The following is a 54,406-nucleotide window of genomic DNA, read 5'->3' as shown; positions in this document are numbered from 1 at the left end:
TACGGAAAGCACGGATCGGGTTCATGGTAGTCCTCCTGAATTGGGTACGTTTCGGTGATGCTCAAATAGTGATCATCGAGCGGGACTTGAACAGCCGATTTTGCATAGCAATGATGCAAATGCTGCATTGCACCATTAAGCTTCTGTTCATCTTGTAGGCAGGGGCCAAGGGCGCTGGCCAGACCGTGTCGAGAGCCGGTCAGGCCGAGCCGAAAATGCTGACGTCCTAGCCTACGTCAAGCACGATCTTGCCGATATGCTCGCCCTCCTCCATCCGCTCATGCGCACGCCAGGCGTCGGTGAGCGGGTAGATCATGTCCATCACCGGGGCCACCTTGCGCGTGCCCAGCAGAGGCCACACCTGTGCCTCCAGCGCCGCCGCGATCGCCGCCTTGAATTCGACGGTGCGCGGCCTGAGCGTCGAGCCCGTATGGGTCAGCCGCTTGACCATGACCTTGGAAAAATCGGCACTGGCGACAGCGCCTGCCTGAACCGCGATCTGCACGATCCGGCCCTCGACAGCGGCGGCCTCGTAGTTTCGCTGGACATAGTCGCCGCCGACCATGTCGAGGATGACGTTGGCGCCTCGGCCTTCGGTCACCTCCTTGACCGCGGTGACGAAATCCTGCTCGCGGTAATTGATCGCACGGTCGGCTCCGATCTTCAGGCAGGCGTCGCATTTCTCCTGGGATCCGGCGGTGGTGATCACATAAGCGCCGAAGGCCGAGGCGAGCTGGATCGCCGTGGTGCCGATGCCGGACGAGCCGCCATGGACGAGCAGCGTCTCACCCTTCTTCAGGCCGCCGCGTTCGAACACATTGTGCCAGACGGTGAAATAGTTTTCCGGCACCGCCGCCGCTTCCGTGTGGGTGAAGCCCGCCGGCAGTGGCAGAACGCTGCCTGCATGAACCCTGACATATTCGGCATAGCCGCCGCCGGGCGTGAGCGCGCAGACCCTGTCCCCGATGCGCCAGCGCGATATCTGGTCGCCAAGAGCGGCCACTTCTCCCGACACCTCGAGGCCCGGCAGGTCCGATGCACCGGGCGGAGGCGGGTAGGCCCCCTTGCGCTGCTGCACGTCCGGCCGGTTGACGCCGGCGGCATGCACCTTGATCAGGATTTCGCCGGGGCCGGGCTGCGGTACGTCGCGCGTTTCCGGTTTCAGCACCCTTGGGCCACCCGGCTCCGAGATAGCGATCGCCGTCATTCGTGCCGGAATTTTCTGTCCGCTCGCCATGAAGTTTTCCGTCTTTCCTCGCCGCACTCTTACCGGCTGTTTGCATCGACGCCCTTGCCCTATGTATGCTCATTGCCAAATCAGGCAAATGGCCAATCTGGTCTGGCGGAGGAGGAGCAGCCATGGCGATCTTCGACGACGAACCCAAGAAGAAGGCACGTCCGCACGAGATCGGGCAAGACCTGTCGCTGCTTTCCGTCGGTGAACTGTCAGAGCGCATCGGTATCCTGCGCGACGAGATCGCCCGGCTGGAGGCCGAACTCAAGACCAAGGACACCACCAAATCGGCTGCCGAGGCGCTGTTCCGCCGCGGATAAATCGCTGGGGCAATCGCCCGCCGCCGAAAAGCCCGAATGCGACTGTCTTCAAACCCGCGTCCCCGCCCAGTCCCCCAGTCGGATCAAAAAATGCTCGCAGCCTACAGACCGATCCTTTCCCTGCTTCGCGGCACCGCCTTTCTTCTGGCGGCATCGGGATTGCACGGGCTGCTGCTGCCCTTGCGCGGCCAGGTGGAAGGGTTCTCGACCGCTTCGCTCGGCCTGATGGGGACGGCTTGGGCCGGCGGCTTCGTCACCGGCTGTTTCTTTGCGCCGCGCATCGTGCGCCGCGCCGGACATGTGCGCGCCTTCGGCGCCTTTGCCGCGTCCGGCGCGATCGTGGCACTGCTCACCGGCCTGATCATCGACGAGTATGTCTGGATCCTGCTGCGTGCCTTTACCGGCTTCACCATGGCCGGCGCCTTCATGGTCATCGAGAGCTGGCTCAACGAAAAGGCCACCAACGAGAACCGCGGCACCGTCTTCGGCCTTTACATGATGGTCACCTATGCCTCGATCATGGGCGGCCAGATGATCGTCGCCGGCGGCGACGTGAAATCGGCGTCGTTGTTCATGATCACCGGCATCCTGTTTTGCCTGTCACTGATCCCGACCGCGGTTTCGACCGCCTCGCATCCCAAGCCGCTGCAGGACGTCAAGCTCGACGTCAACGGACTCTACGCCAACTCGCCGGTGTCGGCGATCGCTTGCCTTTTGATCGGCATCGCCAACGGCGCCTGGGGCACGCTCGGCGCCGTCTACGGCGCCCGCATCGGAATCTCCACCGCCGAGATCGCCTTGATGATGAGCCTGGTGGTCGTCGCCGGCGCCGCCATGCAACTTCCGGCCGGGCGCCTCTCCGACAAGACCGACCGGCGTTTCGTGCTGGCCGGTGCCGCCTTCGGCGCGGCGCTGTTTGCGCTGCTCATCTTCCTGTTCGAGCCGCGCTCGGCGGTCTTCGTCCTCGTCTTCACCGCCGCCTACGGCGCTTTCGCCTACACGCTCTATTCGATCGCCGTGGCGCATGCCAACGACCACGCCAGTGCCGAGGATTTCGTCAAGGTCTCGGGCGGCCTGCTGCTGCTCTATGGCTTCGGCACCATGATCGGCCCCTTGCTGGCGGCAGCGCTGATGGGCTGGATGCGCCCGGAGGGCCTGTTCCTGGCGACAGCCTTCGCGCATCTGTCGCTGGCCGGCTACACGCTGCTGCGCATCAGCCGCCGCGCGCCGGTGCCGATCGGAGATCGCGATGCCTTCAAGACGCAGCCGGCCGACCGTTCGGTGACCCCCGAAGCATTGCGGCTCGATCCGAGAAGAAAAGCAGAAGCAAACAGTTGAGATTTGAAAAACTTTGCCTCACAAATGAGGCATGATGTTTTCCGACGCCTTCATGGCGATCGCCGATCCCAATCGGCGCCATCTTCTGGAAGAACTTCGACGCGGTCCGAAGACCGTCAACGAATTGGCGGCCGGGCTGCCAGTCTCCCGCCCGGCGGTATCACAGCATCTGAAAGTGTTGCTCGACGCCGGACTGGTCAATGCCAAGGCTGAAGGGACGCGGCGTGTCTATACGGTGAGCAATGCCGGCTTCCTCAGACTCAACATCTGGCTCGATCAATTCTGGGAAGCCTGATCCTCTTCGGTCAGCAGCCACAACGATCAGGTTTCCATCCGCAAAAACTTGCCGAGAAGATCGAGCAACACCCCGGTCCCATGCTCGCGTGTGCCGGACGTGTCATGGCCATCCAGGAAAGCGCCCTGCTCGGTCAGCACCAGGCGCGTGCTCTTGTCTTCGGCAAAAAGTTCGATCGTGGCCAGCGACACCGAAATTCTGATATCGCCAAACAGCATGTCGTAGCTGTAGACGATGCGCTGGTCGGGCACGATATCCCAGTAAGTGGCGGTGTAGACGTGGATCGGCCCATCCTTCGGCCCTCCGGCATTGATCTCCTTGCCGCCGACGCGAAAGTCCAGTTCGTATCGGCTGGGCATCGGGTTGCCCGGATCGGTGAACCAGTGCCGCTTGGCGTCCGGATTGCTGAGCGCGAAAAAGACCTTCGATGGCGCCGCGGGATAGAGGCGCTCGATAACGAAGGTGGAGTGGACGACGGAACGTTCGGTCATGGCTTGGGTCCTCGCTGGTCAACTCGATTGGTTCGGCGGAATGAAGACACCGTTGCGATAGGCAGCGCCGAAATAGACCTCGACACTGCGCAGCCGGTCGCCGCGAAACACGTGTAGCTCGGTGTTGCGGAAGGATTTTCCGTCCACCGTTTCGCAGCCATACAGAACGAAGGCGGCAGCCCCGTCTTCGCAAATCCGCTCAATCGTCATCGACCGGAACAGCTTGCCATTCGGCCAGCAGCGCTCGATGGTCGTGCGATCGATGGCGTCGTCATAGGGGCTGGTGAAGGTGAAGTCGCCGGCCAGCGCTGTCTCCATCACGGCGCGGTCGCTGGCCTGAAAGGCCGCGAAATTGCCGCGGACGAGGTCGGATTTGCTCTTTGACATGGCATGCTCCTCTTCAATTCTCCGCAAGAAAATCGCCGAGCCGATCCAGCCGGCGTTCCCATGAGAGGCGCCGCTCATTGATCCAGTGTTCGGCCGCGCGCAGCGCCTTCGGCTCGATCTGGCAGGTGCGCACCCGTCCGACCTTTTGCGTGCGCACGAGGCCGCTCGCCTCCAGGAGATTGAGGTGCTGGACGACCGCCGACAGCGACATCGCCAGCGGCTCGGCCAACTGGCTCACCGACGCCGGGCCGCGTGATAGCCGGTCGACCATCTGCCGCCGCGCCGGATCGGCGAGCGCCTGGAACATCAGGTCGAGTTGGGCGGGATCGTGCAGCATCGCGATCAGCCGTTGTTGTAGGGAAAGAACTTGAAGTAAGGCTGCGCCTCCTCGATCACCCTGGTGAAGGCGGCGCGCTGCAGCAGGCGGTCGTGATAGCGCTTCACGGCGGGATAGCTGTCGCCGAACGGCTCGACCTTGTTGGCATAGAAGAGCGCCGGAGACGCCGCGCAATCGGCCATGGTGAAGATATCGCCCACAGCCCATTCCCTCGACAGCATCTCCCGTTCGATGATGGCGTAGGAATTGCGCAGCTGGCTCCGCGCCTGCTCGACACCGAATGGATCGGTCTTGTCCTGCGGCCGCAACCTGTCGCCGACGATCTTCTGCATCGGCTCCTGCACATAGAAATCATAGAAGCGGTCGGCCTGGCGGACCGCCAGCGCCAGGTCGATGCCTTCGGGAACGAGGTCAATCGGTCCCGGATAGTGCGCGGCCAGATATTCCACGACGATGGTCGATTCCAGCACCGTCCGGTCACGCGCCTCGTCGCGCAGCGCCGGCATCTTGCCGGTCGGCGAAACCTTCAGAAAGGCAGCGCGCGATTGCTCGTTGCCTAGGTCGACGATGACGGGCGCAAAAGGCGTGGCGTTCTCGTAGAGCGCGATCAGCGGCTTCCAGCAAAAGGAGGCCAGCGGATGGAAATGCAGCGTCAGGGACATTCTTGTGCTCATCTGTTCTGTGGAAACACTGAAGCATTTACTTAACTATTGCGGCAGGCCTCGCTCGTCAAGGCTCGCCCACGAAGTCTCAGCTGGATCGGACATGCTCGACAATGGCGGCTTCTATATCAGGCCAGTCATCCGGATGCAGTTCGTGACCGCCGCCTTCGACACGAAGGAGTTTCGCGCCGGCAACTGCTTGGGCCAAGGCCTCGCCATGCTCGACCGGAAAGATCGGATCCGACGTGCCGTGGATGACCAGAAGCGGCACCGCCAGTTCGTGCAGGCGACCCTTCCATTGGTCATTGCCCTTGAGCATGAAATGATTGGTGGCGCTGAGCAAGCCGCCGGACCTGGTATAATCCCGCTCGATGAACGCCCTCATCCCGGCCTCGTCGAACCGATGCGCGGTGCTGGCGATCGCGCGTGCATCGCTGACCATGAAGTCGATGACCTGGCGGCGGTCCGCCCAGTCGACCTTGGTCCCATCGGCCGAATGCTCCATATAGGCATCGGTCGTTTGCGGCAGATGCGACGTGTCGGTCCCCACGGGCGAACTGCTGATCACGGTCAGCGAAGCGACGCGCAAAGGGTGCCGGAGCGCGACGAATTGCGCGATCATGCCGCCCATCGACATGCCCGCGACATGCGCATTGCCGATGCCGTGACTGTCGAGAACGGATATCGCGTCGTCAGCCATGTCGTCGAAAGTGTAGGGCGGCTGTCCCACCAGATATTTGGTCGACCGGCCAGTGTCGCGATTGTCGTAGCGGATCACGTAAAGGCCGGCATTCGCGAGCTCCCGGCAAAACGCCTCCGGCCACCACAGCATCGAGGCCATCGCGCCCATGATCAGCAACAGCGCCGGATCCGCCGGATCGCCAAAGGCTTCCGATATGATCTCGGGACGGTCTTTGCTCGTCATTTCATGGCCTCCTCATCTGCTTGCATTTTGCAATCGGTTGCACGATAGTAAAACCGATACGATAATGCAACCGGTTTTGCGGAGAAAATGAAATGACCCTCGATCGCCGGTCCGGCTGCCCGATCAACCTTTCGCTCGAGGTGTTCGGCGATCGCTGGAGCCTGATCATCCTGCGCGACATGATTTTCGGCGGCAGGCGCCATTTTCGCGAGCTGCTCAACGGCTCGATGGAGGGTATCGCCTCCAACATCCTCGCCGACCGTTTGAAGCGGCTGATGGAGCTCGGCATGCTGACCAAGGCGGACGATCCGAGTCATAAGCAGAAGGCGATCTACAGCCTGACCGAGATGGCCATCACGCTGGTGCCCATCCTGGCCCATCTCGGCGCCTGGGGCCGCGTCTGGCTGCCGATAAGCAAGGAACTCTCGATCCGCGCCGAACTCCTGGAAAAGGGCGGACCTCCAATGTGGGAGAAATTCATGGACGAATTGCGCCATGAGCATCTCGGCACCCCCCTCGACACAGCGCCCGGCTCCTCTGTCCGCGCGACGCTGCAGGCCGCCTATGAAGCGGTGGTTGCCGAAAAGGCCCGCAACGCCTGACCAACTATTTTCCCCGTTGAAAGGCCCGTTCTGCTACAAAGGACGGAAATCACACTTCACGGGATTGGATACGCTCTTGGTTGAGAACTCTAGGGACACTGCCCGCGCGCGTGCCGATCTGCGCTTCAAGAAGCAGGAAGAGGCGGCGACGGTCCGGCAGAAAGCCATGGCCGAATACGTCGCCGAGAGCGATGCCCGCAAGGTCAAGACCGACAAGCTGCGGGCGCTGCGGCTGGCCAAGGAAGCCGAAGATCTAGCCAACGCGCCTGCCGCACCTGCCAAGAAGCCGGCCCGCGCCAAGAAAAAATAGCCCCCGTCTCTCCACCAATGCCTCGTCCTGGATCGAGCGTCCTGACGCATCCGACAGGCACGCCTTCATCCCGCTGCTTCGCGGGAAGCAATTTCAACCGAAAGCGGGATTGCCTGGTCCGGCTGGCCGGCGATGATTGGGCTGTTCAACAGGAGATTGCCATGACCGCGCTGTCGCTCGAAAAAGCCGTAGAGATCATCAATGCCGCCTTCGCCAGGGGCGCCGATCTCAAGCTCAAGCCGCTCGGCGTCTCGGTGCTCGACGCCGGCGGGCACCTGGTCGCCTTCCAGCGCCAGGACGGCGCCTCGTTCCTGCGCCCGCAAATGTCGGCCGGCAAGGCTTATGGCGCGCTGGCGATCGGCATGGGCTCGCGCAGGGTCGAGGCCTTCGCCAAGGAGCGCCCGCATCTGGTTGCCGGCATTTCCGACGTGTCGGGTGGACGCGTGCTGCCGGTCGTAGGCGGCGTGCTGATCCGCGACAAGGCAGGCAGTGTCATCGGCGCTGTCGGCATTTCCGGCGACACGTCTGACAATGACGAGGCGGCCGCGATTGCCGGCATCGAAGCCGCCGGCTTCGCCGCCGATCCGGGCTGAGGTTCCGGTCTAATTCAAATTGATGTCGCGGCTGGCCGACCGCATCGACACCGCGAACCCGGCCAGCACGTCGAACAGCGCGATGATCAGCAGCGTGAAGAAGATGGAGTGCGCGGCACCCTTCACCAGCAGAAACTCGACCAGGAAAGCAACGAAGACAAGTGTCGACAACAGATGGTCCATGATCGAGGCGGTGGTCGTGCGCGCCGACTTCACCATTTCAAGGAACAGAAAAATCAGCCCGATCAGCACGATCAGGTCGCCGAGCGTCATCGAGAACACCCCGCCCGACATCATGCGGAACGAGAACATCTCGCTCGCCCACGGATCGTCGCCGCCGCCGAATATACCGAGCAGGCCGAGATTGTAGAGCACGAAAGGCACGATCAAAAGCGGGACGGCACCGAACATCTGGCGTCTCCATATGGGGGCACCTTCTGTAGAATGCCCCACAGGCACGGCGTCAAGATTTTTCGTGCGCGGCCGCAAACACGGTCGAATACCGGATGCAACAACCATGTCAGCCGGTTGCCCGGCCGACATGAAAGACGAGACAAAAAAGCTCAGCGCTTGAAGTAGCCGGCGCGCAGGGCAAGGCCAAAACGCAAAAAGACCGGCCAGAAGCCGGTCTTTTGTAACTCGGTTGCTTGGGAAAAGCTGGTCTCAGCTTTCCTTGGGCGTCAGCACCTGGCGACCGCGATACATGCCGGTCTTCAGGTCGATGTGGTGCGGGCGGCGCATTTCGCCGGAGTTCTTGTCCTCGACATAGGTCGGGGCCTTGAGGGCGTCGGCCGAGCGGCGCATGCCGCGCTTGGACGGAGAGGTTTTGCGTTTCGGAACGGCCATGGATATGCTCCACTACATGGTCAAAAGCCCCGCCCGCCCTCGTGAAAGGGCCATGTCGGGGCCTAAATCTGAGAAAGTCGGGTGCCTATACACGCCTGACACCGTTTTGGCCAGCACTGTGGTGAATCTTTTTTATACCGGCTAGTCCAGGCAACCGACATAGGCGCCGGAGCGGCCGGCGCGCCGCTCGATCAGATTGGCGAGCCTTCTCAAGCCCGGCCCTGGTTTTGCCGGATTGCGGGCGATCGGATTGGGCAGCGTGACGGCGAGAAGGGCCGCCTGCCGTCTGGACAGCTGCTTTGCCGAAATGCCGAAATGGTGCCGCGCCGCCTCCTCGATGCCGTAGATGCCGGGCCCCCACTCGGCGATGTTGAGATAGATCTCCATAATGCGCCGCTTCGACATCACCGCGTCGAAATAGACGGCCAGCGGCAGTTCGACGACCTTGCGCACCGAGCCCAGCGGCCGCGACCACAGGAAGAGGTTCTTCACCGTCTGCATGGTGATGGTCGAGGCACCACGCGTCGCCTCGCCGGCCAGCGCATCATCGACGACCCCCCTGAGCTCGCCAAGATCGACGCCGCGATGAAAGCAGAACTGCCCGTCCTCCGACATGATGACCGAATGGGCGAGCACAGGCGCGACATCATCGATCGACACCCAGCGCCGGTCGTAGCCGGAGAATGTCGCGAGATCCTTCAGCATCAGCGTCGACACTGGATGCACGAAGGACGGCAGGTAGAGAAAGGTCAGCACCACCGGGATGAGCGCCAGCACGGCGGCCACGACGATGCCGCGCCGGACCCAGCGCTTGAGACTGCGGCGGCTCACGCCTCGCAATCTCGTCGCCATGTCCAGCTTTTCGGTCTCATGATCGACGATCGGTTCCGCCAAGCCGCCCAACCCATGCCAGAGAACTCGCTTTGAAACTCGCTCCTGGGAGTCATGTGAGGGTGTTTTCGAGAACCGGAGCGGAGCGTACATTCGAGTACGTGAACACCGGAAGCGCGGAAAACGCCTTCAGATGACCGCAGGAGATGAGTTTCCAAACGGGCTCTTACCGCCCCGGCATAATGGCGCTTGCCTTCTTGCGCAACGTCTGAGTGTCGGCTACCGGTCCCGGCCATGACGAATGACGACGAAATGGCGTTCGAAATGGCGCTCATCAGGCGCGCGGCCGCCGTCGAGGTGATGCTGCGTCGCTTGCTCGACGACCGCCCGCTTTCGGGTGAGATCGCTCGGCCCGATCGTCTGATGGCGGCGATGCGCCATGGCGTGTTGAACGGCGGCAAGCGCCTGCGCCCCTTCCTGGTCATGGAAAGTGCCGCCCTGTTTTCCGCCGATGGCGAAGCGGCGTTGCGCGTCGCGGCGGCGCTCGAATGCGTGCATTGCTATTCGCTGATCCACGATGACCTGCCGGCGATGGACGACGATGACCTGCGCCGCGGCCAGCCGACCGTGCACAAGGCCTTTGACGAAGCCACCGCCATCCTCGCGGGCGACGCCTTGCTGACGCTTGCCTTCGACATCATCGCCGGCGAAGCGACGGCGCTGCCGGCCGAACGACGCGCAGCCCTGGTGCTAGCGCTCGCCCGCGCCGCCGGGGCCGGTGGGATGGTCGGCGGCCAGAAGCTAGACCTCGAAGCCGAGCAAGTGCGACCGGACGAGGCCGGCATCATAACGCTGCAGGCGATGAAGACCGGCGCGCTGATCCGCTTCGCCTGCGAGGCGGGTGCGATCCTGGCCGGCGCACAGTCGGATGACCTGGAAAGGCTTGCCGAGTTCGGTTCGGCGATCGGCCTGGCCTTCCAGCTCGCCGACGACCTGCTGGATCTGACGGCCGACGCCGAGCAGATGGGCAAGGCGACCGGCAAGGATGCCGCCGCGGGCAAGGGTACGCTGGTGGCCCTGCACGGCGCGGATTGGGCACGCAAGCAGCTCGACGGCCTCGTCGGCCAGGCGCACGCGCTGCTCGAACCTTATGGCGAAAAGGCTGCCCTGCTGAAAGCCGCGGCGATCTTCGTCGCAACCCGTAACAGCTGACGGCAGGCTCATGTCGGTTGCGCGGCGCACCTGCGGTCCACCAACGAAATCTTAATGTAAATGAAGCGTAATCCCAATCCTTAGAATGATGCGTATGTGTTGGGGTTGCGCATGCCGGAATATTCTTCTTTTATCCGGTCCGTCCGGATACGCTATCTTTCAGGATTGTTGGTTTTCGCGCTGGCTTCAGCCGCCATCATGGTTGCGCTCAATCGCGTCAATTCCTTGCGCCATGAAATCGATGCGCTGAGCAGCAATCTCGTCATTTTCACCCGCGATCTGCGCAACGCCACCAGCTTCGCCGAGACAACCAGTTCCGCCTGGCGGATCGAGACGCGCGATGCGCTGACGGCTTCGGCGCGCGACCATTCCGAGCGGCTGACCGGCGAGATCGAGACCCTGACCGCCCAGCTCGCCGCGATCCGCCCGCGCCTGTCGGCCAAGACCGTCAGCGAGCTCGCGGCCGCTTCGGTCAATGGCGACCTGTTCTGGTCGCCGCGTGACATGGTTCGCAACTTCAACCTGATGTCGGTGGCGCAAAAGACCGATGAATGGAGCACTCGCGAGATCCGCAACCAGAACGACCTGTTCGTTCAGCCCATGCTGGTGCGTGTCCGCACCGCGATGGACGACGAACGCCATCAGGCGGATGCCTCCAGCGACCGGCTGCTTTTGTGGGCAAGCGGCCTGTTGTTTGCCGTCCTTGGCATCGTCGCTTTCTGGATCTTCCGGCCGATGGAACAGGCGATCCGTCGCGCCTTTGCCCAGTCGGCCGAATCCTTGTTCAAGGCAGAGGCCGCCGACCGCGCCAAGTCGGAATTCCTGGCCAATATGAGCCACGAGATCCGCACACCGATGAACGGCGTGCTCGGCATGGCCGAATTGCTGGCCAAGACCGAGCTCAACCCGCGCCAGAAGACGTTCACCGACGTTATCGTCAAGTCGGGCAACGCGCTGCTCACCATCATCAACGACATCCTCGACTTCTCGAAGATCAATGCCGGGCAGTTGACGCTCGATCCTGCCCCCTTCCGCCTCTCGGAAGCGGTGGAGGACGTGGCGACGCTTGTCTCGGCGCGCGTCGCCGAGAAGAACCTGGAGCTCATCGTGCGCGTCGACCCCAGGCTGCCGGCCTATGTCGTCGGCGACGCCGGCCGCTTCCGGCAGATCGTCACCAACCTGGTCGGCAATGCGGTGAAATTCACCGAGAAGGGCCATGTGCTGATCGATGTCGGCGGCGAAACCGTCAACGACGTCGTCCAGCTCAAGCTGCGCGTCGAGGACACCGGCATCGGCATTCCGGCCGAGAAATTGCAGAACGTGTTCGAGAAGTTCGCTCAGGTCGATGGCTCCTCGACCCGCCGTCACGAAGGTACCGGCCTTGGGCTCGCCATCGCCGCCCGCCTCGTCGATATGATGGCCGGCAAGATCGGCGTCGAGAGCGAGATCGGCCGTGGCTCCGTCTTCTGGTTCGCCGTGCCGCTGCCGGTCCACCGTGCCGAGGCGCGCGACGCCATCGTGCCGGTCGACGTCACCGGCGCGCGCGTGCTGGTCATCGACGACAATCCGGTCAACCGCGAGATCCTGCTCGAACAGCTCAGAAGCTGGAGCTTCGACTGCGCCGCCGCCGAAAGCGGCGCGGTTGGCCTCGCCTTCCTCGATCGCGCCTGCCAGCTCGGCGCCAGCGTCGACTGCATCATCCTCGATTATCAGATGCCCGGCATGAACGGCGCCGATGTCGCCCGCGCCATCGCCGCCGACAGCCGGCTGTCCACCATCCCAGTCGTTATCCTGACCTCGGTCGACCAGGTCGATTTCGGCAAGATGATCATCGACTTCGGCATATCGGCGCATCTGACCAAGCCAGCGCGCTCGGCGGTCCTGCTCGGCACCGTCATCTCGGTCATCCAGAAGGCGCGCTCGCAGGTCGGCAAGGCGCACTTCATTCGCGAACCGATCCAACCGATGCCTCAGCCGGCGCCGCCGGCCTTCACGGTAATCCGCGGCCCCGCCATGCCGATTGCGGCAGTGCCGGAATCGAATGCCGCGCCGAACAGCCCGATCGACATCCTCATCGCCGAGGACAATGACGTGAACCAGATGGTGTTCGGCCAGATCCTCAATGGGCTGGGCTTGAGCTACCGCATCGCAGGCAATGGCCGCACCGCGGTCGAGATGTACCGGTCGCTGCATCCGAGGCTGGTTCTGATGGACGTCTCGATGCCGGAAATGAACGGCTACGAGGCGACACGCGCCATCCGGGCCATCGAGGCGTCGTCGGGCGGCCACATTCCGATCATCGGCGTCACCGCGCATGCGCTGAAGGGCGACCGCGACAAGTGCATCGAGGCCGGCATGGACGACTATCTGCCCAAGCCCGTTTCGCCCGATCGCCTCGGCGCCAAGATCGGCACCTGGCTCAGCGAAACGGTGGTGGCCAAGACGGCCTGAACTCCGTCCGGCGTCAGACGGCTGCGTCCAGATGGTAGCGGCGCATCCAGTCGAGGCTTGTCGCGTCGGCGAGCTTCGCGACACCCGGTTTCACATCCCCGGCGTTCGGCGACTGTACACCCAAGGCCTGACAGATGGAAATCAGCGTTGCCGCCGGGCTGCTTGAAAGCCGCTCGTAGCCAGTCCGCAGTGGCGTTATGTCTTGCTCGGCGAACCATGTGTTCCACGCTGCGTCATAGGCCTCAAGCTCGGCGACTTCGTCCCTGATACGCTGGAAATCGTACCGCGGTTCTCCTGGCGATCCGACCCTTTCGATCTCCGTTCCATCGGAAGCGACGTGCCAAAGGCCGGTCTGCTCCGCCTTGACCAGGGAGACAGCCTGCGCAAGCTTGTTCTCACGCGACAGATGCACGTAGAGAACGCGACCGAAAGCCCTTTCGAAACGCGCTTTGTCCGACACAAGCCCCGGAAAAATCCGGTCGAGGATCGCTGAAAGCTCGTCCAGGTTTTCTCGCATCAGGCGAAGACCGAAGATTTCCGTACCACCCTTGCCGGCATCGATCGCCGCATTGAGATAGGCAAGCTGGAATTCAAGCTCGCCCATCGTGTCGCGAGGCGGCAGGTTCCATTCTTCGGCCCACTCCGACACATCCTGCCGCCGATAGAATGAGTGTGGATCGCCGGTCGTTCTGGTGGCCGCCAGCAGTTTGCACAGCAAGGTGCTGCCGGTTCTGGGCGTGCCGCAGATAATGTACGCGTCGAACATCGCTGTCCCTGTAGCTGCCGAAGGCGGACCAGCCCACCGGTCCGGCGCCGCTATAGCTGAAATCGTTGCTGGATACGATGGGCACATTCCAACGGCGTGTGCCCCCGTGCAGCCCAACCCTCCTCGGCTACCGGTTGCGCACCACCACGCAGGCGCCACCGATGCTTTGCAGTTTCTGGCAGATGACATTGGCGGCGGCGCGGTCGTCGACGCCGATCCGGACCGCGTAGATGCCGCGCCGGCCGATCGGCGTACGCACTCGGCTGACCACCGGATCATGCCCGGCAAGCAGGGCCGGAAAACGGCCCCGTACCCTGAGCCATTGGCTGATCGCGGCGCTGCGGCGGAAATTGCCCGCCACCTGAATGCCCCATGGCTTGATGTTGATTGAGGCCATCGCCACGGTTCTGGACATGATCACCGGCAGCTTGCGGCAGGCGACCGCGAAATCCAGCTTGGCGTCGAGTGGCTCGACTTTGCCGGCATAGGCCCGGTCGGTGAACTTGTCGACGGGCTCGCCCATCACGTCGAAGACATAGCTTTCCGTCTCCATCGGCAGGAAGCCACCGGAATTCAGCCAGCGCGACACCCGGCTCTCGCCGGCATTGTAGGCAGCGGCCGCCAAACCGAGATTGCCATAGCCGGCCTTCATTTCGGCGAGATATCTAGCCGACGCCGGAATCGCCTGGTTGATGTCGAAGGAATTTTCAAGCCCCCGCATCTTGGCGGTGCCCGGCATGAACTGGGCAATGCCTTCGGCGCCGACAGGGCTCACGGCGTTGGGATCGAACCGGCTTTCCTTCCAGATCAGGCGGGCGAAGAAATCCCGAGGCAGGCCGTTCTGATCGGCATGCGCCTGGATCAGGTTACAGACCTTGTCGATCAGCCGCTGCTTGGCCGATTGCGGTGGATCCGCCTGGGCAAGCGTCGACCAGCCCATGCCACACAGGAAAATCAGCGCCACCCACGGGAAACGCCGCATCTGGCTTACTCTGCCGCGGCCTTGCCGCCCCGACCGAAGCGCTGGTCAATATAGTCGGCGACCATTTTCTCGAAATCCGCCGCGATCGACGGCCCGCGCAGCGTCGCCGCCTTCTTGCCGTCGACGAAGACCGGCGCGGTCGGCGTTTCTCCGGTGCCGGGCAGCGAAATGCCGATATCGGCATGCTTGGATTCACCGGGACCGTTGACGATGCAGCCCATCACCGCGACCTTGAGGTTCTCGACGCCCGGGTATTTCTCCCGCCACACCGGCATGTTCTTGCGCAGGTCCGCCTGGATGTTCTGCGCCAGTTCCTGGAACACGGTGGAGGTGGTGCGGCCGCAGCCCGGGCAAGCCGCGACGATCGGCACGAACTGCCGGAAACCCATGGTCTGCAGCAGTTCCTGCGACACCTGCACCTCGCGGGTGCGATCGCCATTGGGCTCCGGCGTCAGCGAGATGCGGATGGTATCGCCAATGCCTTGCTGCAAGAGGATGCCCATGGCCGCGGAAGACGCGACGATGCCTTTGGAGCCCATGCCGGCCTCGGTGAGGCCGAGATGCAGCGCATGGTTGGAACGGGTCGCAAGCTCGGTGTAGACGGCGATCAGGTCCTGCACGCCGCTGACCTTGGCCGACAGGATGATTTTTTCGCGGCCAAGACCAATTTCCTCGGCCATCTCGGCCGACAGGATCGCCGACTGCACGATTGCCTCGCGCGTCACTTCCTGCGCCGTCAGCGGGAAACCCTTGTCCTGGTTGTCGTCCATCAGCCGCGTCAGAAGCTCCTGGTCAAGCGAGCCCCAGTTGACGCCGATGCGCACCGGTTTGTCATGTTTGATCGCCATCTCGACGATCGCCGCGAACTGCCGGTCCTTCTTATCCTTGAAGCCGACATTGCCGGGATTGATGCGGTACTTGGCCAGCGCCTCGGCGCAAGCCGGATGATCGGCCAGGAGCTTATGTCCGATATAGTGGAAATCGCCGACCAGCGGCACGTTGATGCCAAGCCGCTGCAGCCGCTCATGAATGCGCGGCACGGCGGCGGCACTTTCATCGCGGTCGACGGTGATGCGCACGATCTCGGAGCCGGCGCGGTGCAGCGCCGCGACCTGCGCGACTGTCTGGTCGATATCGGCCGTGTCGGTGTTGGTCATCGACTGAACGACCACCGGCGCGCCGCCGCCGACGACCACGCCGCCGACATCGACGCCGACCGAGGTGCGGCGGGGGAAGGGAGAAGAAAAATATCCGGTCATGCCGGCAGCCTTTTGTCTCTGGAGCGCTATGCGTCTCTCTGAAGCGCGTGCGTCCACCTGGACGCACAAGCCGGGGCCGATGCGTTGAAGTCCGGCATGAGGTGGAGGAGCAAAGATGGCTTGTCAATGGCGACAGGTCGCCACTGGCAGCAATTGGTCCCGGCCGGGACCTGAAACAGCACACGAGCTGGCAGCGGCCAAGCGGGCAAGATGGGTCCGAAGGATATTAGTTTCCGCTTATGGTGCAGCGCTGAAAATCGCAATCACTGCACCGGCGGCTGGCGCCGCCGGCAAGGCCAGTGGTGAGCGGCTATGTCAGGTGAGGATCAATGCGTGGTTGGTTGCGCCCTCAGTTTCTCAATCGCATCCTTGAGTGCCAGCTTGCGTCGCTTGAGATTCCCGATTTCGAGGTCATCAACCGACGGGTGATTCATCGCGTCATCGATTTCGCGTTCGATGTCGCCGTGTTTCCGCTGCAACTCATCAAGATGGGATGCAAGAGACATGATTGGTTCTCCCTTTCATGGTTTCCTCGATTGCAGCCGCCAAGGCACGTCCACCGCAGGTCGTATCTGTGACGGCACAATGACAGTGTGCCACCATCGAGCAGCGATGTCGAATGCTGCGTGGTAGCATTCCACGACAACGTGAAATGTGATATGGGCTGCGCGCCGGTGGCAGAAATTGCCGCCCCCGCCCAACCAGGCCCAGTTTTGGGCGCCGCAGACGTGCAGACGGTAGAGAATGTCCGATCAGGAACAGGCCGATACTCGCCTCGAATTTTCCCGGCTGAAGCAGGAACACGCCGATTTCGATGCCGCGATCAACGCGATGATCGCCATGAATTGCGACCCGCTGCAGATCCAGCGCATGAAAAAGAAGAAGCTGTTCCTCAAGGACCGGCTGATGAAGCTGGAAGACAGGATCATTCCGGACATCATCGCCTGAGACGGAATCGCGCCGCCGGCACTTTCCGCCTATGCGCCGATCGAGAGCCCGGCGGCGCGGCCGCGCAGCAGGCGGATGAGATCGGCGGTCCGCTCCTCCGACGTATCGATCGGAACCACCAGGCACATCGTCGCCTCGACCTTGCCTGGCGCTGAAAAGACCGGCACGGCAAGGCATTTCGTGTAAGCGTCGACCAGGCCCGACGTGACGCAGTAGCCGGTCACCCCTGCCTTTGCGATGTCGGCGATGAAATCGTCGAGCCGCAGCTTGCGCCCGTCAGGCAGCACGAGATCGTCATCAGACACCATGGCTTCGATCGCGGCTCTATCCAGCCCCGCAAGCAATAGCCGACCAGACGCGGTCCAGGGCAGCGGTATCTGCAGGCCGGTGGCCGAACTGATGCGGAACGGCCTGGTACCAGGGCTGGAATGGACGATCGTATAGCGGCCGCTCTGCAGCATGCACAATTCCGAGGTCTCGCCCGTCTCGCGCGACAGATGGTCGACCTCCTGGCGCCCGCGCCGCAACAGGTCGTTGCCGCGCACATAGTCCATCCCGTAGAGGTAGAGCTTCTTGCCGAAATAGACGCGATTGCCGTCGCCGGCCATTTCCAGAAGGCCGGCGTCGACCAGCGACCGCACCAGCGTGTAGGTGGTCGAACGCGGCGCATTGACGCCCTTGGCGAGATCGCCAATCCCGATCGCACGCTGCGTCGTGTGAAGGAACTCCAGGATCTCCAGGACCCGGTTGAGGCCCTTTTCACGGGAGCCCGGCGCCTTCTCGTCGGCCGAAGCAGCCAAAACACTACCATCTTGCATTGTCGATTCCCGGTGCTAGTATCTGTCTGGTACAGGATACATGCGTCTCTTGTAAGAGACAATCTTTGACAATCACTGCCGCGTGTATGGCCTGTGCATAGGGGAACACAACACGAAAGGAGGTCGCCGTGAACGACACATCCGGAAGACGTGATTTTCTGAAATTGGGAATGGCGGGACTTGCCACGGCCGGCGTGCTGGCAGCCGTCGATGCGCAGAAGGCCGCCGCACAGGCCGCATCCGACAGCCTGCTGCGCACCGTGCTCGACAGAGGCAAGCTGATTGTCGGGACCGGCAGCACCAACGCGCCCTGGCATTTCGAGAACGATGCCGGCGAACTGGTCGGCATGGATATCACCATGGGCCGCATTCTCGCCAAGGGCCTTTTCGACGACCCGACCAAGGTCGAGTTCGTCATGCAGGATCCGGCCCAGCGCATTCCCAACGTGACCACCAACAAGGTCGACATCACCATTCAGTTCATGACCATGACGGCGCAGCGCTCGCAACTGATCAATTTCTCCCGGCCCTACTATGTCGAAGGCGTTGCCTTGCTGACCCTGCCGACCGCCGAGAACAAGACCTTCGACAAGCTGCTGGCCGGTGGTTCGGCGACACGCATTTCCATCCTGCAGAATGTCGACGCCGAAAGTTCCGTCCACTACGCTCTGCCGCAGGCCCAGGTATTGCAGATCGACACCCAGGCGAACGTGCTGCAGGCGTTGGAGTCCAAGCGCGCCGACGCCGCCGCGGTCGACCTGTCCACCGTGCGCTGGCTCGCCTCGCGCAATCCCGACAAGTATTTCGATGCCGGCAAGAGCTGGTATTCGATGCTTTACGGCGCCGCACTGCGGCAAGGCGATTTGGACTGGCTGACCTTCGTCAACCAGACTTTCACCATCGCCATGTTCGGCCATGAATCGGCGCTCTACGACGCCGCCTTCAAGGACTATTTCGGCCAGGAGCCGCCGGCGCGTCACCCCGGCTTCCCGATCATCTGATCCCGGACTACGGAAGGGTGGCGTTGTCGCCCTTCCGTAATCGACTCGACGTCCTTCACACCGAGGCGGATGCATGGGCTATGCCCTTAACTTTAACCTGATCTGGCGGCATTTCGACAAGCTCTGGGGCGGCCTGCTGCTCAGCCTCGAGCTTGCCGTGATCTCGATCGCCATTGGCGTTGTCATCGGGCTGGTGCTCGCGGTCTGGTACGTCTCGGCCGGACGCGTCGTGCGGGCGGTGATCGCCGCCTATGTCGAATTCATCCGCAATGTGCCGCTGATCCTGCTGGTCTATCTCGTTTTCTATGGCCTGCCCACCGTGGTCGACCTGGCCTACAGCGCACCAACCTCGTTTGTATTGACCCTGTCGGTCTATAGCGGCGCCTATCTGGTCGAGGTGTTTCGCTCCGGGCTTGAGGCTGTCCCGCGCGGCCAACTCGACGCCGGCAAGGCGATCGGCCTGACGCCATGGCAAAGGCTGTTGCACGTGCGCCTGCCGACCATGCTGCGCATCACGCTGCCGGCGCTCTCCAACACCTTCATCTCGCTGTTCAAGGACACCTCGATCGCCTCGGTCATCTCGGTGCCCGAACTCACCTTCGGCGCCCAGTGGATCAACTTCAACACCTTCCGCATCGTCGAGGTCTACTTGGTCACGACGGCGATGTATCTGGTAACCGGCTATGCGCTGCTTTTCGGGCTGCGGCTCGTCGAGCGCCGGTTCAGGGCGGCGCGCTGACATGCTGAGCCAGATCCTCTACGCACTGCCCTTCCTGGCCCAGGGCTTCGCCGTGACCTTGTGGGTGTCGCTGCTGGTGGTGGTGCTGTCGCTCATCGCCGGCGTCCTGCTGGGCGTCGGCCTGGTCTATGGTCCCGCCCCTTTGCGCTGGGCGGTGCGCATCTTCTCGGACACCATTCGCGGCATTCCGATCCTGGTGCTGATGTTCTTCGTCTATTACGGCCTGCCTGCAATCGGGCTGCATCTGCCATCGTTCTGGGCCGCGGTGTCCGCGCTCACCCTGTTCAAGACGGCGCAGGTCATCGAGTATCTCAGGGGCGCGGTCGGCTCGATCCCGAAGGGACAGTCCGAAGCCGCGATGGCGATCGGGCTGACCTTTCGCCAGAGGCTCACCTACGTCATCTTTCCGCAGGCCTTCAGGCGCTTCCTGCCGCCCTGGATCAATGGCGTCACCGACGCGGTCAAGGGCAGCGCGCTGGTGTCGCTGCTCGGCATCACCGATTTGATGCAGGCTATCAACCAGGTCATCGGCCGCACCTATGAAGCGATGCCGCTCTATATACTGGGCGCGCTCCTCTATTTCGCGGTCAACTACGCACTCTCGCTCGCCAGCCGGCGGCTCGAGCGGCGTTTCTCCTTCATCCGGGAATAGCAACGATGTCCGAAGCCCCAAACGCCAGTCCCGCGCTGCTCGACGTGCGCGATGTCTCCAAGGCCTTCGGCGCCGTCGACGTGTTGCGCTCCGTCAGCCTTCAGGTGAAGCGCGGCGAGGTGGTGACCGTCATCGGCCCTTCCGGCAGCGGCAAGACCACGCTGCTGCGCTGCGTCAACTTCCTGGAGAGCTACGACAGCGGCTCAATCCGCATCGACGGCAAGGAGGTCGGTTTTCGCGAAGCCGGAACGCGTCAGCGCCGTAGCGAACGCGATCTTGCCGCCATGCGCGCCGAGACCGGCATGGTGTTCCAGAGCTTCAACCTCTTCCCTCACCTGACGGCGGCCGGCAACATCATGCTGGGTCTGACCAAGGTGAGGGGAAAGAACGAAGCCGAGGCGCGATCGATTGCCGAACACTGGCTCGGGCGCGTCGGCCTTGGCCACAAGGCCGACAGCCTGCCGGCCGAACTCTCCGGCGGCCAGCAGCAGCGCGTCGGCATAGCCCGCGCCGTGGCCATGGAACCGAAGATACTGCTGCTCGACGAGATCACCTCCGCGCTCGATCCCGAACTCGTCGGCGAGGTGCTGGCAGTGGTGCGCAGCCTCGCGGAGGATGGCATGACCATGCTGATGGTAACCCACGAAATGGCCTTTGCCCGCGACGCTTCTAGCCGCATCGTCTTCATGGCCGATGGCGGCGTCAGCGCCGTCGGGCCGCCGAAGGAGATCCTCGCGGCGGAGACCAGCAACGAACGCCTCCGTACTTTCCTGGCGCGCTTCCGAGCCTCGCATTTCTAAACTCAGGCGGCCAAAGCCGCCCAAGGAGCCTTCATCCATGACGCCTTATATCAGGCTCGCCGAACTCGGCCTGACGCTGCCCGAGCCGCCGACGCCGATCGCCAACTTCGTCACCCATGCCGAGAGCGGGCGGCTGATCTTCCTCTCCGGCCAAGGGCCCCTGCGCGCCGACGGCACGCTCTGCACCGGCAAGGTGGGCGAGGACGTGACGGTCGAGCAGGCCTATCAGCATGCCCGGCTGACCGGGCTCAATCTGCTTGCCGTCATGCATGCAGCCGCCGGCGATCTCGGCCGTATCGTGCGCGTCGTCAAGCTGCTCGGCTTCGTCAACGCGACGCCGACCTTCAGCGACCATCCGAAGGTGGTCAATGGCTGCTCGGACCTGTTCGCCGACGTCTTCGACAAGATCGGCGGCCATGCCCGCTCGGCGATCGGCGTCGGCTCGCTGCCTGGAAACATCACCGTCGAAATCGAAGCGGTCGTCGAGATCGCCGCCTGACCTGCCACCCACGGGATTAGCTCACATGAAAACCTCTTCCGACACCGGCTCCAACACCACCATCCGCGAACGGCTGGGATTGCGGCCGATCATCAACGTCTCGGGCACCATGACCGCGCTCGGCGCCTCGATCATCGTCCCGGAAGCGATCTCCGCCATGGCTGAAATGGCCTCGCAATGGGTGGAAATGGACGATCTGCAGCGCGCCGCGAGCACGGTCGTCGCGCGCCTCACCGGCGGCGAGGCCGGCTTCATCACCGCTTGCTGCGCCAGCGGCATCACCATGGCGATCGCCGGTGCGATGACCGGAACCAGCCTGCTCGCCATCGAGCGCCTGCCCGACGACACTGGCGACCTCAAGTCGGAGGTCGTCATCCAGCTCGGCCACATCGTCAATTACGGCGCCCCGATCGACCAGTCGGTCCGCGTCGCCGGCGCCAGGGTGGTGCCCGCCGGCACGGTCAGCGTCACCCAGGACTATCATGTGCGCGAAGCGATCAACGAGCGCACGGCGGCGGGTCTCTACGTCGTCGCCCACCACACCGTGCAATACGGCATGCTGTCGCTGGAGGAATTCTGCGAGATCTGCCACGCCAAGGGCGTGCCGGTGATCGTCGACGCCGCGTCCGAATATGATCTGCGCGGTTTTCTGGCGCGCGGCGCCGATGTCGTCATCTACAGCGGCCATAAATTCCTGAGCGGGCCGACCAGCGGCATCGTCACCGGCCGCAAGGATCTGGTGCGGGCCGCCTATCTGCAGAACCGCGGCGTTGCGCGCGCCATGAAGGTCGGCAAGGAAAGCATCGCCGGCACCATGGCGGCACTCGAAGCCTGGGAGAAGCGCGACCATGCCGGAATCCGCCGGCGCGAGGAAGCAGCGCTGAACCTGTGGAAGGACGCGCTGCAGGGACTGCCCGGCATCGTCGCCATCATCATTCCCGACCCCACCGCCAATCCACTCGACCGGCTGCAGATATTCGTCTCCCCAGAGAGCCGCTTCACCGCCGCCGGTCTTGCCTCGGCCCTTGCCGCCGGCTCGCCGCCGATCATCGTGCGCAACCACGAGGTTGAGCGCGGCCATTTTTTCCTCGACCCCTGCAACCTTCACCCCGGCGAGGCGGAGATTGTCGCCGAACGTCTGCGCGCCGTGCTGACGGCGAAGGAGCGCCCGGCCGACGCGATGAAGGTCGCCCGCAAGGATTCGTCAGGCGTCTTGCGCTGGCCGGATTGATCGCTAACCGAGCATGCCGACGGCATCGGCTGATCACGCGACTGTGAACAGCCGGATTTGCCCACGCGGGAATAAATCGTCTCTTCAACAAGTCTCCTCGACATACGCCACGGCTGGCGTTGAGGAGACTGGCATGCCCCATCATCGCGAGCACAGCGAACACGGCTGCGGCGTCAGCCGCCGTCATGCGCTGCCGAGCATGATCGTCATCAGTCCCTTCTCCATGGCGCCCCTCCTTTTCATAGCGCCCCTCCTTTCATAGCGCTTGACACTGGTGACGCAGATGAATTCACTTTCAGCAAGGCAGACGACTTTGCCCGTTTCCGGGGGCTTTGCTCCTGCAAGCCAGGCAAAATCGCTGTCGCATCTTGAGGCGGCACGGCCTGTCCGCTCCGGAGAGGATCATGGTGCTGCTTTGAGCGACAGGGCCCTGGCAGAGCGTTTCAACGACGTAGTGCTGCCGCATCTTGGCGACGCGCTGGCGCTTGCCCGCTGGCTGACCGGCAATGCCGCCGACGCCGAGGATGTCGTTCAGGACGCCTGCATCAAGGCGCATGCGGGCATATCAGGCTACGCCGGCGGCAATGCCCGTGCCTGGCTGCTGACCATCGTGCGCAACACCTCCTACACCTGGATGGCGCGCAACCGGCCGCGCGGCATGATGGCCGTCGGCGACCTCGGCGATCTCGACGACATGGCGGCGGCCCATGGCACCAGCCTGCCGGACGAGGACGGCCCGGAGGCGAGCCTGATCGCCAGGGCCGACATGGCGGCACTGGAGGCTGCGATCGCTGCCCTGCCGCAGCCGTTTCGCGAAACGCTGGTGCTGCGCGACATTAACGGCCTCAGCTATCGCGAGATAGCGGCCATGCTCGACGTGCCGATGGGTACGGTGATGTCCAGGCTGGCCCGCGCCCGCGGCCTGCTGGCGTCCGAACTGGGGAGAGCGCCATGACCGGCCATGACGATGGACTGCCCAATGATCCCGAAGGTATCAGACTGATGATCCACGCCCTTGTTGATGGCGAGCTTGATGCGGCGGCGGCCCTTGCCGTGGAGCGTCGTATCGCCGCCGACCCCCGGCTTGCCGCCGAACATGCCCGCATCCTTGCCTTGCGAGGCGCGGTCAGCCGCTTGCCGCGCCCCGACGTGAGCGACGCCTTTCGGGCCCGCATCGCGGCGATCGGCATGGCCAGCACCGAGCAGCCGGCCACAGCCGAGGCAGCAGAGCCGCAGCGCGGCACGCCGTCGGCGCTGCCGGGCTTGATCGCCGGCGCTGGCGTCGGCCAGCGGCGTGAAGCCGGGACGCGTCCTTCGCTGGCGCGGAGATCGCCGAGGGCAAGCCGCTTCGGCTCGTTCGACTGGCGCGCCATGGCGGCATCGATCATGATCAGCGCGGTGCTGGCCAGCGGCGCGACGCAATGGGTAATGTTCAACGGCGCCGAAGACGGCTTGGCCGCAGCCGTCGCCAGCGGCCATCGCCGCAGCCTGCTCGCCGCGAGCCCGATCGACATCGTCTCCTCCGACCGCCATACGGTCAAACCGTGGCTCGACGCCCGCATCGGCGTCTCGCCGCCGGCGCCGGACCTTGCCCAGGAGGGCTTCGCCCTCATCGGCGGCCGGGTCGAGGTGATATCAGGCCGGCCGGTACCGGCACTGGTCTACCGCCACCGCGAGCACCTGATCACCCTGGTCGCCGAACCGCAGCAGGGGGACAAGACCACCCAGCCGGACGATCTTTCCTCCGGTGGCTTTTCGATGGTGCACTGGAGCGACGGCGCCTTCTCCTATTGGGCGATCTCCGACATGGAGCGCCCCGAACTCGACGACTTCGTCGCTCGCTTCCGCAAGGCGGCGGTATGAGCTGGAATGTGGCCGTCGGCATCTCGCCGATGGCCTGAAATCCTTGCGGCCCCGCGCGAATTCCGCTAAGGCGCGCCTTTGTCGCCGGGGAGCAGAAGCTTGGACGATCAACGCGCCGACGTCGCCATCATCATGGGCAGCCAATCCGACTGGGCGACGATGCGCCAGGCAGCGGAGACGCTGGAGGCGCTTGGTGTGCCCCACAAACGGCTGATCATCTCGGCGCACCGCACGCCCGACCGGCTCTATGAGTTCGCCAAGGGCGCCAAGGCCGCCGGCTACAAGGTCATCATCGCCGGCGCCGGCGGTGCCGCGCATCTGCCCGGCATGACGGCGGCGATGACGCCACTGCCGGTGTTCGGCGTACCGGTGGAATCGAAGGCGCTGTCGGGCCAGGATTCGCTGCTCTCTATCGTCCAGATGCCGGCCGGCATTCCTGTGGGAACGCTGGCCATCGGCAAGGCTGGTGCGGCCAACGCGGCCCTGCTGGCCGCCGCCGTGCTGGCGCTCAACGACGACAAGCTTGCCCAGCGCCTCGATGCATGGCGCGCCTCGCAGACCGCCAAGGTCGCGGCCGAACCGACGGATACGCCGTGAGCCTGCCCGCCGGATCGACCATCGGCATCATTGGCGGCGGCCAGCTTGGCCGCATGCTGGCAATGGCCGCCGCCCGGATCGGCTACCGCACCATCGTGCTGGAGCCTCAACCGGATTGCCCGGCGGCACAGGTCGCCAACCGGCAGATTACGGCCGCCTATGACGATCCGGCAGCACTTGCCGAACTGGCGGCTGCAAGCGCCGTCGTCACCTACGAGTTCGAGAACGTGCCGGTCGCCGCCGCAACCGCGCTTGCCGCCAAAATGCCGGTCTATCCGCCGCCGCGGGCGCTTGACGTGGCGCAGGACCGGGTGAGCGAAAAGACATTCCTCAACGGCATCGGCATCGCCACCGCCGCGTTCCATCAAGTCGACACCGACGACGAGCTGGCGGCGGCGCTGAAGGCCTTCGGCGGCAGCGGCATCCTCAAGACGCGGCGAATGGGTTACGACGGCAAGGGCCAGCGCGTCTTCCGCAACATGGAAGCCGGCGGTTTCGCCGGCACCTGCGAGGCGATGGGCAATGTGCCGCTGATCCTGGAAAGCTTCGTGCAGTTCGAGCGCGAGATTTCCGTCATCGCCGCGCGAGGGCTGGACGGCACTGTCGCCGCCTACGATCCAGCCTGGAATGTGCACCGCGACGGTATTCTGCACACATCGACCTTGCCGGCCGGCGTTGCGCCGGCGACCGCGCGGGACGCGAAAGACGCGGCGACGAAAATCCTCTCGGCGCTCGACTATGTCGGCGTCATCGGTGTCGAGTTCTTCGTACTGGCCGGCGGCTCCCTGCTGGCCAACGAGATCGCGCCCCGCGTCCACAATTCCGGCCATTGGACCGAAGCCGCCTGCATCGTTTCGCAGTTCGAGCAGCATATCCGCGCCATTGCCGGCCTGCCATTGGGAAGCTCGAACCGTCATTCCGATTGCGTGATGGAGAACCTGATCGGCGACGACGTGCTGCGCGTTCCCGCCTTGCTCGCCGAGCCCGACCTGATGCTGCACCTCTACGGCAAGGCCGAGGCCCGGCCCGGTCGCAAGATGGGTCATTTCACCCGCATCAGCCGCCGCGGCTGATACCAGACACGCCTATTGCACCTCGTCGCTGTCCGCGTCGGGGCTGGCGCAACTTGCATCGCCTTCCTCGCAATTGGCGGAGGCGGCGAGCTGCTTGATGCGATCATTGGTCAGCCTGGTCAGGCATTGCGAGACCTCCATCGCATGGATGGACCCGCCTTGGCTGGCGGCGGTGTTGTGCGCGCATTCGGCATCCCGGAAGCTGATCCAGGCGCGTTGTGCCACCTGAAGCAATCTCTTGCCATCGGCATCATCGGAGCCGATCAGCGCCTGATAGGCCGCATTGAGCCTGGCGTCGGCCGCCTGATAGTCCTCGCCGGCACAGATATTCATCATCTGCTGGCTGTCGTCGGAGCGGTCGCATTCTTGCCCTCGGGCAGCCGAGCTCGCCGCCAGGATGACGAGGCAGGAGGAGAGGAATATTCGGCGCATGGTCGTCCCCAAATCGCTTGCGATGGACTACATCATCCCAGCCGGCCCATGGCCGCGCAATGCCACGGGGCCGACATGGCGGATATTTGATGATATCGGGACGCGGAGCACGCTTGCGGTTGACTTACGGTTGACATGGGCAAGTCTCCTCGTTTATGAGCCACCCACCGTTCAAAAGGCGCGTCTTCTGGCGCGCCTTAAAAATTCGACCCCGAACCGGGTCCAGACCGACAGGCAAGACCATGAAGATCAAGAATTCGCTCAAGGCGTTGAAGGCGCGTCACCGCGACAACCAGCTGGTTCGCCGCAAGGGCCGTGTTTACATCATCAACAAGACCGCCCCGCGCTACAAGGCGCGCCAGGGTTGAGTTTTCGGCCGGAGGCTTTTTCGTCTCCGCCCACTGATGCTTGTCGGCCAGCCGACCTTCCCATGCTAAAATCACTTTGATGTTCCGCCGCCCGGGATTAAACTCGGGCGATGCGGATTCTTTTTGTATTCTTGACGACTTTGCTGGTTTCCGGCGTCATCCCCCTGCCGGCCCAAGCCGGTGATCGGCCGATCGCGGTGGCGGCCGCGGATGGTCAGCCGGCGCCCGCCGATGCCCAGCCAGCGGCTCCGGACACTCCGGCCACGCCGATGACGAAACAGGCCCGGCTCGACAAGTTGTTCTCCGACCTGAAGCGCGAGCGCAACGAAAAGGCCGCCGAGCGCATCGCCGGCAGCATCTGGAACGAATGGTTCCAGTCCGGCAGCGCCTCGATCGACCTGATGATGCAGTGGTCGCAAAAAGCGATGAATGATCAGAAATTCGACGTCGCGCTCGATTTCCTGGACCAGGTGGTGACCTTGCTGCCTAGCTACGCCGAGGGCTGGAACCGTCGCGCCACCGTGCATTTCATGATGAAGAACTACGGCAAGTCGATGGCCGACATCGACCGCACGCTGCAGCTCGAGCCACGCCATTTTGGCGCGCTGTCGGGCCTGGCCCAGATCATGGCCGAGACCGGCCACAAGCAATCGGCGCTCGAGGCCTGGCAGAAGGTGCTGGCCATCTACCCGATGATGCGCAGCGCCCAGAACCAGGTCGCGACCCTGTCGGAAGAGCTTGCCGGCGAAGGCATTTGATAGATCAGGAAATAGCCATTAGGCGCTGGCGCTGGAGCCAGCCCTACTGCCCTACCCCACAACTTATCCCCCTCCATCCCCGTATATCCCAGCATGAACCTGATCTATGCCGCGCTCGCCTTCCTGATGGCGCTTGTCCTTGCCCTGGTCGGCGTCACCCGCGCCGGCTCGTGGCTGATCGAGCGCCGCGGTCCTTCGGTCGGGGCGTTCGCCGACATCGACGGTGCCCGCATCCACTACGTCCACCTCCCCGCCCCAGCCAGTGCGGATCTGCCGCCGATCGTCTTCATCCATGGCGCCAGCGCCAATTTGAAAGACCAGATGCTGCCACTCAGGCCGCTGCTTGAAGGCCGCGCCGAAATGCTGTTCTTCGACCGGCCTGGTTTTGGCTGGTCCGGCCGCGGTCCAGGCAACAATGAGGACCCATCGGCGCAAGCCGCAACCATCGCCGCCCTGATGGACCGTCTCGGCATCAAGAAGGCAATCATCGTCGGCCATTCCTTCGGCGGCGTGGTGACGGCGGCTTTCGGCCGCGAGCATGCGGACAAGACGCTCGGGCTGGTCTTCCTGGCGCCGGCGACCCATCCCTGGCCGGGCGGCGCGACGTCCTGGTACTACGACCTGACCACCATTCCGGTGATCGGCCGGCTGTTTTCCGAGACGCTGACCTATCCTGTCGGGACGCTGTGGATGGCGGACGCCACGACCTGCGTCTTCTCACCCAACAAGGTGCCCGACAATTATCTCGCCGCAACCTCGATCCCGCTGGTGCTGAGGCCGTCGGCCTTTCGCGCCAACGCCACCGACGTTGCCGGCCTCTATCGCTATGCGCTCGCCGCCGCACCGCACTACAAAGAGATCACGGCCCCGACCGTGGTCATCTCCGGCGACCGCGACAAGGTCGTCTATGCCCGGATCCACTCCGTCGGCCTGGTGCGCGACATCCCGGGTGCCGAGCTCGTCTGGGTGCATAATCTCGGTCATAAGCCGGACTGGATCGCTTCCGACCTCGTCGTCGGCGCCATCGAGAAAGTCGGCGGCAAGGATATCGATCTGGAAGCAATCGCCAGGACGGTGGAGGCACGGATTGCCGGCGACACGTATGGCACGGGCAAATGCGCCGACATCAAAGAACCTGAAGCGGAGCTCGCGCCGACCTGATGCGTGCCATCCGAAAACGGCCACCGCAGCCCGCCATTGGGATCAGAGCGGCATGTACGTCCTGAAACACGGCATAAAGAGAAATCCGGAAAAGCGATGGGCGCTGCCGGATCGCATCTTCTTCGGTCACGGCGCATGCGCCATTCTCGCCGGCACCTTCCTCAAGCATCCGCCTTTGGAGGGATTTTACGGCGAACGGATCATTCCTGACGAAGGCTTTTCAGGAAACCATATCTATGTGACGAACGGCCTGATCGCTTTCGACTATCATGGCTATTGCGCCCGAGAGCGGTTGCTCGAACACCATGAAAGAAGCTGGGCTTCGCGCAACGCCGGATGGCGTTGCACGATTGCGAAAGTGGATTTCGATCTGCTCGATAAGACCGAACTCAACCGGCGAAAGATGCTCGGCCCGGATCAGTATCTGCATGACCCCATTCCTCGCGCGCGACGGTTCCTCCAGCGAAAAAACCACGCGGAAGCCGCGGCAAGAGCGCTCAGGACTGCAACGACGCTGGGGGCCGACTACCGGCCGGCTGTTTCCGATCCGACATAGGCGATGCGCAGCATGTTGGTCGATCCCGGAGTCCGCAGCGGCACGCCTGCGGTGATGATGACCCGGTCGCCCGGCTTGCCGAAGTCTTCTTCCAGCGCGATGCGGCAGGCGCGGTTGACCATGTCGTCGAGATCGGTGGCATCGGGCGAGACGACGCAATGCGTGCCCCACAAAAGCGACAGCCGTCGCGCCGTGTTGAGGATCGGCGACAGCGCGATGATCGGCACCTGCGGACGCTCGCGCGCGGCGCGCAGGCCGGTGGTGCCCGATGCCGTGTAGGTGATGATCGCCGACAGTTTCAGCGTCTCGGCGATCTCGCGGGCGGCCAGCGAAATGGCATCGGCGCCGGTCGCTTCCGGCTCCGAACGCTGTGCGTTGATGATGCCGGCATAGGTCGGATCGGTTTCGACCTTGGCGGCGATGCGGTTCATCATCGCCACCGCCTCGACCGGATAGGCGCCCGCTGCCGATTCCGCCGACAGCATGATCGCGTCGGCGCCTTCGAAGACGGCAATCGAAACGTCGGACACTTCGGCGCGGGTCGGCACAGGGGCGGTGATCATCGATTCCAGCATCTGCGTGGCGACCACCACCGGCTTGCCGGCACGGCGCGCGGCGCGCGTGATCTGCTTCTGGATGCCGGGCACCGCCTCCAACGGCATTTCGACGCCGAGATCGCCGCGGGCGACCATCAGCGCGTCGGACAGTTCGATGATCTCGGCCAGCCGGGCCACGGCCTGCGGTTTTTCGATCTTGGCCATGATCAGCGCGCGGCCACGGGCGATCTTGCGCGCCTCGGCCAGATCTTCCGGCCGCTGCACGAAGGACAGCGCGACCCAGTCGACGCCCGTGGCGAGCACCGCGTCGAGATCCTTGCGGTCCTTCTCGGTCAGCGCGCCGACCGGCAGGTCGGTATCGGGCAGGCTGACGCCCTTCTTGTCGGAAATGGTAGTGCCGGCAATGACGGTGCAGACGATCGACTTGCCGTCGCTCTTCACCGCCTTCAGCTCAAGCTTGCCGTCGTCGATCAGCAGCCGATGGCCAGCCTCGACCGAGCTCAGGATTTCGGGATGCGGCAGGTAGACCCTTGTCGAGGTGCCGGGCTCGGGATTGTCGTCGAGCGTGAATGTCTGGCCCAGCGTCAGGACTTCCTTGCCATTGGCGAACTTGCCGACGCGCAGCTTCGGGCCTTGCAGGTCGGCGAGGATGCCGATCGGCCTGCCAACTTTTTCCTCGACGGCGCGGATGCGGGCGACCAGCGTGCGCATCAGCTCATGATCGGTATGGCTCATATTGATGCGGAACACATCGGCGCCGGCTTCGAACAGCTTCTTCAGCATCTCCTCGGAGGAAGATGCCGGACCGATTGTGGCTAGGATCTTGACCTTGCGGCTACGTCTCATTGACTATTCGTTCCCGGGGCGGCTGGAGCGCCTCCCGTTGCGGGCTCGTCGGTGAGCTGGACCATCCAGCTTGCCTGCTCGCCCGTGTCATATTCCTGGAATCCGGCGCGCTGGAAGCCCCTGGCGACGCAGTCGCTTACGCCGGCAATCTTGAACTCTTTTTCAGCCACGCACATGTTGATCGGGCCGTCCCAGCGTCCACCGCGCTCGGCGTCTTCTGCATAAAGATAGTAAAACCTTGATGACAGCGGTCCTTCGATCAACGTCTTGCAACTCGATCCCTCGATGTGCCACCAGCCCTCGGTGATCCAGCCGGCCTTGGCCCGATAGCCGATTCCGACGCCGACCAGGTTCTGCGTGGCGTTGCAGACGCGGAAGTCGGCGCGCGCCGGTGAAGCTGTGACCATCGCTGACAGTCCCACGGCGAGCGTCAGGAGCGGCATGGCTAAGGCAACGCGCGCGCGCTGCCCGCCGTCGGAACCCATCCTAAAACCCCTCAAGAACCACATCAGCATCTCTCTGCGCCCCTTTTCGGAAAAGTCCGGGCGCATGTCAACGCGCCGTTTTGACCAATTCCAATCGATTTAGGAAGGCTCCCAGCGCACGACCGTCGCCCCGTGCCAGATTTCCCGGGAAACCTTGGCTAAACAACGGCATTGCGCACACGTCGTCTTCGTGGAATGACGATAGCATCCTCCCCGAAGGCCAGCGAACGACCATTTTCCGCCAATGACCCGATCCACAGTTTTCGCGCCCTTCGACATTGTCGAGGGCGACCGCAAGCGAGGCATTGTGCTGCTGGCCGATCATGCCCGCCGCGACCTGCCGGAAGAATATGGCAGCCTGGGGCTGCCGGCGGCCGAATTCGACCGCCATATCGCCTATGACATTGGCGTCGAAGCGGTGACGCGTGAACTGGCGGCCTTGCTCGAGGCGCCGGCGGTGCTCGCCAATTTCTCGCGGCTGCTGATCGATCCCAACCGAGGCGAAGACGATCCAACACTCATTCGCCAGCTTTACGACGGCACCATCATTCCGGGAAATTATCCCCTGGCGCAGGAGGAACGCGAAAGGCGGCTCGATCGCTTCTACCGCCCTTATCACGACGCGGTCGGCGCCATGATTGCGTCGGTCGCTCAGGCTTCCAGGCAAGCGCCTTTCATCTTCTCGGTGCATTCCTTCACCCCCGCCATGCAGGGCAAGCAACGTCCGTGGCATGTCGGTATTCTGTGGGACGAGGACGACCGGGTGGCGCGACCGCTGATCGATATGCTGGCTGAGGACAAACAACTCGTCGTTGGCGACAACGAACCGTATGATGGCGCGTTGCGCGGCGACACCATGTTCAGGCACGCCATCGTCAATGGCTATGCCCACGCGCTGATCGAAATCCGCCAGGATCTGATAGCGGACCAGAAGGGCATTCTCGCCTGGGCCGGGCGGCTCGCACCGATCGTTGACGCGATCGACCGCCGTCCCGATATACATGCGGTAAAGATGTTCGGCTCGCGCACCGGGCCGCTATGACGGAGGTTTCGATGACCGAACTCAGCAACGAACAGAAGCGCGACTTCGAGGCCGCCGCCTTTCGGCGACTGGTCGAGCATTTGCGTGAACGGGGCGACGTGCAGAACATCGATCTGATGAACCTCGCCGGCTTCTGCCGCAACTGCCTGTCGAACTGGTACCGCGAAGCAGCCAATGCCGAAGGCGTCGAGCTCGGCAAAGAGCAATCGCGCGAGATCGTCTACGGCATGCCCTATGCGCAATGGCAGGCGCTCAACCAGATAGAGGCTTCGGACGCCAAGAAGGCGGAATTCGAAGCACGGCGCCCCAAGGATCACTGAGCCCGTTTAGCCCAAATGCTTTCCCACAACAGCGCTTGACTGAAAATTGAATCGATCTAATTTGCCGCGCAAAGCCATTTTCTGACCGGATTCGTGCCATGAACGCTTCGAACGCCATGCAGACTGCCATTCGCGGGCGATGGGCCGTGGCGGCCATTTTCCTCGCCAATGGTTTCCTGACCGGCAGCTGGGCGCCGCAGATTCCTGTCTTCCTGACCCGGCTCGACATCTCGAAATTCACGCTCGGCCTGCTGATCCTTTTGTTCGGCGCCGGCGCGGTCACCGCCATGACATGGTGCGGCCACCTGATCTCCAAACACGGCTCGCGCACCGTGCTGCGCTGGTTCGGCCTGTGCGGCAGCCTCGGCCTGCTGGTCGTGGCGCTGGCACCCGACGTGCCGCTGGCGGCCATCGCCATGTTCATATTCGGCGGCTCCATCGGCGGCATGGATGTCGCCATGAATGCGAATGCGGTGGTGGTGGAACGGCGGCTGGGGCGCGCCATCATGTCCTCGTCGCACGGCTTCTGGAGCCTCGGCGGTTTCGCCGGCGGCGCCCTCGGCGGCTTCGCCATCCAGACCTATGGCCACCTCGCCCATGCCGCGGTGGTGACCGTGCTTGCCTTCGCGGCAATCGCGGCGGCGGTGCCCCACATCGTGGCCGAAAACAAACCGCAGGCGGTCGAGCATCATAAATTCGCTCTGCCGGCAAACCCATTGGTCTACCTCATCGGCCTGATGGCCCTGTTGACGATGATTTCAGAGGGCGCGGTGCTCGATTGGGCGGCGCTGTATCTGCGGCAGGAACTCGGCGCCGACCTCGCCGTCGCCGGTCTTGCCTATGCGGCTTTCTCCGGCGTCATGGCGATCATGCGCTTTTTCGGCGATGGCGTCCGCAACCGCTTTGGCGCGGTGATGACACTGCGCGGCTCGGCCATCGTCGCGGCCGCCGGCATGCTGATCGCCGGCCTGTCGCCTTCGGCTTGGCTCGCCATATCAGCCTTTGCGCTTTGCGGCTTCGGCATCGCCAACATGGTGCCGATCATCTTTTCGGCCGGCGGCAACCAGGAGGGCATGTCCTCGGGCACCGGCATGAGCGTCGTCACCACCATGGGCTATTCCGGCATTCTGGTGGCGCCGTCTGCGATCGGCTTCGTCGCCGAGCATTCCAGGTTCGGCCCGATCTTCATCGCCATGTCGGCTCTGCTGATCGTCGTCTTGCTGATGGCCGGATTGGCTCACCGCGCCGAATTCGCTCCGGATGCCGCGCCCGCCGAATAGTGCTTCAATTCCTCGTGGAGAAAATCAGCCACGCGGCGGATGCGCACGCTGGTGCGCACGTCGCGATGCATGGCCAGCCATACCGGCAGGGCAGGCAAGGGCAGGCCGGGCAACACCTTCTCCACCAGCGGATCGCGGTCTGCCAGCGGCTCCTGGCCAAGACCAACGCCGTTTCCCGCCCGCACCGCTTCCCAGAGCACGATCTGATTGTCGGCCCTGAAACGAAAGCTGTTTCGGGTGACCGGGATGCCATACTGGGAAAAAGCCCGGATCATTTCGTCGCTGCGATCGAAGCCGATCAGGGCGTGATTGACGAGGTCGGCCGGCCCCAGCGGGCGCCCGCACCTGTCGAGATAGGACATGGCCGCGCAGGCGCAGAGTTCGATATCGCAGACCTTGCGCGCCACCAGTTCGTTCTGCGCCGGCTTGACCATGCGGATGGCAATGTCGGCATCCCTGCGCAGCAGGTTTTCGACCTGGTTCGAGGCAACGATCTCGACCTCGATGCCGGGCTCGTCGATGCCGAGCCGCGCCATCATGTCGGGCAGCACATAGGCCGCTACCACCTCACTGGCCGCGATGCGCACAGTGCCTTCGATCGCCTCGACCGAACCCAGCGCGAGCCGTGAAAAGGCGCTTGCCTGCTCGCTCACCGTCTTGCCGCGCTCGAACAGCGTGGCTCCCGCTTCGGTCAGCGCATAGCCGCTTCGCCCGCGCCGGAAAAGCGTGACGCCGAGCGCCTGTTCCAACTCCCCGATGTGACGGCCAAGCGTCGGCTGGCTTGCCGACAGCTTCCGCGCCGCGGCCGACAGGCTGCCGGTTTCCGCCACGGTGACAAAGCTCTTGATCAGGTTCCAGTCAATGTCCCTCATTCAATAATGAATATCAAAACTGCATTCATAGTCAACTTTAATTCATCGATGAAGCAATCATATTCACCCTGCAAACACCGATACCGACTGCAACAACCAATCAGGAGTAATCCAATGACCAAGATCGCAATCGCAACCGCCGCCCTCCTCATCGCCGCCAACACGGCTTTCGCCGGCAGCGACAAGTTTGGCTCGGACAATGCCAACCAGCCGACCGGCGTCACCACCGACAATGTGACCACCACGTCGATCGGCAAGTCCGAGGCGACCAATCAGAAGCCTGTCGTCCAGGGCAGCAACCGCGACCTCTTCGGCAGCCGCTGAACGGCGGCCCTCGAAAATCCAGAAGCGGCGGGCTCGTCCCGTCGCTTCTAGGCAAACCCCGCACTTGAAAACGAATAAGGAGACGAAGAATGACCAAGATCGCAATTCTCGGCGCCAATGGCCGGCTCGGTCGCGTGGTTGCCAAGGCCTTCATCGACGCCGGCTTCGACGTCCGCGCCGTCACCCGTACCGGCATGGTGCCAGCCGAGCTTGAGGGCGCCACGGCGGTTGCCGGCGATGCGCTGGACCGTCAATCGCTGATCCAGGCCACCGAGGGCGTCGACATCGTCTTCAACGGCCTCAACCCGATCTACACCGACTGGGGCAAATGCCTGCCAATGGCCAAAAATGTCATGGCCGCCTGCCATGCCAACGATGCGCAGCATCTCTTCCCCGGCACCGTCTACAATTACGGCTCGCCCATGCCGGCGGTGATCACGGAAGACACGCCGTTCCACCCGACGACCGAGAAGGGCCGCATCCGCTGTGCCATGGAGGATCTGTTCCGCCGTGAGGCCGAGGCCGGACGGGTGCGCACCATTGTTCTGCGGGCCGGCGATTTCTTCGGCGGCACCGGCAGCGGCTCCTGGTTTGACCTGATCGTCGCCGCCAAGATCAACAAGGGCATCTACACCGCGCCCGGTCCGGCCGACCTCGTGCATGAATGGGCCTATTTGCCGGATTTCGCCGTCGGTTTCGTCGCGCTGGCCCGCAATCTCGACAAGCTCGGCTTCTATGAGGCGCTGAACTTTCCAGGCCATGCCGTCACCGATCTCGAGATCAAGGTGGCCGCCGAGAACGCCGTCGGCCATCAACTCAAGATGACTTCCATGCCTTGGTGGGTGCTGCGCGCCGGCAGCCCGTTCGTGGCGATGTGGCGAGAGATCGTCTCGATGTCATACCTGCGCTTCGAGCCGCACCGGCTGGCCTCGACGCGGCTGGAAGGCATCATCGGCGAAATCCCGCATACGCCGCTCGATCAGGCGGTGAACAAAGCCTTGCAGGATATTGGCATCGCCGTCGCTCCCGCCCGTCGCCAGGCCGCCTGATCGAGCTTGCTGGCAGGTGAGAACAGCTGCGCTCGGTAAGGGTCCGGCGGCGGATCGTTGCCGGTCAGATCCTGCCCAGCACAAGCAGGATCAGCACCACGACCAGTATGACGCCGACAATGCCCGATGGTCCGTAGCCCCAGGAGCGCGAATGCGGCCATGCCGGCACAGCGCCGATCAGGATCAGGATCAGGATGATAACGAGAAGTGTGCTGATCGTCATTTTGAGCCCTGGCCGTCTGGTTGCATTCGAGGGAACAATGCAAAAGGCCGCCCGGTTGTTCCCGGACGGCCTTTGTTGCTTGGCCTGCGAAACGCTCTATTCCGCCGCCTTCGGGAAGCTGACTGCCGGCTCGGCGCCGACATCTGCCAGAGGCCCTTGGGACGAGATCTCGCCCTTGCCGCGCCGGAAGAGACGGCTGATTAAGCCGCGTCGCGCGCCGGGCTTGACCTTGGCGCGGGTGAACACCATCAGCATCGACGGCGTCACAACCAGCGTCAGGATGGTGGCGAAGGACAGGCCGAAGACGATCGCCGAGGACAGCGAAATCCACCATTGCGTCGACGGCGCATTGATCGTCGTCTCGTGATGGAAGATTTCGAGCCCAAGGCCAAAGGCGATCGGCAGCACGCCGAGAATCGCCGACACCGCCGTCAGCACAACCGGTCGCGCACGCTCGCGGCAGGTCTGCAGCACCGCGTCCATCTTGTCCCAGCCCTCCTCACGCAGCCGGTCGTAGGTGTCGATCAACACGATGTTGTTGTTCACCACCACGCCGGCCAGCGCGATGACGCCGATGCCCGACATGACGATGCCGAATGTCTCGCCTGTGATCAGCAGTCCGAGGAACACCCCGATTGTCGCCATGACGACGCAGGACAGCACCAGCCACACGCTGGTGAACTTGTTGAACTGCGCGAGCAGCACCAGGAAGATCAGGAAGATCGCCGCGCCGAATGCCTTGCTGAGGAAGGCGCTGGCTTCCGCGCTGTCCTCATTCGATCCGGCGAGCTTCCAGCGTATTCCGCTGCCCAGATTCATATCGGTGACGGCCCGGGTGACCTGCTGCTGGACTGCCGCGACCTGTTGGCCGGCGGCGACATTGGCCTGCACCACCACGGTTCGGGCACCGTCGATGCGGTTGAGGATGCCGACGCTCGGCTTCGCCTTGCGCACCACGAAGTTCGAGATCGGCACCGATCCTTGCGAGGTCTGCACCCTGAGCTCGTCCAGCGTCGACAGCGTGCGCCGGTCCTCCGGCAGACGCAGACGGATGTCGACCGCCTTGTCGGCGCCCGCCGGCCGATATTCCGAGAGCTTCAAACCATTGGTGACGAGCTGCACCACCGTCCCGACCGAGGTCGGGCTGATGCCGTACTGGGCTGCCTTGGCGCGATCGACCTCGAGTGCCCAGTCGACACCGGGCGGCGGCAAGCCATCGGAAATGTCGATGACACCCGGCACCTTGGCGATACGCGCCGCGACGGCGCGCGCCTTCTCGTCCAATCCCTTGGGGTCGACTGCCGAAAGCCTGATCTGGATCGGCTTGCCGGTCGGCGGGCCGGCTTCCGGCACGCGAACCTCGACATCGACGCCTGGTATGCCGGCCATGACGCCGCGCAGATCGTTCAGGATATCGTTCGCCGATTTGCGTTCGCGCCAGTCGATGAATTCGTACTGGATGACGCCGACGACATCCTCGGGCACATCCTGGCCGCCGCCGTCGGACTTGCCGACGCGGGTGTAGACCGACTTCACGCCGGGCCACCCAAGCAACCGGTTTTCGGCGATCTTGGTCGCCGTATCCATTTCGGCCAGCGAAAGGTTACCGCGGGCATGCACGTAAAGCAGGCCGTAGTCGGGTTCGACGCTCGGGAAGAATTCGACGCCGGCACCGTATTTTGAATAGCCAACGAAAATACCGGTCAGCAAGACGACGGTGAGCACCATCACGGTGATGGGAAAGCGCACCGCCTGCTTGACGACAGCCATGTACCAGCCGTCGCGATTGCCATCCTCGTGATGCTGCGGCGCCTTGGCGAATATAGCGCCCAGCGTCGGCGCGAAGACCAGCGCATAGAGCATCGAGGCCGACAGCGTGACGATCAGCGTGATCGGCATGTACTTCATGAAATCGCCGATGATGCCGGGCCAGAACAACAGCGGCGAGAAGGCGGCGATACGCGTCATCGTCGCGGCGATGACCGGGCCGGCCATGCGCCTGGCGGCAAGCGCGAAGGCTTCCTGCTTCGGCATGCCCTCGCTCATCCGTCGTTCGGCGAACTCGGTGACGATGATGGCGTCGTCGACCAGCATACCGACCGCCAGGATGAGGCTGAACAGCACGATCATGTTGATCGTGTAGCCCATCATGGCAAGCAGTAGGATACCGATTAGGAACGACGAGGGGATGGCCAGGCCGATGAGCAGCGAGGCACGGCCGGACAGCGCGTAGAGGATGACGATGAACACCAGGATGACGGCGATCATCACGTGGTTCTGCAGGTCACCCAGCAGCTGGTTGACGAAGACCGACTTGTCCTGCGTGTAGGTGACGTGCATGCCCTCGGGCATCGTCTTGACGAAGGTGTCAGACACCTCCCTGACCTTGGTCAGCGTATCGATCAGATTGGCGCCGATGCGCTTCTTGACTTCGATGGCGACGGCCGGCTTGCCGTTGAGGCGTGTGATCGTCGTCGCGTCGGCGAAGGTCGAGCGTATCGTCGCGATGTCCTTGGCCTGCACCACGGCATTGGGCCCGGCGACCACGGGAAGTGCCGCCACATCCTCGGGTGTCTCGATCAGCGACGGCACCTTGACGGCATATTTGCCTTCCGAGCCCTCGATATTGCCGGCGGCGACCAGGCTGTTGGAAGCACCGACAGCGCCGATCAGCTGGTCGAGCTGCAGGCCATAGGACGACAGCTTCATCGGATCGATGACGACCTCGACCAGATCGTCGCGCGAGCCCTGCAACGAGCCTTCGAGCACGCCGGGCACTTCCTCGATGCGATCACGCAGTTCGCGCGCCGCGGCCGCCAGCACGCGTTCGGGCAATTCGCCGGACAGCGTGACGACGAGCACCGGAAATTCGGAAATGTTGACCTCGGTGACGACAGGCTCCTCGGCCGCCTGCGGCAGGTCGGCCTTGCCGTCCTGCACCTTGGAGCGGGTGTCCTGCAGTGCCGTCGCCAGGTTCGTCTGCGGCTGGAACTCGACCAGAACGTAACCGCCGCCCTGGAAGGCGGCCGAGCGCATCTCCTTGAGGCCCTTCAAGCTTTTCAACTTGCTTTCCATCGGCCGCAGCAGAAGACGCTCGGAATCCTCCGGCGAAATGCCTTGATAGATCAGGCTGACATACATCATCGGAATCGGAACATCGGGTTCCGCTTCCTTCGGTGTCGACTGATAGGCGACCCAGCCTGCAATCAGCAGGAAGACCAGGACCGAGATGGTCAGGCGGGCATTGTTGATTGCGAGTCTGACGATATCCATGACTTATGCCTGTTGCTTCGGGAGTGGCGAACGGACTGACGTCGCCGGGCAGGGCCCGGCGCCGGCGTCGCTGCGCTACTGCGTCCCGGCGGTGGCTTCGCCGATCAGCTTGTTGATGGTCGCCTGGTCCGCCTCGACCGGCTTGACCTCGTCGCCTTCCTTCACCAGTTCCTGGCCGGCGACGATGATGCGCGCATCGGCCGGGATGCCGCCAAGCACGAGACCGGTCGGCGTATCGTCGACCAGATCGATCGGGAAGAACGCCACCTTGTTGTCCTTTCCGACGGCGCGGATGCCGAGATCGCCCTTGTCGCCGAGCGTCACCACCGAGCGCGGCAAAAGCACCGCGTCGGTCGGCAGCGCGCTGAGCTGGATTTCCGCCGTCATGCCGGCCGGCACCGAGCCATCGGCATTGGGGATGGCAATCTCGACACGGAAGGTGCGGGTCGCCGACGAGGCGTCGCGGCTGATATAGCGCACGGTGCCTTCGACGGTCTGGCCGCTGACCAGCCGAACGCTGGCCTTGTCGCCGATCTTGAGATAGCCGAGGTCGCGCTCGCTGATTTCGCCGCGCGCGATCACCGGGTCGAGCTTGAGGATCGTCGCCACCTCGCCGCCCTGCATGACGGAGCTGCCGAGTTCCACCGGCACCCGGTCGATGACGCCATCGAACGGTGCCTTGACCTCGTTGCGGTCGAGCTCGGCCTGCGCTGTATCCAGCTGGGATTGCGCCTGGGTCAGGTTGGAGCGGGCGGTGTCGAGCTGCAGCTTCGGCAAATTGCCTGTCTTGGCCAGACGCTCGGCGGCGTCGAGTTCGGCCTTGCGCTGCGCCACAAGCTGCTTGGCGTTGTCAACCATCGAGATCTTTTCCTCGGCGGCGAGCATCAGCACCAGGTCGCCGGTCTTGACGTGGTCGCCCTGCTTGACCGGCAGCTTGTCGATGACGCCGGCGACGCGGGTTGCCAGCACCGCGCGCTTGTCGGCTTCGGTCAGCCCGGAAATGCGAATGGCGCGCGCATAGGTCTTGCGCGGCGGCGTCACCACAGCGACGGTACGCAACGGGGCCTTCGGTTCGGCTTCCGCCGTCTTCGGCTTGCTCGCGTCCGGCATCTTGCCCTGCTCGGCTTCGGCTGCCTTGGCCTTGTTCGCCGCTACGCTGCCGACCGACGAGAACTCGCCTGTCGCCATCCACGCCGCGAACCCGATGAGCACAACAATGGCTGCAAGCTTGTGAAACCTGATTTTAGGCATCGTCATTTTTCCACTGCGGGTTCGGCCAGCACCGCGTCTGATGACGCGTGCGCGTCGCCGATATGGGTGCGCGCTCGACCGTGTTCAAATTGCCGTGATCGGCGAGCGCGCTTCTACATCAAAGTTGCATCGCAATATAGCCCCAAAGTTGCAGCAGCATTGCGTAGCCGAACAAGGTGTGGCCGCCATGAAACGGTACTTCGTCACTTGCCAGGCTACTTGGTGAAGCCGGCCGCCGGCTCACGATCCGGCTCTGAAACATCGTCCACCGGAGACCAGCGCGGCTCGCCACAGGCCCGTCCGGTCGTCTCCGAAATATAGCCGCGATCCGCATTGCGTCGCCGATCGAAGTGCAGGCACAAACCGACGATCCGCGTCAGTGTGATCGGCGAGGGGCAATGATCGAGACACCATAACACTCGACTAAAGGGCTGGAATTGTTCGAAAAAAAGGCACGGCAACCTTTCAGGTCAGGTTTGCCGCCGCCAAGGCCCCGAGGTCGAACCTGATGCTGAAAAACTCAACGCGCCCGCATTCTTACGCCTTGGACCATCGCGTCGCGATACGCGCGACATAGGGCTCGGCACGAGACAGGTGCGGGAACACCGAGTGTGTTTCGTCCCATTCGCAATTCGGGTCGAGCATTGCGCCCGATCCCTTCGGACGTCTTCCGCCCGGCATCATCTGACCGTTGGTGGCAACAGGCGTCAGCATGATGACGGCTCTTCCGCACGCCAAGGTTGCTGTCACGCCAGCAGCGCTGGACTACGCGCTGCTGCGGAGACCCCGCCATGCCGCCGGCGGGCTCAGGCCCGACGGCGCTCTGCCTCCGGATTCTTGCGAACGGCGAGAAACTCCTTCACGCGACGGCCCGGTGCTGGACCGCGGACCGGCTTGAAACCGTCGTCGAGTTCGCCCGAGAGATCGAGCGTGGCATGCTTGCCGACGGCAGCGTAATTCTCTTCAAGCCAGTCGCTGGCGGCGGTGCGGCCGAGGTCGCGCAGATAGGTCAGGAAGGCCCATTCGGCATTGACCTTCGAGGATGCCGACAGATCCTTGAACGCCTCGTCGGCATCGATGCGGTGCATGCGGATGTCCCGGTATTCGCCATGCGGCAGACGCCCGGCGGCGATCAGTTCCTTGACGAAGGCGATCGAGCGGAATTCGCGCAGCAGCCCGGCATTGAAGGTGATCTCGTCGATGCGGTTCTGGATCTCGTTGGCGCTTCTCGGTGTTCCCTCGCGCACCACCGGGTTGATCTGCACCAGAAGCACGTCCTCGGTCGCCGCCGTCTTGAAGAATGGATAGAGCGCCGGATTGCCGCCATAGCCACCATCCCAATAGGGCACGCCCTTGATCTCGACAGCACGGAACAATTGCGGCAGGCAGGCCGAGGCCATCACTGTGTCGAGATCGATCTCGCCATCGGAAAACACTCGCAACTGCCCTGTCTCGACATTGGTGGCGGAGATGAACAGTTCCATCGGCTTGCAGGCATGGACATTCCCGAAATCGATCTCCTGCGCGACGACGTCGCGCAGCGGATTGAGGCCGAGCGGGTTGGCGACATAGGGCGAGAATACCCGCGACATGGTGTCGAAGAAGACATAGCCCGGCGTGTTCTCGATCGACCAATTGCCCCAGGCGACATCCCACGGCATGCGTTGCACCGGGCTGAACCGTCCCTTCGCCGCCACCGCGCGCCAGAAATCGTCCAGCTTCTTGCGCGCGCCCTCGACCGCGCCTCTGACAAAACCGTCAGCCAGCGCCACCGCGTTCATCGCGCCGGCACTGGTACCGGACACCGCCGATATCTCCAGCCTGCCATCCTCCAGCAGCCGGTCGAGCACGCCCCAGGAAAAGGCGCCATGCGAGCCGCCACCCTGGAGAGCGATGTTGATCTTCTTCTTTTCCTCCGCCTTGCCGTTCTTCGTCATGGCGTTCCTGTCATCCTGATACGCCAGCCCGCCCCCCACGTCATTCGAAGGAAGCAGCTATCGCCAGCTTATGTTGCAGTGCAGCATATAAGGATGGGCCAAGGCAAGAACACGAACACGCTCGCGTGATCACATGAAATTTCGGTCATGCGAAAGCCAATCGCTGCATGCGGAGAGACCGCGGCTTTCGAAACAGACATGAAGCCAGGCAAATGGGCGCTAGGCGACGAGGTCCGGCACAGGCCCGATATAGCGTGACTGCGGACGGATCAGCCGTCCGGTGGTCTGCTGCTCGCGCGCGTGCGCGACCCACCCGGCGACGCGTCCGGCTGCGAAGACATTGCTGAACGCCTCGGGCGGAAACCCTGCCGCTTCCAGCACCAGTGCGGTGTAGAATTCGACATTGGTCTGCAGCGAACGCTGCGGCTTGGCGACCCGGAGCACGTCGAGCGCGGTTTGCTCGACCGTCTCGGCGAAAGCCAGCCGCCTGCCGGTGTCGCCCTCACCGCCAAGCTTGCGCACCACCGCTTTCAGGACATCGGCACGCGGATCGCGCACGCGGTAGATGCGGTGACCGAAGCCCATGATGCGTTCGCCATGCGCGATCTCGTCGCGCAGCCAGGTGGCCGCATCGCCATGCGCGGCGATGGCGTCGAGCATCTCGATGACCGGGCCGGGCGCGCCGCCATGCAGCGGCCCCTTGAGCGCTCCAAGCCCGGCTAGCACCGACGATGTCAGGCCCGCCAGGGTCGAAGCGACGACGCGGGTGGCGAAGGTCGAGGCATTGAGGCCATGATCGCAAACGGTCACCAGATACGTGTCGAGCGCGTTTGCCAATGCCGGCGACGGGACCGATCCCCTGAGCATCCGCAACATGTCGGTGGCATGATCCGCCTTGCCGTCGGGTGCGATCGGCTGCTCGCCGCGCCGCAGGCGCAGCAAGGCCGGCGTCAGCACCGCCGGCGCAGCGATCAGCCGCAAGGCGTCCGCCAGCGTTTCGCCATCCGGCAGCAAGGCGATGCCGGCGCGCATGGCGCTGTAGATTTCGAGCGGCGCCAGCAGGCGCAGCGAAGGCGCGAGCCGGTCGAAGACCTCGGTGCGTGCCCCGCCTAACCTTGCCGCCAGTTCGGCGTCACCGGGCAGATCGTCGAAGAAGCCGTCCAGCAGCAGGCGGACGACCCGGGCGTAACTCCATCGTCCAGCCAAGTCCCCAAGCGAATGGCCTCGGATCGTCAGGCGGCCGCCCAGGCCATCCACGTCGGACAGCACGGTTTCGGCCGCCACCACCTCATCGAGCCCGTTCGCCATGGCCTTGTCTCCTTGAAGCTTTTCCTGGTGGGAGATAAGGATGGGCGCCATAAGCATCAATCTTGATCAATAGAATCAATATCCGAGCTCGATATGTCCGAATGGTTGTCGCGGGAAGAGGCGCTGGAAAGGCTCCGGGTGAGGCCGCAGACGCTCTATGCCTATGTCAGCCGCGGCCGCATCGGCATGCGCCCGGATCGGGCCGATCCGCGCCGCAGCCAGTACCGCGCCGACGACATCGCGGCGCTGGCAACGCGAAGGGCGCGCGGGCGCAGCCCCTCGGCCATTGCCGAAAGCGCGATCGCCTGGGGCGAGCCGTCGCTCGTCACCGCGATCTCGACCGTCTGGCACGGCAACCTCATCTATCGGGGCCGGGATGCCGTTGCGCTGTCCGACCATGCCACGCTGGAAGAAACCGCTGGACTGCTCTGGGCTCTGTCCGGCCCGGTCCATTTCGAAGCATCACCACCAGATGCGCCGCGCCCGACCGGCCGCGCCCAGGCGTTCGTGCAACTCGCTTTGCTTGCCGGCCAGGCGCGGTCTTCGCTTGGACGAAATGCTGCCTCGCTGTGCACTGATGCCGCACGCGCGATCGGTGTGCTGGCCAGCGCCCTCGGTGCCGAGGCGGGGCCGGAACCGGTGCACCAGCGATTGGCGCGGGGCTGGTCGGTGGACGATGAAGGCGCGGATGCGATCCGGCGTGCGCTTGTGCTGCTTGCCGATCACGAACTCAACGCGTCGACCTTCGCGGCCCGCGTCGCCGCCTCGACCGGAGCCTCGCCCGCCGCTTGTCTGCTGGCCGGCCTGACGACACTGTCAGGTCCCCGCCACGGCGGCGCCGGCGAAGCCGTGATGCAACTCGCCGAAGACGCGGGACGGCATGGTGCCGATGCCGCGATCCGGCACTGGCTTGGCCACGACCGGCCACTGCCGGGATTCGGCCACCAGCTCTATTCCGAGGGCGATCCCCGGGCCACGGCGCTTCTGGCGGCCTTCGACAACACCGATGAAACATTGCGGTCGCTGGAAACCGCCGCCATGGCGGCGACCGGCGCCCAACCGAATATCGATTTTGCCCTGGCCGTGCTGGCGCGCAGCCTTGGCTTGCCGCGCGATGCACCGTTCCACCTCTTCGCGCTTGGACGCAGCGTCGGCTGGGCGGCACATCTGGTCGAACAGATCGTGACCGGCAGCATCATCCGGCCGCGCGGCCGCTATGAGGGATTGCTGCCGTAAATCGCGTGAGCGCTATGCGCTCACGACATCGTATCGAGCTTGCGCTGCATGGCCGCGATCTGGTCCTTCAACTGCTGCAGATCGTCGGACTTCTCCGGCGCTTCCTTCCTGGCCGGCTCGGCGGGGGCCGCTGCCGGTGCCGAGCCGGCGGGCGGAAAAGGCGTGAACAGCCGCATCGCGTTCTGGAACATTTCCATGTTTCGGCGCGTCTGTTCTTCCAGCGCCTTGATCGGCGTCGCCATCTTCATCACGTCCAGTGGCGACTTGCCGATGGCGCCCTTCATCTGCTCGCGGAACCGCTCTTGTTCCTTGGAGAAGGCGATCATCGATTGCTCGAGGAAACTCGGCACGATCATCTGCATCTGGTCGCCGTAGAAGGCGATCAGCTGGCGCAGGAACGGGATCGGCAGCATGTTCTGCCCGTCCTTGTTCTCCAGCTCGAAGATGATCTGGGTCAGCACCGGATGCGTGATGTCGTCGCCGGTCTTGGCGTCCTGGACGGTGAACTCCTCGCCCTTCTTGACCATCTCGGCCAGATCCTCGAGCGTCACATACGTACTCGTCCCCGTATTATAGAGGCGGCGATTGGCGTATTTCTTGATAATGATAGGGTCGTCTTTTGCGGCCATCTGCATCCTCCCCGGATCCCGGCACGCCTGAGTAAGCAGCCGGTAACGATTGCGCCCTTTTTGAGGATATGCGCAAAAGCCCTACAATTCCAAGCAGTTTGTGCACTGCGGGATCATATAATGCTGCATAGCAGGCAAAATATGCTGCGCGGCAGCGACCGGACCGCCGACACCACGATGCGCGGCCCGCTTGCGGCGCATCGGCGCCATGCCGATTTCCGGTTTGACTTGGGGGTGGGAAAGGGCAAAAAAGTCCTCAACGGCACAACAACACCCTTGAAGTCTGGAGAAGAAAATGTCCGCTTCCATTGTCATTGCCAGCGCCGCGCGCACGGCTGTAGGCTCCTTCAACGGCGCCTTCGCCGCCACGCCCGCGCATGAGCTCGGCGCCGTCGTCGTGCAGGAACTTTTGGCGCGTGCCGGGGTCGAACCGGCCGAGATCGACGAGGTCATCCTCGGCCAGGTGCTGACCGCGGCGCAAGGCCAGAACCCGGCCCGCCAGGCCTCGATCCTTGCCGGACTGCCCAAGGAAACCACCGCCTGGGGCCTCAACCAGGTTTGCGGTTCGGGCCTGCGCGCCATCGCGCTCGGCATGCAGCAGATCGCCACCGGCGACGCCAAGGTAATCATTGCCGGCGGCCAGGAATCGATGTCGCTGTCGCCGCACGCCGAGCACCTGCGCGCCGGCGTCAAGATGGGCGACTACAAGATGATCGACACCATGATCAAGGACGGGCTGTGGGACGCCTTCAATGGCTACCACATGGGCAACACCGCCGAGAACGTCGCCCGCCAGTTCCAGATCACCCGCGACGACCAGGACCAGTTCGCACTGGCCTCCCAGAACAAGGCCGAGGCCGCGCAGAAGGCGGGCAAGTTCAAGGACGAGATCGTCGCCTTCACCATCAAGGGCAAGAAGGGCGATACGGTTGTCGATCAGGACGAATACATCCGCCACGGCGCCACGATCGATGCCATGACCAAGCTGAAGCCGGCCTTCGACAAGGATGGCACGGTGACCGCCGCCAATGCCTCCGGCATCAATGACGGTGCCGCCGGCGCGCTGCTGATGAGCGAAGCGGAAGCCGCAAGGCGTGGCATCACCCCGCTGGCGCGCATCGCCTCCTGGGCGACCGCCGGCGTCGATCCGGCGATCATGGGCACCGGACCCATTCCCGCTTCACGCAAGGCCTTGGAACGGGCCGGTTGGTCGGCAGGGGATCTCGACCTTGTCGAGGCCAATGAGGCGTTCGCCGCACAGGCCTGCGCCGTCAACAAGGACATGGGCTGGGATCCCTCGATCGTCAACGTCAATGGCGGCGCCATCGCCATCGGCCACCCGATCGGCGCCTCGGGCGCCCGCATCTTCAACACGCTGGTCTTCGAAATGCGCCGACGCGGCGCCAAGAAGGGGCTGGCCACCCTATGCATCGGCGGCGGCATGGGCGTCGCCATGTGCGTGGAGGCTTTCTGATAGACTTTGGACGGGCGGCGCAAGCCGCCCGTTTCACATGTGGTGCCTGTCGTAAATCCAGTGCCTGCCAAGCCCGACAACAGGGCGATTTCAAAAGGGGAAATGCATGACCAAGGTTGCAATCGTCACGGGTGGATCGCGTGGCATCGGCGCGGCGATCTCGATCGCTTTGAAGAACGCCGGCTATTCGGTTGCCGCGAACTACGCCGGCAATGACGAGGCGGCGGCGAAGTTCAAGGCGCAGACCGGCATTCCGGTCTACAAATGGTCGGTCGCCGACTATGACGCTTGCGCGGCCGGTATCAAACAAGTCGAGGCCGACCTCGGCCCTGTCTCGGTGCTGGTCAACAATGCCGGCATCACCCGCGACGCCATGTTCCACAAGATCACCCGCGAGCAGTGGAAAGAGGTGATCGATACCAATCTGTCCGGTGTCTTCAACATGACCCATCCGCTGTGGGGCGGCATGCGCGACCGCAAGTTCGGCCGCGTCATCACCATCTCCTCGATCAACGGCCAGAAGGGCCAGGCCGGTCAGGTCAATTACTCCGCCGCCAAGGCCGGCGACATCGGCTTCTCGAAGGCGCTCGCCCAGGAAGGCGCCCGCGCGGGCATCACCGTCAACGTCATCTGCCCTGGCTACATCGCCACCGAGATGGTCAAGGCAATCGACGAAAAGGTGCTCAACGAGCGCATCATCCCGCAAATCCCCGTGGGTCGCCTTGGCGAACCGGAAGAGATCGCGCGCTGCGTGGTCTTCCTCGCTTCGCAAGATGCCGGTTTCATCACCGGCTCGACCCTCACCGCCAATGGCGGCCAGTACTTCGTCTGAGACGTCTGCTCGCGCAGTCCAACGCTGCGGATTCATGCGTACCCTGCGATAAGCGGACCGGAAAATCGGTCCGCTTCCAAATGGCGCCTGACTCTTGGAAGACATCGCTGTGACGCAATGCCCCAATCCGGCACGCAAAGCTTAATGCCGATAAGCGCGTCTGTGCGAACCCTGTGATCAAGCCTGTGGATTCTCGGTGGATAAGCTGTTCACAACACAAGATATTGGGGGAACAAAAAGAGAAAATACGGCCGGCGCTGCTTTGTCGCCGATTCGTTCCGGCTTTGAGCCCAATGTTAAGATTAATGGCCGCGATAAGCTGCTATTCTTTAACGTCGAGTTTAGAAAGATTAACAGTTTCATAAGTTTAACGGGGCGCGCACCGTATCGCCCTCATCGTTCCCGGCGAAAGTTAACGGAAGGACCCGCCCAGCATAAAACGGGCCAGTTCGGCGATTCAGCATGTGGTGAGACTCGTGGAAACAAAATCCATATCTAGCCGTGAACAAAAGCTGAATCTGACGGAGTCGCCGATTCGTCGCTGATTCGTTCCAGACTCGTTCCAACTGTTAAGCAGGGGCTGATTTGCGGAGTGAGACGGGCGTCTCCGGAACCCTGCCGGAACATTCTGCTTTCGCTTCGCGCCCGAAATCCCTATGTGTCGGCTGTCATACGCGCCGTCCTGGCACGCTCCCGACCACGAGAGGCCAGAAAGCCTTATTTCCGAGCCGATGAACATCCAGCCGAAACACACCGAGCCGCTGATCCTGTCGGGCCGCGACGTGACCGCCGTGCTTGGGCCGACCAACACCGGCAAGACCCATCTCGCCATCGAGCGCATGGTGGCGCACGAAACCGGTGTCATCGGCCTGCCGCTGAGGCTGCTGGCCCGCGAGGTCTACACGCGCGTCTGCGAAAAGGTCGGTGCCAACAAAGTGGCGCTGATCACCGGCGAGGAGAAGATCCAGCCGCCGGGCGCCAGATATTCGGTCTGCACCGTCGAAGCCATGCCGCGTGAAACCGACGCCGCCTTTGTTGCCATCGACGAGGTGCAACTGGCCGGCGACCTCGAGCGCGGCCATATCTTCACCGACCGCATCCTGCATCTGCGCGGCCGCCAGGAGACGCTGCTGCTTGGCGCGGCCACCATGCACGGCATTCTCCAGCGGCTGCTGAAAGGCATCTCCGTCGTGACGCGGCCGCGGCTGTCGCATCTCGCCTATTCCGGCTCCAAGAAACTGACCCGCTTGCCACGGCGCACCGCGATCGTCGCCTTCTCCGCCGACGAGGTCTATGCCATCGCCGAACTCATCCGCCGCCAGCAGGGTGGTGCGGCCGTCGTGCTCGGGGCGCTGTCGCCCCGCACCCGCAACGCCCAGGTGGCGCTGTTCCAGTCGGGCGATGTCGACTACCTCATTGCCACCGACGCGATCGGCATGGGCCTCAACCTCGACCTCGACCATGTCGCCTTCGCCCAGAACCGCAAGTTCGACGGCTACCAGTACCGCAATCTGACGGCGGCCGAACTCGGCCAGATCGCCGGCCGCGCCGGCCGGCATCTGCGTGACGGCACGTTCGGCGTCACCGGCCAAGTCGATCCGCTGGACGAGGACCTCGTCCAGAAGATCGAGGGCCATGACTTCGACCCGGTGAAGGTGCTGCAGTGGCGCACCGCCCAATTCGATTTCGCCAGCCTCGATGCGCTGAAGCGCTCGATCGAGACCAACGCCCCGGTCGAGGGCCTGACACGCGCGCTGCCGGCCGTCGATGCGCAAGCGCTCGAACATCTCTCCCGCGACGAAGACATCCGCGCGCTCGCCACCAACGCCAAGCGCGTGGCGCTGCTGTGGGAAGCCTGCGCCCTGCCCGACTATCGCAAGATCGCGCCTGCCCAGCATGCCGACCTCATCGCCTCGATCTACATGGACCTCGCCCGGCAGGGCCATGTCGACGAGAACTACATGGCCGAACAGGTGCGCCGCGCCGACACCACCGAGGGCGACATCGACACGCTGTCGCACCGCATAGCCCAGATCCGCACCTGGACATTCGTGTCGAACCGGCCCGGCTGGCTGGCCGATCAGGCACACTGGCAGGAAAAGACGCGCGAAATCGAAGACAGATTGTCGGATGCGCTGCATGAGCGGTTGACGAAACGCTTCGTAGACCGCAGGACTTCCGTCCTCATGCGGCGCCTTAGAGAAAATACCATGCCTGAAGCCGAAATCAGTCCTACCGGAACCGTCCTTGTCGAAGGCCATCATGTCGGCGAGTTGCAAGGGTTCCGCTTCACCGCCGACCAGACCGCCGGCGGCGAAGACGCCAAGGCCGTGCGCACTGCCGCGCAAAAGGCGCTTGCCGCCGAGTTCGAGGCACGCGCGGAGCGCTTCGGCGCCTGCGCCAATGGCGATCTCGCGCTCGGTTCGGACGGCACGCTGCGCTGGATCGGCGCGCCGATAGGCACGCTGGTCTCGGGCGAAGACGCGCTGAAGCCGCGCCTGGTGTTGCTGGCTGACGAACAGCTGACGGGCCCGGCGCGCGACAAGGTCGCGGCGCGCGCCGAACGCTTCGTCAATTTCCAGATCGAGTCGTTGTTGAAGCCGCTGGTCGATCTGAAAAATGCCGAGCAGATTTCCGGCATCGGCCGTGGCATCGCTTTCCAGCTGGTCGAGAATTTCGGCCTCATCAACCGTCGTGACATCGCCGAAGAGATGAAATCCTTGGACCAGGAAGGCCGCGCGGCGCTGCGCCGGCTTGGCGTCCGCTTCGGCGCCTACCACGTGTTCGTGCCGGCGCTGATCAAGCCGGCACCCGCCGGGCTGGTGACGCTGCTGTGGGCGTTGAAGAACGACGGCAAGGACAAGCCAGGCTTCGGCGACGTCGTCCACGCGCTGGCGTCGGGCCGCACCTCTGTTGTCATCGACCCGGCCTTCGACAAGGCCTTCTACAAGCTCGCTGGCTACCGCAATCTCGGCCGCCGCGCCGTGCGCATCGACATTCTGGAGCGGCTGGCCGACCTGATCCGCCCGGCGACCAACTGGAAGCCCGGCCTTGGCCAGCGTCCGGACGGCGCCTATGACGGCCAGTCCTTCATGGTGACGCCGCCGATGATGTCGATCCTTGGCGCCACCGCCGACGACATGGAAGAGATCCTCAAGGGTCTTGGCTATCGCGCCGAGCCGAAGCCGGCCGCGGAAGTCAAGGCACGGCTGGAAGCGCAGGACAATGCCGCGCGGGAAGCCGCCGCGGCCAGGCAGGCAGCCGAAGAAGCAGCCCGCGCGGAACAAGCCAAGGCGGCGGAAGAGGCGGCTTCGCCGGCCGCCGAGGGAGTTGAACTGGTGCCGGATGCGGCAACCGACGTGGAGACGGAGGTTCCAGCCGAAGTCGCCGCCGACGCGCCGGTGGAAGCTGTCGCGCAAGAGCAGGCGGAAGCCACCGCTGAAGTTGCGGAGGAACCTGTAGAAGCCGCCGAGCCGGCGCCGGTTGAGCCGCGGGCCGAACCTGAAACTGCCGAGGTAGACGCGGCACCCACGGAGGAAACCGCAGCGGCGGAGCCCGCCGTCGAAGCCTCCGCGTCGACTGAAGCCGCCGAACCGGCTGCAGTGGCGGAAGCCGCCGGCGAACCCGTGCCGGAAGCCGAAGCGCCAAAGCCGATCCTGCTGTGGCGCCAAGGTCGCTTCGACCAGCGTCCGCGTCATCGCGACGGCCGCAACAACCGGCCGCAAAACGGACAGGCGCGCGGCCGAAGCAACGCGCCGGCCGGCGGCGAACAGGCAACAGCCGCGCCCGCGGACCGTCCCACACACGAAGGACGCCGCGACGGCGCCGGAAAGCCGCGCTTCGACCGCTCGAAGTTCAAGCCCAAGCCGCAAGCTGAGGGCGCTGAGCGCCGCGACGGCCGCCCGCAGGGCGAGCGTCCCGAGCGCCGAGAAGGCCGGCTAGACTGGAAGGGCGGCAGACCGGAAGGCAAGGGTGCCGATCGCGGCGGAAAGCCCGCTTTCCAGCCCAAGCCGCGCGAGGAGCGCCCGGTGCGTTTCGATCCGGACTCACCCTTCGCCAAGCTCGCCGCCTTGCGCGACCAATTGAAGAAGTAAACTCGCATCGATGGTTGCTGAAGGCCGTCAGCGCATCGACAAATGGCTGTTCTTCTCGCGCGCGGTGAAATCGCGCTCGCTGGCGGCCAAATTGGTGGTCGCCGGCCGCGTGCGCATCAATCGCGACAAAGCAGCGCAGGCCTCCGATCTGGTCAAGCCAGGCGACGTGCTGACCATCACGCTCGACCGGCGTATTTTCGTCTGGAAGGTGCTCGGCGCTGGCGCGCGGCGTGGCCCGTCCGAGGAAGCCCGCACCCTTTATCAAGACATGTCGCCCCCGCCCGCACCAAAGGGGCGACGCCCCGCCCGACGCTATCGCGGCGCTGCGCGAGGCAGGTAGCGGCCGGCCGACCAAAAAAGAGCGTCGCCAGACCGACCGATTGCGCGACGAAGATTGAGCCTGCCGATCGACGCAGATGTGCGCTCCCGCGGCAACGGCAACTAAAACAGATTTTGCACCGGCAAACGAAGGTCGGCGAGGGGTGTGGGACCGTCGCGGCACCGCCGACCTGAAATTCAATTCCCAAACTCTGGCGCCGCTGGGAATGGCTACCCTTGCAAGCAGCCCATAAAGGCGTTACCTCACGGAAAAAGCCAACAAAAACGGGACGTCCCGGAGCCGACCGATGACCTATGTCGTGACCGACAACTGCATCAAATGCAAATATATGGACTGCATCGAGGTCTGTCCGGTCGACTGTTTCTACGAAGGCGAGAACATGCTCGTCATCCATCCCGACGAGTGCATCGACTGCGGCGTCTGCGAGCCGGAATGCCCGGCCGACGCGATCAAGCCCGACACCGAGTCCGGCCTCGACAAATGGCTGCAGATCAACACCGAATATGCCGATAAATGGCCCAACATCACCGCCAAGAAGGAGCCGCCGGCCGACGCCAAGAGCTTCGACGGCGAGGCCGGCAAATTCGAGAAATACTTCTCCGCCGAGCCCGGCGAAGGCGATTGACAACACCGCTGTAAAGGCTTGTATGACGCAGCGTAACAGGCACGCCGGATTAACCGCCTTGACAGGCGGCGATTGGTTGTGGCCTTCGCTTACGCAGCAAAACCTTGATTCTTCCGACTTTTTGTGTTACATCAGCGAAACATGCCGGTGACACAACGTCGATTTATGGCGCAGACGCCCCAAATCACTGAAAGGTGAAAATCCCATTCCGGACCAGAGCGATCTGGGCCAGGCGGTCGCAATTCTTGCGGTTTGCCGGTCCCGGCTTTTCCGGTGGGTCATCTGTTGTGCGGCTAATGATCGGTGACCCCGATCACGTGAGTTCAGCCGGCACCGCCGCCGGCCCACAACAAGGAGTTCAGGGCGTAATGGCAACGATCACCCCGCAGAAGAAGTCCACAGCTGCACGTCACGGTTTCAAGACCGGCGAGTTCATCGTCTATCCGGCGCATGGCGTCGGCCAGATCGTCTCGATCGACGAGCAGGAAGTGGCTGGCCACAAGCTGGAACTGTTCGTCATCGACTTCCAGAAGGACAAAATGCGCCTGAAAGTGCCGGTCGCCAAGGCGACCTCGATCGGCATGCGCAAGCTGTCGGAAGAGGATTATGTCGAGCGCGCGCTGAAGGTCGTGCAGGGCCGCGCCCGCGTCAAGCGCACCATGTGGTCGCGCCGCGCCCAGGAATATGATGCCAAGATCAATTCGGGCGACCTGATCTCGATCTCGGAAGTCGTGCGCGACCTCTATCGCGCCGACAACCAGCCGGAGCAGTCCTATTCCGAACGCCAGCTCTACGAGGCGGCACTCGACCGCATGGCCCGCGAGATCGCGGCCGTCAACCGCATGTCGGAAACCGAAGCCGTGCGCCTGATCGAGGTCAACCTCAACAAAGGCCCCAAGCGTGGCGCCAAGGCCGACAATGAGGAAGCCGAGCAGGAAGAAGCTGCCTGAGCTTTTTCGTATTCAAGTTGACGAAAACCCGGCCTCGCGCCGGGTTCAGACTGCTGACAAACCCCGTCAATTTTGGCGGGGTTTTGTTTTTATGGTTTGAATGGGCTGGTTATTTCGGTGTC

General features: G+C 63.7%; 62 protein-coding genes and 1 pseudogene (1 of these 63 cut by a window edge). 36 read left to right on the top strand and 27 right to left on the bottom strand.

Annotated features, from left to right (window positions below):
- Both FJ936_RS19580 and FJ936_RS19575 read right to left on the bottom strand, forming a co-directional pair.
- Positions 1-25, bottom strand: the beginning of a protein-coding gene (locus tag FJ936_RS19580; protein WP_013892619.1) for a DUF1127 domain-containing protein. Its footprint begins 116 nt before the window's first position; 25 of the gene's 141 nt are visible here — the first part of the coding sequence; its start codon is at positions 23-25; the stop codon falls past the left edge of the window.
- Positions 26-226: 201 nt separating this feature from the next.
- The gene (locus FJ936_RS19575; protein ID WP_140662729.1) at positions 227-1,237 is read right to left on the bottom strand and encodes an NAD(P)H-quinone oxidoreductase; all 1,011 of its coding nucleotides are present in this window, start codon (positions 1,235-1,237) and stop codon (positions 227-229) included.
- Between the two features lie 122 nt (positions 1,238-1,359).
- Between FJ936_RS19575 and FJ936_RS19570 the strand changes: the two genes are divergently transcribed.
- From FJ936_RS19570 to FJ936_RS19560, 3 genes are all read left to right on the top strand, one after another.
- A complete protein-coding gene (locus FJ936_RS19570) occupies positions 1,360-1,554 on the top strand; it encodes a DUF1192 domain-containing protein (protein WP_015315356.1) in 195 nt (64 codons plus the stop codon).
- A gap of 90 nt (positions 1,555-1,644) precedes the next feature.
- Positions 1,645-2,892 carry an MFS transporter gene (locus FJ936_RS19565; RefSeq protein WP_140616693.1) on the top strand — a complete coding sequence of 416 codons (1,248 nt, stop codon included), beginning with the start codon at positions 1,645-1,647 and terminating at the stop codon, positions 2,890-2,892.
- A gap of 31 nt (positions 2,893-2,923) precedes the next feature.
- Entirely contained in the window at positions 2,924-3,187 is a 264-nt protein-coding gene (locus tag FJ936_RS19560) for a metalloregulator ArsR/SmtB family transcription factor (protein WP_010911936.1), read from the top strand.
- 26 nt (positions 3,188-3,213) lie between these two features.
- On the opposite strand, the gene FJ936_RS19555 is transcribed toward FJ936_RS19560, so the two are convergent.
- The 5 genes from FJ936_RS19555 to FJ936_RS19535 form a co-directional block, all read right to left on the bottom strand.
- Entirely contained in the window at positions 3,214-3,678 is a 465-nt protein-coding gene (locus tag FJ936_RS19555) for an SRPBCC family protein (RefSeq protein WP_140616692.1), read from the bottom strand.
- An 18-nt stretch (positions 3,679-3,696) separates the two neighbouring features.
- Positions 3,697-4,065, bottom strand: a complete 369-nt coding sequence (locus tag FJ936_RS19550; protein WP_140792659.1) for a DUF4440 domain-containing protein — start codon at positions 4,063-4,065, stop codon at positions 3,697-3,699.
- A 13-nt stretch (positions 4,066-4,078) separates the two neighbouring features.
- Entirely contained in the window at positions 4,079-4,402 is a 324-nt protein-coding gene (locus FJ936_RS19545) for a metalloregulator ArsR/SmtB family transcription factor (RefSeq protein ID WP_015315351.1), read from the bottom strand.
- A gap of 5 nt (positions 4,403-4,407) precedes the next feature.
- A complete protein-coding gene (locus tag FJ936_RS19540) occupies positions 4,408-5,064 on the bottom strand; it encodes a glutathione S-transferase family protein (protein ID WP_140720077.1) in 657 nt (218 codons plus the stop codon).
- An 88-nt stretch (positions 5,065-5,152) separates the two neighbouring features.
- Positions 5,153-5,989, bottom strand: coding sequence for an alpha/beta hydrolase (locus tag FJ936_RS19535; RefSeq protein WP_140662723.1), 837 nt, complete (start codon positions 5,987-5,989; stop codon positions 5,153-5,155).
- Positions 5,990-6,081: 92 nt separating this feature from the next.
- Here FJ936_RS19535 and FJ936_RS19530 point away from each other — a divergent pair, with 92 nt between their 5' ends.
- The 3 genes from FJ936_RS19530 (at position 6,082) to FJ936_RS19520 (ending at position 7,494) form a co-directional block, all read left to right on the top strand.
- The gene (locus tag FJ936_RS19530) at positions 6,082-6,591 is read left to right on the top strand and encodes a helix-turn-helix domain-containing protein (RefSeq protein ID WP_140792661.1); all 510 of its coding nucleotides are present in this window, start codon (positions 6,082-6,084) and stop codon (positions 6,589-6,591) included.
- A gap of 76 nt (positions 6,592-6,667) precedes the next feature.
- Positions 6,668-6,901, top strand: coding sequence for a hypothetical protein (locus FJ936_RS19525; RefSeq protein ID WP_140792663.1), 234 nt, complete (start codon positions 6,668-6,670; stop codon positions 6,899-6,901).
- Between the two features lie 161 nt (positions 6,902-7,062).
- Positions 7,063-7,494, top strand: a complete 432-nt coding sequence (locus FJ936_RS19520; RefSeq protein WP_015315346.1) for a heme-binding protein — start codon at positions 7,063-7,065, stop codon at positions 7,492-7,494.
- 9 nt (positions 7,495-7,503) lie between these two features.
- Here the strand turns inward: FJ936_RS19520 and FJ936_RS19515 are convergent, their stop codons facing one another.
- The 3 genes from FJ936_RS19515 to FJ936_RS19505 form a co-directional block, all read right to left on the bottom strand.
- The gene (locus tag FJ936_RS19515) at positions 7,504-7,905 is read right to left on the bottom strand and encodes a hypothetical protein (protein ID WP_140792665.1); all 402 of its coding nucleotides are present in this window, start codon (positions 7,903-7,905) and stop codon (positions 7,504-7,506) included.
- A 252-nt stretch (positions 7,906-8,157) separates the two neighbouring features.
- On the bottom strand, positions 8,158-8,340 hold the full coding sequence (rpmF, locus tag FJ936_RS19510; RefSeq protein ID WP_008834724.1) for a 50S ribosomal protein L32: 183 nt from the start codon (positions 8,338-8,340) through the stop codon (positions 8,158-8,160).
- A 141-nt stretch (positions 8,341-8,481) separates the two neighbouring features.
- Positions 8,482-9,243 (bottom strand): transglycosylase domain-containing protein, encoded by a 762-nt coding sequence (locus FJ936_RS19505; RefSeq protein WP_140792667.1) that lies wholly within the window; start codon positions 9,241-9,243, stop codon positions 8,482-8,484.
- Positions 9,244-9,465: 222 nt separating this feature from the next.
- Between FJ936_RS19505 and FJ936_RS19500 the strand changes: the two genes are divergently transcribed.
- Both FJ936_RS19500 and FJ936_RS19495 read left to right on the top strand, forming a co-directional pair.
- Entirely contained in the window at positions 9,466-10,383 is a 918-nt protein-coding gene (locus FJ936_RS19500) for a polyprenyl synthetase family protein (RefSeq protein ID WP_140792669.1), read from the top strand.
- 111 nt (positions 10,384-10,494) lie between these two features.
- Positions 10,495-12,834, top strand: coding sequence for a response regulator (locus tag FJ936_RS19495; protein WP_140792671.1), 2,340 nt, complete (start codon positions 10,495-10,497; stop codon positions 12,832-12,834).
- A 13-nt stretch (positions 12,835-12,847) separates the two neighbouring features.
- Here FJ936_RS19495 and FJ936_RS19490 read toward each other — a convergent pair whose 3' ends face one another.
- From FJ936_RS19490 to FJ936_RS19475, 4 genes are all read right to left on the bottom strand, one after another.
- Positions 12,848-13,717: a Stf0 family sulfotransferase gene (locus FJ936_RS19490; protein WP_246680498.1), complete on the bottom strand. Its 870-nt coding sequence runs from the start codon at positions 13,715-13,717 to the stop codon at positions 12,848-12,850.
- Positions 13,718-13,727: 10 nt separating this feature from the next.
- Positions 13,728-14,582, bottom strand: coding sequence for a lytic transglycosylase domain-containing protein (locus FJ936_RS19485; protein ID WP_140792673.1), 855 nt, complete (start codon positions 14,580-14,582; stop codon positions 13,728-13,730).
- A 5-nt stretch (positions 14,583-14,587) separates the two neighbouring features.
- Positions 14,588-15,841 (bottom strand): flavodoxin-dependent (E)-4-hydroxy-3-methylbut-2-enyl-diphosphate synthase, encoded by a 1,254-nt coding sequence (gene ispG, locus FJ936_RS19480; RefSeq protein ID WP_140616683.1) that lies wholly within the window; start codon positions 15,839-15,841, stop codon positions 14,588-14,590.
- Between the two features lie 326 nt (positions 15,842-16,167).
- On the bottom strand, positions 16,168-16,347 hold the full coding sequence (locus FJ936_RS19475) for a YdcH family protein (protein WP_015315338.1): 180 nt from the start codon (positions 16,345-16,347) through the stop codon (positions 16,168-16,170).
- Positions 16,348-16,585: 238 nt separating this feature from the next.
- Between FJ936_RS19475 and FJ936_RS19470 the strand changes: the two genes are divergently transcribed.
- Positions 16,586-16,789, top strand: coding sequence for a YdcH family protein (locus FJ936_RS19470; protein ID WP_015315337.1), 204 nt, complete (start codon positions 16,586-16,588; stop codon positions 16,787-16,789).
- Positions 16,790-16,818: 29 nt separating this feature from the next.
- Here FJ936_RS19470 and FJ936_RS19465 read toward each other — a convergent pair whose 3' ends face one another.
- A complete protein-coding gene (locus FJ936_RS19465; protein WP_141906883.1) occupies positions 16,819-17,607 on the bottom strand; it encodes an IclR family transcriptional regulator in 789 nt (262 codons plus the stop codon).
- 170 nt (positions 17,608-17,777) lie between these two features.
- Here FJ936_RS19465 and FJ936_RS19460 point away from each other — a divergent pair, with 170 nt between their 5' ends.
- The 10 genes from FJ936_RS19460 (at position 17,778) to FJ936_RS19415 (ending at position 26,062) form a co-directional block, all read left to right on the top strand.
- Positions 17,778-18,608, top strand: coding sequence for a transporter substrate-binding domain-containing protein (locus tag FJ936_RS19460; protein WP_181171462.1), 831 nt, complete (start codon positions 17,778-17,780; stop codon positions 18,606-18,608).
- 73 nt (positions 18,609-18,681) lie between these two features.
- Positions 18,682-19,347 carry an amino acid ABC transporter permease gene (locus FJ936_RS19455; RefSeq protein WP_015315334.1) on the top strand — a complete coding sequence of 222 codons (666 nt, stop codon included), beginning with the start codon at positions 18,682-18,684 and terminating at the stop codon, positions 19,345-19,347.
- Between the two features lies 1 nt (position 19,348).
- Entirely contained in the window at positions 19,349-19,999 is a 651-nt protein-coding gene (locus tag FJ936_RS19450) for an amino acid ABC transporter permease (protein ID WP_140616680.1), read from the top strand.
- A 5-nt stretch (positions 20,000-20,004) separates the two neighbouring features.
- On the top strand, positions 20,005-20,799 hold the full coding sequence (locus FJ936_RS19445) for an amino acid ABC transporter ATP-binding protein (protein WP_140822516.1): 795 nt from the start codon (positions 20,005-20,007) through the stop codon (positions 20,797-20,799).
- Between the two features lie 37 nt (positions 20,800-20,836).
- Positions 20,837-21,298: a RidA family protein gene (locus FJ936_RS19440; protein WP_015315331.1), complete on the top strand. Its 462-nt coding sequence runs from the start codon at positions 20,837-20,839 to the stop codon at positions 21,296-21,298.
- 25 nt (positions 21,299-21,323) lie between these two features.
- On the top strand, positions 21,324-22,529 hold the full coding sequence (locus FJ936_RS19435) for an aminotransferase class V-fold PLP-dependent enzyme (RefSeq protein WP_141906882.1): 1,206 nt from the start codon (positions 21,324-21,326) through the stop codon (positions 22,527-22,529).
- Positions 22,530-22,944: 415 nt separating this feature from the next.
- Positions 22,945-23,484, top strand: coding sequence for a sigma-70 family RNA polymerase sigma factor (locus tag FJ936_RS19430; protein WP_141906881.1), 540 nt, complete (start codon positions 22,945-22,947; stop codon positions 23,482-23,484).
- The gene (locus tag FJ936_RS19425; protein ID WP_141906880.1) at positions 23,481-24,392 is read left to right on the top strand and encodes an anti-sigma factor; all 912 of its coding nucleotides are present in this window, start codon (positions 23,481-23,483) and stop codon (positions 24,390-24,392) included. Before FJ936_RS19430 ends, FJ936_RS19425 begins: the two co-directional genes overlap by 4 nt.
- A gap of 99 nt (positions 24,393-24,491) precedes the next feature.
- Positions 24,492-24,989 carry a 5-(carboxyamino)imidazole ribonucleotide mutase gene (gene purE, locus FJ936_RS19420; protein WP_023773946.1) on the top strand — a complete coding sequence of 166 codons (498 nt, stop codon included), beginning with the start codon at positions 24,492-24,494 and terminating at the stop codon, positions 24,987-24,989.
- Positions 24,986-26,062 carry a 5-(carboxyamino)imidazole ribonucleotide synthase gene (locus tag FJ936_RS19415; protein ID WP_141906879.1) on the top strand — a complete coding sequence of 359 codons (1,077 nt, stop codon included), beginning with the start codon at positions 24,986-24,988 and terminating at the stop codon, positions 26,060-26,062. The genes purE and FJ936_RS19415 overlap by 4 nt, the downstream gene beginning before the upstream one ends.
- 12 nt (positions 26,063-26,074) lie before the next feature.
- Here the strand turns inward: FJ936_RS19415 and FJ936_RS19410 are convergent, their stop codons facing one another.
- On the bottom strand, positions 26,075-26,494 hold the full coding sequence (locus FJ936_RS19410) for a lysozyme inhibitor LprI family protein (RefSeq protein WP_015315324.1): 420 nt from the start codon (positions 26,492-26,494) through the stop codon (positions 26,075-26,077).
- Between the two features lie 242 nt (positions 26,495-26,736).
- Here FJ936_RS19410 and ykgO point away from each other — a divergent pair, with 242 nt between their 5' ends.
- The 4 genes from ykgO (at position 26,737) to FJ936_RS19390 (ending at position 29,337) form a co-directional block, all read left to right on the top strand.
- Positions 26,737-26,862, top strand: coding sequence for a type B 50S ribosomal protein L36 (gene ykgO, locus FJ936_RS19405; RefSeq protein ID WP_006327841.1), 126 nt, complete (start codon positions 26,737-26,739; stop codon positions 26,860-26,862).
- A gap of 110 nt (positions 26,863-26,972) precedes the next feature.
- Positions 26,973-27,620, top strand: coding sequence for a hypothetical protein (locus FJ936_RS19400; RefSeq protein WP_141906878.1), 648 nt, complete (start codon positions 26,973-26,975; stop codon positions 27,618-27,620).
- 93 nt (positions 27,621-27,713) lie between these two features.
- Positions 27,714-28,781, top strand: coding sequence for an alpha/beta hydrolase (locus FJ936_RS19395; RefSeq protein WP_141906877.1), 1,068 nt, complete (start codon positions 27,714-27,716; stop codon positions 28,779-28,781).
- A gap of 52 nt (positions 28,782-28,833) precedes the next feature.
- Complete coding sequence (locus FJ936_RS19390) at positions 28,834-29,337, top strand: hypothetical protein (protein WP_141906913.1); 504 nt, start codon at positions 28,834-28,836, stop codon at positions 29,335-29,337.
- Here the strand turns inward: FJ936_RS19390 and pyk are convergent.
- Positions 29,307-30,740, bottom strand: coding sequence for a pyruvate kinase (gene pyk / locus FJ936_RS19385; protein ID WP_023773940.1), 1,434 nt, complete (start codon positions 30,738-30,740; stop codon positions 29,307-29,309). The two genes, FJ936_RS19390 and pyk, sit on opposite strands and share 31 nt — an antisense overlap.
- On the bottom strand, positions 30,737-31,225 hold the full coding sequence (locus FJ936_RS19380; RefSeq protein WP_141906876.1) for a DUF1036 domain-containing protein: 489 nt from the start codon (positions 31,223-31,225) through the stop codon (positions 30,737-30,739). Before FJ936_RS19380 ends, pyk begins: the two co-directional genes overlap by 4 nt.
- 244 nt (positions 31,226-31,469) lie before the next feature.
- Between FJ936_RS19380 and FJ936_RS19375 the strand changes: the two genes are divergently transcribed.
- From FJ936_RS19375 to FJ936_RS19365, 3 genes are all read left to right on the top strand, one after another.
- Positions 31,470-32,267, top strand: coding sequence for an N-formylglutamate amidohydrolase (locus FJ936_RS19375; RefSeq protein ID WP_141906875.1), 798 nt, complete (start codon positions 31,470-31,472; stop codon positions 32,265-32,267).
- Positions 32,268-32,278: 11 nt separating this feature from the next.
- A complete protein-coding gene (locus tag FJ936_RS19370) occupies positions 32,279-32,587 on the top strand; it encodes a DUF1244 domain-containing protein (RefSeq protein WP_015315317.1) in 309 nt (102 codons plus the stop codon).
- Between the two features lie 98 nt (positions 32,588-32,685).
- The gene (locus tag FJ936_RS19365) at positions 32,686-33,867 is read left to right on the top strand and encodes an MFS transporter (RefSeq protein WP_141906874.1); all 1,182 of its coding nucleotides are present in this window, start codon (positions 32,686-32,688) and stop codon (positions 33,865-33,867) included.
- Here FJ936_RS19365 and FJ936_RS19360 read toward each other — a convergent pair.
- Positions 33,825-34,739: a LysR family transcriptional regulator gene (locus FJ936_RS19360; protein WP_141906873.1), complete on the bottom strand. Its 915-nt coding sequence runs from the start codon at positions 34,737-34,739 to the stop codon at positions 33,825-33,827. The two genes, FJ936_RS19365 and FJ936_RS19360, sit on opposite strands and share 43 nt — an antisense overlap.
- Positions 34,740-34,853: 114 nt before the next feature.
- Here FJ936_RS19360 and FJ936_RS19355 point away from each other — a divergent pair, with 114 nt between their 5' ends.
- Entirely contained in the window at positions 34,854-35,063 is a 210-nt protein-coding gene (locus FJ936_RS19355) for a DUF680 domain-containing protein (RefSeq protein WP_141906872.1), read from the top strand.
- Positions 35,064-35,152: 89 nt separating this feature from the next.
- Complete coding sequence (locus FJ936_RS19350; protein ID WP_141906871.1) at positions 35,153-36,112, top strand: SDR family oxidoreductase; 960 nt, start codon at positions 35,153-35,155, stop codon at positions 36,110-36,112.
- A gap of 64 nt (positions 36,113-36,176) precedes the next feature.
- Here the strand turns inward: FJ936_RS19350 and FJ936_RS19345 are convergent, their stop codons facing one another.
- From FJ936_RS19345 to FJ936_RS19325, 6 genes are all read right to left on the bottom strand, one after another.
- Positions 36,177-36,335, bottom strand: a complete 159-nt coding sequence (locus FJ936_RS19345) for a DUF3309 family protein (RefSeq protein ID WP_015315312.1) — start codon at positions 36,333-36,335, stop codon at positions 36,177-36,179.
- Between the two features lie 96 nt (positions 36,336-36,431).
- Positions 36,432-39,608, bottom strand: coding sequence for an efflux RND transporter permease subunit (locus tag FJ936_RS19340; RefSeq protein WP_141906870.1), 3,177 nt, complete (start codon positions 39,606-39,608; stop codon positions 36,432-36,434).
- 75 nt (positions 39,609-39,683) lie between these two features.
- Entirely contained in the window at positions 39,684-40,859 is a 1,176-nt protein-coding gene (locus FJ936_RS19335; RefSeq protein WP_141906869.1) for an efflux RND transporter periplasmic adaptor subunit, read from the bottom strand.
- Between the two features lie 537 nt (positions 40,860-41,396).
- Positions 41,397-41,573 carry a hypothetical protein gene (locus FJ936_RS30550; protein ID WP_181171373.1) on the bottom strand — a complete coding sequence of 59 codons (177 nt, stop codon included), beginning with the start codon at positions 41,571-41,573 and terminating at the stop codon, positions 41,397-41,399.
- Positions 41,574-41,665: 92 nt separating this feature from the next.
- Positions 41,666-42,796: a patatin-like phospholipase family protein gene (locus FJ936_RS19330; RefSeq protein ID WP_141906868.1), complete on the bottom strand. Its 1,131-nt coding sequence runs from the start codon at positions 42,794-42,796 to the stop codon at positions 41,666-41,668.
- 219 nt (positions 42,797-43,015) lie between these two features.
- Positions 43,016-44,104: a citrate synthase/methylcitrate synthase gene (locus FJ936_RS19325; RefSeq protein ID WP_140791692.1), complete on the bottom strand. Its 1,089-nt coding sequence runs from the start codon at positions 44,102-44,104 to the stop codon at positions 43,016-43,018.
- A 93-nt stretch (positions 44,105-44,197) separates the two neighbouring features.
- Between FJ936_RS19325 and FJ936_RS19320 the strand changes: the two genes are divergently transcribed.
- On the top strand, positions 44,198-45,340 hold the full coding sequence (locus tag FJ936_RS19320) for a citrate synthase (RefSeq protein ID WP_140791694.1): 1,143 nt from the start codon (positions 44,198-44,200) through the stop codon (positions 45,338-45,340).
- A gap of 20 nt (positions 45,341-45,360) precedes the next feature.
- On the opposite strand, the gene phaR is transcribed toward FJ936_RS19320, so the two are convergent.
- Together phaR and FJ936_RS19310 are read right to left on the bottom strand one after the other, a co-directional pair.
- On the bottom strand, positions 45,361-45,969 hold the full coding sequence (gene phaR, locus FJ936_RS19315; protein WP_015315307.1) for a polyhydroxyalkanoate synthesis repressor PhaR: 609 nt from the start codon (positions 45,967-45,969) through the stop codon (positions 45,361-45,363).
- Positions 45,970-46,050: 81 nt separating this feature from the next.
- Entirely contained in the window at positions 46,051-46,278 is a 228-nt protein-coding gene (locus FJ936_RS19310; protein ID WP_140616661.1) for a hypothetical protein, read from the bottom strand.
- Here FJ936_RS19310 and FJ936_RS19305 point away from each other — a divergent pair.
- The 7 genes and pseudogenes from FJ936_RS19305 (at position 46,265) to FJ936_RS19275 (ending at position 54,284) form a co-directional block, all read left to right on the top strand.
- Complete coding sequence (locus tag FJ936_RS19305) at positions 46,265-47,443, top strand: acetyl-CoA C-acetyltransferase (protein WP_015315306.1); 1,179 nt, start codon at positions 46,265-46,267, stop codon at positions 47,441-47,443. The genes FJ936_RS19310 and FJ936_RS19305 overlap by 14 nt on opposite strands.
- Before the next feature lie 106 nt (positions 47,444-47,549).
- On the top strand, positions 47,550-48,275 hold the full coding sequence (gene phbB / locus FJ936_RS19300) for an acetoacetyl-CoA reductase (protein WP_015315305.1): 726 nt from the start codon (positions 47,550-47,552) through the stop codon (positions 48,273-48,275).
- Positions 48,276-48,471: 196 nt separating this feature from the next.
- Positions 48,472-48,774, top strand: coding sequence for a hypothetical protein (locus FJ936_RS19295; protein WP_140822543.1), 303 nt, complete (start codon positions 48,472-48,474; stop codon positions 48,772-48,774).
- A gap of 232 nt (positions 48,775-49,006) precedes the next feature.
- Positions 49,007-52,369: a helicase-related protein gene (locus FJ936_RS19290; protein ID WP_141906867.1), complete on the top strand. Its 3,363-nt coding sequence runs from the start codon at positions 49,007-49,009 to the stop codon at positions 52,367-52,369.
- 10 nt (positions 52,370-52,379) lie between these two features.
- Positions 52,380-52,767 (top strand): annotated as a pseudogene (locus FJ936_RS19285) (RNA-binding S4 domain-containing protein).
- Positions 52,768-52,995: 228 nt separating this feature from the next.
- On the top strand, positions 52,996-53,334 hold the full coding sequence (gene fdxA / locus FJ936_RS19280; RefSeq protein WP_015315302.1) for a ferredoxin FdxA: 339 nt from the start codon (positions 52,996-52,998) through the stop codon (positions 53,332-53,334).
- 368 nt (positions 53,335-53,702) lie between these two features.
- Positions 53,703-54,284, top strand: a complete 582-nt coding sequence (locus FJ936_RS19275) for a CarD family transcriptional regulator (RefSeq protein ID WP_015315301.1) — start codon at positions 53,703-53,705, stop codon at positions 54,282-54,284.
- Positions 54,285-54,406 lie beyond the last annotated feature (122 nt).

The sequence above is a fragment of the Mesorhizobium sp. B2-4-13 genome (genome assembly GCF_006658535.1).
Taxonomy (GTDB): domain Bacteria; phylum Pseudomonadota; class Alphaproteobacteria; order Rhizobiales; family Rhizobiaceae; genus Mesorhizobium; species Mesorhizobium australicum.
Note: the sequence above shows the minus strand (reverse complement) of the source record. Positions and strands in the feature narration are given on the sequence as shown.

Coding starts and splice junctions, on each gene's coding strand:
- FJ936_RS19485 (WP_140792673.1), bottom strand. CDS start 14,582: ATGCGGCGTTTCCCGTGGGTGGCGCTGATTTTCCTGTGTGGCATGGGC.
- FJ936_RS19495 (WP_140792671.1), top strand. CDS start 10,495: ATGCCGGAATATTCTTCTTTTATCCGGTCCGTCCGGATACGCTATCTT.
- FJ936_RS19450 (WP_140616680.1), top strand. CDS start 19,349: ATGCTGAGCCAGATCCTCTACGCACTGCCCTTCCTGGCCCAGGGCTTC.
- FJ936_RS19465 (WP_141906883.1), bottom strand. CDS start 17,607: ATGCAAGATGGTAGTGTTTTGGCTGCTTCGGCCGACGAGAAGGCGCCG.
- FJ936_RS19305 (WP_015315306.1), top strand. CDS start 46,265: ATGTCCGCTTCCATTGTCATTGCCAGCGCCGCGCGCACGGCTGTAGGC.
- FJ936_RS19275 (WP_015315301.1), top strand. CDS start 53,703: ATGGCAACGATCACCCCGCAGAAGAAGTCCACAGCTGCACGTCACGGT.
- FJ936_RS19575 (WP_140662729.1), bottom strand. CDS start 1,237: ATGGCGAGCGGACAGAAAATTCCGGCACGAATGACGGCGATCGCTATC.
- FJ936_RS19290 (WP_141906867.1), top strand. CDS start 49,007: ATGAACATCCAGCCGAAACACACCGAGCCGCTGATCCTGTCGGGCCGC.
- FJ936_RS19340 (WP_141906870.1), bottom strand. CDS start 39,608: ATGGATATCGTCAGACTCGCAATCAACAATGCCCGCCTGACCATCTCG.
- FJ936_RS19345 (WP_015315312.1), bottom strand. CDS start 36,335: ATGACGATCAGCACACTTCTCGTTATCATCCTGATCCTGATCCTGATC.
- FJ936_RS19365 (WP_141906874.1), top strand. CDS start 32,686: ATGAACGCTTCGAACGCCATGCAGACTGCCATTCGCGGGCGATGGGCC.
- FJ936_RS19550 (WP_140792659.1), bottom strand. CDS start 4,065: ATGTCAAAGAGCAAATCCGACCTCGTCCGCGGCAATTTCGCGGCCTTT.
- FJ936_RS19475 (WP_015315338.1), bottom strand. CDS start 16,347: ATGTCTCTTGCATCCCATCTTGATGAGTTGCAGCGGAAACACGGCGAC.
- pyk (WP_023773940.1), bottom strand. CDS start 30,740: ATGAGACGTAGCCGCAAGGTCAAGATCCTAGCCACAATCGGTCCGGCA.
- FJ936_RS19435 (WP_141906882.1), top strand. CDS start 21,324: ATGAAAACCTCTTCCGACACCGGCTCCAACACCACCATCCGCGAACGG.
- FJ936_RS19455 (WP_015315334.1), top strand. CDS start 18,682: ATGGGCTATGCCCTTAACTTTAACCTGATCTGGCGGCATTTCGACAAG.
- FJ936_RS19540 (WP_140720077.1), bottom strand. CDS start 5,064: ATGTCCCTGACGCTGCATTTCCATCCGCTGGCCTCCTTTTGCTGGAAG.
- FJ936_RS19350 (WP_141906871.1), top strand. CDS start 35,153: ATGACCAAGATCGCAATTCTCGGCGCCAATGGCCGGCTCGGTCGCGTG.
- FJ936_RS19330 (WP_141906868.1), bottom strand. CDS start 42,796: ATGACGAAGAACGGCAAGGCGGAGGAAAAGAAGAAGATCAACATCGCT.
- FJ936_RS19520 (WP_015315346.1), top strand. CDS start 7,063: ATGACCGCGCTGTCGCTCGAAAAAGCCGTAGAGATCATCAATGCCGCC.
- FJ936_RS19400 (WP_141906878.1), top strand. CDS start 26,973: ATGCGGATTCTTTTTGTATTCTTGACGACTTTGCTGGTTTCCGGCGTC.
- FJ936_RS19390 (WP_141906913.1), top strand. CDS start 28,834: ATGTACGTCCTGAAACACGGCATAAAGAGAAATCCGGAAAAGCGATGG.
- FJ936_RS19530 (WP_140792661.1), top strand. CDS start 6,082: ATGACCCTCGATCGCCGGTCCGGCTGCCCGATCAACCTTTCGCTCGAG.
- FJ936_RS19425 (WP_141906880.1), top strand. CDS start 23,481: ATGACCGGCCATGACGATGGACTGCCCAATGATCCCGAAGGTATCAGA.
- phaR (WP_015315307.1), bottom strand. CDS start 45,969: ATGGCCGCAAAAGACGACCCTATCATTATCAAGAAATACGCCAATCGC.
- FJ936_RS19440 (WP_015315331.1), top strand. CDS start 20,837: ATGACGCCTTATATCAGGCTCGCCGAACTCGGCCTGACGCTGCCCGAG.
- FJ936_RS19325 (WP_140791692.1), bottom strand. CDS start 44,104: ATGGCGAACGGGCTCGATGAGGTGGTGGCGGCCGAAACCGTGCTGTCC.
- FJ936_RS19570 (WP_015315356.1), top strand. CDS start 1,360: ATGGCGATCTTCGACGACGAACCCAAGAAGAAGGCACGTCCGCACGAG.
- FJ936_RS19380 (WP_141906876.1), bottom strand. CDS start 31,225: ATGGGTTCCGACGGCGGGCAGCGCGCGCGCGTTGCCTTAGCCATGCCG.
- FJ936_RS19355 (WP_141906872.1), top strand. CDS start 34,854: ATGACCAAGATCGCAATCGCAACCGCCGCCCTCCTCATCGCCGCCAAC.
- FJ936_RS19395 (WP_141906877.1), top strand. CDS start 27,714: ATGAACCTGATCTATGCCGCGCTCGCCTTCCTGATGGCGCTTGTCCTT.
- FJ936_RS19560 (WP_010911936.1), top strand. CDS start 2,924: ATGATGTTTTCCGACGCCTTCATGGCGATCGCCGATCCCAATCGGCGC.
- FJ936_RS19535 (WP_140662723.1), bottom strand. CDS start 5,989: ATGACGAGCAAAGACCGTCCCGAGATCATATCGGAAGCCTTTGGCGAT.
- FJ936_RS30550 (WP_181171373.1), bottom strand. CDS start 41,573: ATGCTGACGCCTGTTGCCACCAACGGTCAGATGATGCCGGGCGGAAGA.
- FJ936_RS19545 (WP_015315351.1), bottom strand. CDS start 4,402: ATGCTGCACGATCCCGCCCAACTCGACCTGATGTTCCAGGCGCTCGCC.
- FJ936_RS19515 (WP_140792665.1), bottom strand. CDS start 7,905: ATGTTCGGTGCCGTCCCGCTTTTGATCGTGCCTTTCGTGCTCTACAAT.
- FJ936_RS19375 (WP_141906875.1), top strand. CDS start 31,470: ATGACCCGATCCACAGTTTTCGCGCCCTTCGACATTGTCGAGGGCGAC.
- FJ936_RS19370 (WP_015315317.1), top strand. CDS start 32,279: ATGACCGAACTCAGCAACGAACAGAAGCGCGACTTCGAGGCCGCCGCC.
- FJ936_RS19320 (WP_140791694.1), top strand. CDS start 44,198: ATGTCCGAATGGTTGTCGCGGGAAGAGGCGCTGGAAAGGCTCCGGGTG.
- FJ936_RS19565 (WP_140616693.1), top strand. CDS start 1,645: ATGCTCGCAGCCTACAGACCGATCCTTTCCCTGCTTCGCGGCACCGCC.
- FJ936_RS19360 (WP_141906873.1), bottom strand. CDS start 34,739: ATGAGGGACATTGACTGGAACCTGATCAAGAGCTTTGTCACCGTGGCG.
- FJ936_RS19410 (WP_015315324.1), bottom strand. CDS start 26,494: ATGCGCCGAATATTCCTCTCCTCCTGCCTCGTCATCCTGGCGGCGAGC.
- FJ936_RS19555 (WP_140616692.1), bottom strand. CDS start 3,678: ATGACCGAACGTTCCGTCGTCCACTCCACCTTCGTTATCGAGCGCCTC.
- phbB (WP_015315305.1), top strand. CDS start 47,550: ATGACCAAGGTTGCAATCGTCACGGGTGGATCGCGTGGCATCGGCGCG.
- FJ936_RS19500 (WP_140792669.1), top strand. CDS start 9,466: ATGACGAATGACGACGAAATGGCGTTCGAAATGGCGCTCATCAGGCGC.
- FJ936_RS19460 (WP_181171462.1), top strand. CDS start 17,778: ATGGCGGGACTTGCCACGGCCGGCGTGCTGGCAGCCGTCGATGCGCAG.
- ykgO (WP_006327841.1), top strand. CDS start 26,737: ATGAAGATCAAGAATTCGCTCAAGGCGTTGAAGGCGCGTCACCGCGAC.
- fdxA (WP_015315302.1), top strand. CDS start 52,996: ATGACCTATGTCGTGACCGACAACTGCATCAAATGCAAATATATGGAC.
- FJ936_RS19445 (WP_140822516.1), top strand. CDS start 20,005: ATGTCCGAAGCCCCAAACGCCAGTCCCGCGCTGCTCGACGTGCGCGAT.
- FJ936_RS19335 (WP_141906869.1), bottom strand. CDS start 40,859: ATGCCTAAAATCAGGTTTCACAAGCTTGCAGCCATTGTTGTGCTCATC.
- FJ936_RS19470 (WP_015315337.1), top strand. CDS start 16,586: ATGTCCGATCAGGAACAGGCCGATACTCGCCTCGAATTTTCCCGGCTG.
- rpmF (WP_008834724.1), bottom strand. CDS start 8,340: ATGGCCGTTCCGAAACGCAAAACCTCTCCGTCCAAGCGCGGCATGCGC.
- FJ936_RS19310 (WP_140616661.1), bottom strand. CDS start 46,278: ATGGAAGCGGACATTTTCTTCTCCAGACTTCAAGGGTGTTGTTGTGCC.
- ispG (WP_140616683.1), bottom strand. CDS start 15,841: ATGACCGGATATTTTTCTTCTCCCTTCCCCCGCCGCACCTCGGTCGGC.